A 54,771-nucleotide genomic window follows, 5' to 3' on the forward strand; every position below is an offset into this window, starting at 1 on the left:
TCGGGCAGCGCGCCAAAATAGCTCTCAAGGCTGGAAATGGCAGTCTCTCCTTCGTTCGACTGCCTGCCCAAAGAATCCCTTCTCAGGCCAACTTCAAGTCCCAAAAAGCCATATGCGATTCCCCTGCCACTTGGGGGGAGATCGGACTGCACGCTTGCTTTCGCCAATCTCCAAGCGTTGGAGGAGGAGCGAGGGGCCCAAACTGCTGATCTTCCCACCCGTGGGGAAGATGTCCGGCAGGACAGAGGGGTGGCGCTGTCCCGCCGGCCCGGTGTTTTTTGCCCAAGGCCACAATTTTCCCCACCCCTGTCGGAATCATCGCGCTTCGCCCGTCCTTGGAGCACATCAATCGCTTCAACCCGGAGAAGTATCGTGGAAAATGTTCAATCGGCCTGGCAGACCGCCGCCATCCTCATCGCCCGCCTGATCTTCGCCGCCGTTTTCGCCATGGCCGTGACCTTCAAGTTCATGGATATGGGCGCCACGGCCGGCTACATCGCCGCCGCCGGCTTCCCGTTCCCGCTGTTGCTCGCCTGGTGCGCGGCGATCCTCGAAGTGCTGCTGGTCGTCGCCTTCCTCACCGGAGCGCTGTTCACGCCGGCGGCCCTCATCGCGGCCCTTTATGTGATCTTCCTCGGCTTCGCCTTCCACGGTCCCTCGCACTGGGCGGGCAACCAGGCCGAGTTCGGCTTCTTCGTCGACCATTTTACTTTTCTGGCCGGCCTGTTCTTCGCCGCCGTCCACGGACCGGGCAGCGTGCTCGCCGTCCGCCAGGGCTGGCCGGGCAGGGCGTGAGCTTTTCCTTCTCCCCGTTGTACGGGGAGAAGGTGCCCGAAGGGCGGATGAGGGGCAGCGCCGCCATCAAAGCCTTCGCATCACCATCACATCTGGTCGTTGTAGGGTTCCTTCATCTGGCCGACCATGCGGGCCAGCTTCGAGAAGGACGGCATGTCGGCTTCCGGCTGGCATCGGTTGGCAATCTCGAGCAGGCGGATCGGGAAGTTGACGGCGTCGCGGCTCGACGCCGACATGCCCTCGGACCTGTCTTCTCCGGTCTCGATGGCCTCGGCCTTGCGCAGCGCGATGTCGATCTCCTCGACCGTCAGCACGCCCTTGCGCACCAGCACATGGTTGATCGCGGCGACGGCCATCAGCAGGCCCTCGAGTTGCAGATTGGCGACGTTCATGGCGTGCTCCTCCCATTGACCTCGCCTCAAAACGCACGAGCGGCGTTTCCGATCCGGGGAGAACGGCTTCCCCCTATGCCTCCAGCCAGCGCTGGCCGTATTCGGCCCACAGCAGCCTTATCTCACGGCCGCCTAGCGGCGGGGTGGAACGGTCGCCATAGGTGATGGCGACGGCGATGAGGTCGTATTGGCCGTCGGCCTGGGCGATGACGCGGATCGCTTCGCCGAGCGGCCGTGAGTGGAAGATCGGATCCGCCTGGCCCCGGCCCAGGCTGCGAACACCCGAAATGCTTGCTGGCGCATGCCGCATCCGAAAGACGGATGCCATGGCAGGTCGGTCCATGCCTGCTCTCCGCGATTCCCCCGCGCGGATGACTCCATAAGCGCCAGCTAATGGCCAGCCTGTGCGGTTTCTGCTGGAGCTTGTGCGCGGGTGACGAGACGGCTGGCCGTCTCGCGCCTCGTTTGAGGTCTGCGGGGCAGCGACGAAACGGCGGGCCGTTTCGCGCTTAACGGCTCCAGCGGCGGAACCAGTCGGGATCGGGCTCCGAGGTCCTGGCGATGGCCAGCCCGATGAGCACGCCGAACAGCCCGCCGAGCGCAACCGCGGTCGAAACCGTGCCGGGGTTCTGCTGCACCGCCTCCGACACGCTGCTCGCCTGGCTGCGCAATTGCCTGGCGGCGCGCGAGGCGCGATCCGAGGCGCCGCTGTACCAGCCGGAAGCGCGGTCGGCCGCGCCCCGGTACCAGCCCTCGGCCGTCTCGGCGGCATCCTCGGCCTGGTCGGCGAGCATCCGGTTCAGCCGGGTCACCTCGCGCTTCAGCTCCGCGATCTGCTTCTTCATCGCCTCCTGCGAGGTGCTCGAAGCGTTGCTGCTGCGGCTTGCGCCGCTGCGCGCGGCGGCGCGGCTGCGCGATGGCTTGGCGCTGCTGCGGCTGGTGGAATGACCGTTGCGGGCTTCGGCCGAATTGCTTTCGCTGGCGGGAGTGTTCTCGTTGTCTGCCATTGGTCTCTCCTATCCGATCCATGCCAACGGTCACGGCAGTCATCGGTTCCCTGTCGGCCGGTGCCCAACGGAAGCGGCCGCGGAGCGCACCCCGCGGCCTTTGCCGGACATCATCGACCAGTCATGATTGGCTGGACGTCAAGCTGCAGCTTACTTGCCGCAGTGGTTGTCGTTCACGGTGGGCGCACCGCTGCCCGGCGACAGGTTGCTGGCATCGGGCTGCGCGCCCTGCGGACCAGGTGCGCAATTGCGGTCGGCGTTCGAATTCATGCCGTCATCATAGCCCGAGCCGCCGTAAATGCTGCCGGTCGTGCTCTCGTCGATGCCGGGGTTGGCTGGCGTGGCCGGGTCGACGGTGACCGATTGGCCGCTGCCGCCCATGCCGCCACTATCCGCATTGCCGGCATTCTGGGCCATCGCAGCCGTGGCCAGACCGATCGTGAGCGCGGAAGCCGCGAGGATGGTTCTAAACATGATTTTCTCCTTTTTCTAACGAAGGGTCGTCGCGTTGCGACCTAGTGGGAACCGCTCGCGCTGCCCATGGTTCCGATAAAATTTTCAATCCAGGGCTGTGACGGCGCCCGGGTGCGAGACAACGAAAGATGGTAGGAAAAAATACCCAAACCCCTTGCATGGTGAGGGCAGCAATGCTATGATTTTGTCCATGGTGCTGATTTGCGCCAACAACCCGCCGCCCGGCCGCCGCCGCCCGGCGGTTTTGTTTTTCCGGTGTCGCACCGCTCCGCCGCTAATATCCAATGACGGCGGGACAGCACCCCCCTCTGGCCTGCCGGCCATCTCCCCCCGCAAGGAGGGAGATTGGATGTCACCGTCGCCTTCGCCGATCGCCGATGCTGCAAGAAGAGCGCCATCGGCGGAACTGCTGATCTCCCCCCTTGCGGGGGAGATGGCCGGCAGGCCAGAGGGGGGTGGGCGGGAACGTGACCTTTCCAGTTGAACGTTACGGACGTCCCCATGCCACGCTATGCCACCATCATCACCGGCGATGACGGCGCCGAGATCGTCAGCGCCATCGGCGAGTTCGAAACTTCTGCCCGGCCGCACAGCACACGCCGTGTCGAGGAAGTGGCGCCGGGCGTGCGCATCGGCATGGTGCGTGGCGGGCCGGTCGATGCGGTCGCCGGTTTCGGTTTTCCGCGCCAGGGTCTCGACCCGTCGGCGATCGCCGCAACCAGCTCGAAGTTGAAGGCGGCGTCGGCGAAGCTGCCAATCTCCCCCCAAGTGGGGGAGATGTCCGGTCCACCCTCCGCAGCTGCAGCGCAGCTGCTGCGGAGGACGGGCAGGACAGAGGGGGGCGCTGTCCCGCCGGCCTTGCCAATTGGCGAGGCTGGGTCCGGCCAGTTCGATCAGGCCCCGCCAAAACCGGCCCGCGCCAAGCCGCGCAAGAAGTCTGTTCGCAAGGCCAGCAAGGCGCGGAGATCCGCCAAGGCGCCGGCGTCCGACGGGGCGGACCGTGGCTGACGAGGCCCCCGCGAAGAAGCCGCGGCGCAAGACCCCGGGCGCGAAGCCCACGAGGTCGAAGCGCGAGCCCGACCCGTTGGCCGCCGCCGCGCGTCCGCGGCGATCGAAAAAGACCCTCGGCGACGATTTTGCCGCAGCACTGCGCGCCGATTTTCACGCCCATGGCGCCGGCGTCATCGCCGCGGTGCGGGCGGACAAGCCCGACCAGTATCTGAAGGTCGTGCTGACGATGCTGCCCAAAGAACTTTCTCCCAAAGATTTTTCAAGACACCTCCATGCCGACAACAACAGTCTCGAGCAGTTGACCGATGAGGAGATCCGCAGCCGCATCCGCGGCCTCGAAGCGCTCGTCCGGCCGCTCCTCGACGATGCGGACCTACCGCCGCTTCTACTGGGACGCCGTGCTTGGCGCCGAGCTTCCCGACGGCATCGACTACGCCGTGTTCGACTTCGCCGTGAACAGCGGGCCGGGCAGGGCGGCGAAATATCTGCAGGCCGTGCTCGGCGTTGCCAGGGACGGCCGCATCGGTCCGGCGACGCTCGGGGCCGCGAGAGCAAGGCCTGCCGGCGTCGTCATCGACGCGCTCTGCGATGCGCGTCTGGCCTTCCTCGAGCGTCTGCCGACCTGGCCGACCTTCGGCAAGGGCTGGAGGGCGCGCATCGCGTCGGTGCGCGCCAATGCGCTGCTGCTTACGGCGCGGCCTGTTGTGCCCGCTCACTCCGCGCCGCAGGCGACGGCGCCGGTGGCCGAACAGGCGGCGGCTGGGGCTCGGGCTGACGGCGCGCGGTCCGACCCGCCCCGTCAGGCGCCGCCCGGCAAGGCAGCCCGCACCCTGGCGCTGACCGTGCTGGCGCTGGGCGCGGTCGCGGCCTGGACGGCGCATCTTCCCTGCAACCTGCTTGGAGTGTTCTGCAAATGATTTCCGTCATCATCCGCATCGTCCTGCGCTATGGCGCCGGCGTCCTCGTCGCACGCGGCCTTCTCGGCGCCGGCGATGCGGCGGCGCTGTCTGCCGATCCCGATATCCAGATGGCGCTCGAAACCGGATTCGGCCTCGCCGTCAGCGCCGCCACCGAAGTCTGGTACGCGCTCGCACACAGATTCCACTGGTCGAAGTGAGGGCGCAAGAATGGTTCAGCTCCTCACCGAAGTCATTCGCCAGATCTTGCCCTGGGCGATCGGCGCGCTGCTCCTCATCGGCGCGCTGTTCGTGTGGTGGCTGTCATGACGGCGCTTCTGTCCTTCCTGCTCGGCAATCCGGCGCTCTTGCGCCTGATGGCGTCCTTCATCGCGGCACTCGGCTGGGGCTTCCACCAGCGGCTTGCCGGCGCACGAGCCGAACGCGCCAGGCAGGCGGCCGGCGAGACGGCGGCGCGCGATGTGGCCGATCAGGTCGACAACGATATCGCCGCGCTGCCGGCCGATGCGATCCGAAAGGAGCTGAAATCATGGGCAAGGAACTGACCGCTGTTCTGATCGCTCTGGCGCTTGCCGGCTGCAGCCCCGCCGGGGGTAGCTTCTGCACGGCCGCCGCGCCGCTGCGGCTTTCGGCGAAGACGGTCGATGCGTTGTCCGACGCGGAGGCGAGGGCGCTTCTCGCCCACAATCGCAAAGGAACGAAACTCTGCGGCTGGAGGCCCTGATGCACGACATTTTCGACCTGCTCGGCATCAAGGGCCAGGTGGTGGCGGCAGGCCTCGCCGGCGGCGTGCTGAGGGCGCTGTCACGCCATCGCTACAAGCTGCGCGAGATGGTGGCCTCGCCGATCTGCGGCGCGCTCGCCGCCGCTTATCTGACACTGCCTGTGGTCGCGTGGGTCGAGGCGAGCGGCCTACCGATGCCTGACGCAGCCGACGACACCACCACGCTCGCCGCCGCCTTTCTCATCGGCGTCTCCGCCATGTGGATTTCCGACATCGTTTTCGAGGTGGTGGTGCGCAGGTTTCGCACGCAGCGCGACGAATGATCGGCGAGTCATCGCAGTAGCGTCAGCAAGATCCTGAAACATCGAAACCGGCGCGACGACATTTTTTCGAAACCTCAGTGAACCATTTCATGTTGCCAGGCGACACATCGCTGCAAATAGACGCCATTCAACGTGGAGATTCAAAAATGACCGCAATCATTCGCAATACTCTTCTTGCCTTTGTTGCCGCATCTGCTTTGGCCGGCTCGGCCATGGCCGGCCAGCAGGCCGCCAACACCGAATGCGAAAACTCGCCAACCAACAAGCTCTGGGCCGGCCGCTGCTGCGGTATCGCCGACTCCAACTGTCTTGGCGGCGAGGGACACGGCCACGAAGGCCGTGGCGGCCGGCAGCGCTAACCTGTTTGATAGCGAACACCCGCCGCCTAGCTGTCGATGGGTGTTCGCTCTACGCGTGTCGATTTCGATTAACGGCCACTTGGGCGGTTAGCAACTTGAGCCGCTGGAAGAAGCGGGTGAGAATACCCACCTATGGAGAAATCCAAAAGGAGGTGTGACATGGCTTCTACCGAACGCGCGATTCTCGCGGGCGGCTGTTTCTGGGGCATGCAGGACTTGATCCGCCGCTTCCCCGGGGTGATCTCGACCCGCGTCGGTTATTCGGGCGGCGATGTTCCCAACGCTACCTATCGCAACCACGGCACCCATGCCGAGGCGATCGAGATCGTCTTTGATCCAGCCAGAACCAGTTTTCGCACATTGCTCGAGTTCTTCTTCCAGATCCACGACCCGACGACGAGGAACCGCCAGGGCAACGATGTCGGCACGAGCTACCGCTCAGCGATCTTCTATGAAAACGACGAGCAGAAGCGGGTCGCAGAGGACACCATCGCCGATGTCGATGCCTCGGGCCTATGGCCGGGCAAGGTCGTCACCGAACTCGCCCCGGCGGGCCCCTTCTGGGAGGCCGAGCCTGAACATCAGGACTATCTCGAGCGCTATCCCAGCGGTTACACCTGCCATTTCGTGCGGCCGGGCTGGAAGCTCCCGGTCCGCGAAAAAGCGGCCGCCTCGTAGATATTTCACGGCTACGCAATGTAGCCTTTGGCCAATTCCGCCCGCTGTGCCGCAAGGCATGGCGGGCTTTTTTGCGTTCCGGGCGCGATCTTACCCGGATTGCCAGCAAACGGCCTCGAACTTCGGCGCGGTGCCGCTGTCGGGATCGCTGGTAATGCCGACAAACAGCCGCATCCGGATTGGCTCCGACGCAAGCGCGTGTTGCCCAAACTTGTTCAGTTCTACGCAGATTCGCGCAGGCGCTCGCCGAGGCCATTGGCTGGCGCGTCGTCCACAGCGGCGTCCGCGATCCGGTCGTGCTCGAACTGGCGCGCGCCGGGCAGGGGCTGCAGCCAGTGCTCGCGTCGGCCGACCCACAGTTCATAGCTTGGTTCAAGCCCTTCGGTCGGCGCTACGTCGAGGCCGCCGATCGCCACCTCGACCTCATTTTCGCCGACGAACGGAACGCGGCTGCCGCAGGTCGGGCAAAAGCTGCGCCCGCCATAGGTGCTGGTGATTCCGGCCGTCTCGAAGGCGGCTCGCGGCCAGACGGCAAAGGCCTGGAAGGCCGATCCGCTAGTCTTGCGGCAATCCTTGCAATGGCAAAGGCCGACCCTGAGAGGGTCGCCGGCCACCCGGAACTGAACGCCGCCGCACAGGCAACTGCCGCTTCGCGTGAAATCGCTGGACATGGCTTCCTCCTGCCTCCACGCCCGGTGCCTGAAAGCAGTCTCGACGAACACCGAGCCGTTGCCGGCTACAATTCGCAGCCGGGCATAACGGTTCCGCATCGCCGCAAAGCCAGGAGCTAGCCAGGGAAGTCGAACGGCGGCTCCTCGCAGCGATAGACGCGACATTGCCCATCTCGGGTCGGCACCGCGACCGAGACCGGCACCTCTGGCCAGTCGCACTCATTGCCGAACTGGCGCACGAAACGGTCATAGGTGCTGGGTCCGGTGGTCAGCACCGCCGCGTGGCGCTCTTGGATCAGCGCCTGCGTCTCGGCGCAGGTCATGGCGCGCGTATCTGGTCGGGCGTGAGCGACACTCGCTGGCCACATCATCGCACCGGCAGCAAAGGCGATCGACAGGCTTTTCATTCGAGGGGCCAGGTTTTCAGTGGTGACGCGCCCATTTGATTGCCTTTCAGCGCCTTTTGCAACGCCAGGGCGTTGTGCCTGGCCGGAAGCCGTTCCAGCGGGTCCCCAACGTAGGCGGTTTGAAATGGGTGGTTCCTCGGGTGCGGACCGGCGCGAAGGCCTGTCGCGGGAACGGCAGGCGTTACGGGGCGTTGTTTAGCAGTTTCGAATGCTGCAGGTTGGAAAATGAAGGACGTTTTTGGTACTGCCACGATCATCGCATCGATCGCCATCGCCATCGCGTTCATGCTGTTGGCGCCCAGAGGCCTTGAAGCCAACCCAGGGCCAATCGTCTCATCCGACAGCGCCGATCTTCAACGGCAAGGGATCCCGGCCCAGCCGAGAGCGGAACTTAGGCAGCCATTTGTGAGTTCCTCCCCTTGACAACAGGCGGCACTGCGCTGTCGGAGAGGAAAAAGCCATGACCCTCGGTACAATTCTCATCATCATTCTCATTCTCGCCCTGCTTGGCGGCTTCGCCGGGCTGGGCGGCGGCCCGTTCTATGGCACCGGCTATTATGGCGGCGGCGGCCTCGGGCTGCTGCTGGTCATCGTGATCATTCTTGTGGTGCTCGGGCGGATCTGATCTTCGCCCGTTTCAAGCGCACGGCGCCTCAAGGTCTTACGGCTTCGCGAGCGCATCACGCAGCTTCGCCGAAAGCTGCTCCAGCGTGAACGGCTTGGCGATGAAGTTCACGTCGTGGTCGAGCACGCCGTTATGGACCACCGCGTTGCGGGTGAAGCCGGTCATGAAAACGATCTTCAACGACGGCGCGCGTCCCTTCGCTTCTTCCGCCAACTGCCGGCCATTCATCGCCGGCATGACGATATCGGTCAGCATCAGCGCGATGGCGGGATTTTCACCGAGCTTGCCGAGTGCTTCCTCGCCGCTCCCGGCCTCGATCACCGTATAACCGAGCTCGAGCAAGGCTGCTGACGTGGCGGAACGCACCCGGGCGTCATCCTCAACCAGAAGGACCGTTTCGGTCGCGGCCGGCTCGGCCTTGCCGCCGAGCCTCGCGAACGGCGCCGCCTCTTCCGGACCCGCGAAACGGGGCAGGTATATCTTGATCGTCGTGCCTTCGCCCGGTTCGGAATAGATCTTCACATGCCCGCCCGACTGTTTGACGAAGCCGAAAACCTGGCTCAGGCCCAGCCCCGTTCCGTGGTTGACAGGCTTCGTCGTGAAGAACGGCTCGAAAGCCCTGGCCATGACGTCCGGCGACATGCCGGTGCCGGTATCGGTCACCGCGATCATCACATACTGGCCGGCCTGCACTTCCGGGTGGCCGGCAGCGTAGGCCTCGTCGAGATGGCAGTTCGCGGTCTCGATGGTGAGCTTGCCTTTCTCGCCGATCGCGTCGCGCGCGTTGACCGCCAGGTTCAGGATGGCATTCTCGACTTGGCTGGGATCGGCATGCGCTTTCCATAGGCCGCCGGCCAGCACGGTTTCAATCTCGATCGACTGCCCCAGCGTGCGGCGCAACAGGTCCGACATGCCGGTGACCAGCCGGTTGGCGTCGACCAGCTGCGGCGCAAGCGGCTGCTGGCGCGAAAAGGCGAGCAGCCGTGCCGTGAGATTGGCGGCGCGGGCTGCAGCGTCTGCGGCCGCCTCGACGAAGGTCTCCACGTCGTGCTCGCCGCGCGCCAGCTTGCGCTGGGCGAGGTTCATGGCGCTGGTGATGACCGCCAGCATATTGTTGAAGTCATGCGCGATGCCGCCCGTGAGTTGGCCGACCGCTTCCATCTTCTGCACCTGGCGCAGCTGTGACTCCGCTCGCTCGCGCGTGTGGATCTCATTTTCCAGCGCCGCGTTCTTCGCGCTCAGCGCATCCTGGGCAATCACCACGGCGCGGAAGCGGCGGCCGGACTCGCGGATCGTATAGAGCCCGAGCAGAAGTATGGCGGCCAGCGCCGCGAACGAACCGGCGCGCAGCCAGTCTTCGACCTGTTCCATGCGCAATGCACGCGCCTGCAGGTTTGCCCCATCGATACGCCGGATCGCGTCGATATTGGCCTGGATCTGCTCCATGTCGAGCTTGCCGCTGCCGCCACGCACGATCTCCAGCGCCTTCGACATGTTGCCCGCGTCGTAAAGGCGGATCGTCTCGGCCAGTTCGGACTGCTTGCGGGCGAGCGCCTCCTTTATGCCGGCGACTTGCTGCGCCGCCTCGCTGCTTGCCGGCAACATCTGGTCGATGCGCGCAAGCTGACCCGGCAGCGCTTCGACCGCATGCTGGTACGGCTGGAGATAGGTCTTCTCGCCTGTGAGCAGATAGCCGCGTTGGCCTGTCTCGGCGTCCTGGGTAAGCGAAAGCAGGCCGGCGAGCAGTTGCTGGGTCTCAATGGATCGACGGCTCGCGACACGATCCGCGATCTGCGTTTCGGCCAAGATGGCACGCCCACCGACAATCGCCGCCACGATGACAAACCCGCCGAGGAGCGGGAGCGCTTGCCACCGCATGGCACGTCGCAGTCGTGCGATCATCTACCCTGCCGAACCAGAAAACCCGAAGTCCGGAAGTGGTAAGCGGCGGCAGAGTGCAACGCAATAGGCTCGTTGCGAAGAGATGCTAAGCCTGCAGGTTTTTAACTGGCAACGGCTATGTCAAACTTTAATGACGGCACTCCGTGCGCTGTGCCACAAGCTAGCTGTTTGCGGCGGCCGGTCGAGGCCGGTCGGGGAGCCTGCCGCGTCCGGCGGGGGTACGGCAGGCTCCCCAAATTTCGTGCTTTCTCAGGCCTCCGGGCCGCGGCACTCCATGCATGCCACGCTTTGCCCCGGGCATTTCAGCCTATGCGTCCCTTCCGGGCAGCAGTGACCATTGGAACTCAGCCACCGGGCACACACGAACACGGTGCGAGCGCCGTGGCAACGCCGGCATTCTCCCTGGACCATCGGCTCTTCCTTGCGCAGAACGCGATGGTCCCCTTCCACGACCGTGTTCATCCGAATAGTCCCCCGAACGACAGGATGGTCAGCCTGATCTGTCCAGCAATTATTACATTAGATGATCCGAATATACAGGCCGCTCTGGCGGCCGCTCAAAATCCCGGCTGTTCCCTAAGGCGGCAGCGAGTTTGCTGGACCGCGGTTTCCCAGCTTTCGGCTTTCGGGCACCATTGTTAAAGGTGGTCCCGCGGACACCGGCAGATTCTGCCGGGCAGGGCAGGACACGGGATATTCCGGCAATGACATGGACGGGCACCGGCGCGCTTCTCATCCTCGTGCTCACCTATGCCGGTGTTGCCGTCGGTCGCTTCCCGGGCCTCCGGCTCGACCGCGCCGGCATCGCGCTGCTCGGCGGGGCTGCCATGATCGCCATCGGCGCCATCGGCATCGAGGATGCCTACCGTTCCATCAATTTCGACACCATCACGCTGCTGCTCGGCATGATGATTGTGGTGGCGCATCTGAAAGTCTCAGGCGCCTTCCGTGCGCTCGGCGGCTTCGCCATCGAGCACGCGCACGCACCATTCATGCTCCTGATCATGGTGACGCTTCTGACCGGCGTTCTCTCGGCCTTCCTGGTCAATGACGCGATCTGCCTGGTGATGGCGCCGATCGTGGTCCACGTCACCCGCATCATCAACCGCAACCCGGTTCCCTATCTGATCGCCACCTGTACGGCCTCCAACTGCGGCAGCGTCGCCACCATTACAGGCAACCCGCAGAACATGGTGATCGGCGCGCTGTCGGGCATCTCCTATCCCGCCTTCACGGTGGCGCTTGCACCCGTCGCGCTGTTCGGCCTCGTCGCCGTCATCGTCATCATCCGCATCGTCTACCGCGCCGAGTTCTCGCGCACGGTGGAACTCAGCCCCGAGGTCTATCGCGGCCGCATGCTGCCGGGACAGGTGCTGAAGGCGACCATCGCCTGCGTGATGCTGGCGGTCGCCTTCTTCGTCGGGGTACCCGTGGCCAAGGCGGCGCTGATCGCCGGCGCCTTCCTGCTCGTCACCCGCGCGATTAAGCCGCATCGCATCTACCGCGAGATCGACGGACCGCTGCTCTTCATGTTCGCCGGCCTGTTCGTGGTGGTGGCCGGTGCCGAGCGCACTCTGCTCACGCCCGAGCTGACGGCTTCCGCCAAGGCAATCGGTCTCGACGATGTGTGGCGGCTTTCCGCCTTCACCGCGGTGCTTTCCAACATTATGAGCAACGTGCCGGCGGTGCTGGCGCTGAGGCCATTCATTCCGGGTCTCGAGAACCCGCAGCGCGCCTGGCTGGTGGTGGCGATGAGTTCGACGCTCGCCGGCAATTTCACGCTGCTCGGCTCCGTGGCCAATCTGATCGTCGCCGAGCAGGCGAAAGCGGCGGGCAAGCTACTGTCCTTCGTCGCTTTCTTCAGAGTCGGACTGCCTCTGACCTTGCTGACGCTCGCCGCCGGGACGGCCTGGCTCGCTTTCATCTCCTGATTTCGACATTTCCGTCAGAAAAATCTCGTGCGCTCGCTCATCGAATCGATTGCGCAAACGTTTCGATGATTCTATGGTCGTCGCAGATCTCGCCGAAGAGCGGGACGGGAAACGCAATCGAGGGAGGTGTGCTTGGCAGCACTCCGTTCGCATGCCGACAATGGCTGAGGTCGCGCGCCGCGCCGGCGTTTCGGTTTCGACCGTGTCGCATGTCGTCAACCGCACGCGTTTCGTCTCGCCCGAGAAGGCGCAGCTGATCAACGACGCGATCGCCGCCATGGGCTACCAGCCCAACGAACTGGCGCGCTCGCTGAAAGTGGCCTCGACCAACAGCGTTGGCCTCGCGATCTCGGCGATCTCCAACCCCTATTTCACCGACATCATCTGTGCGGTGGAAGCCGAGTGCGCGCGCCTCGGCCTGATGGTGTTCCTGTCGGACACGCAGGAAGATCCCGAGCGCGAGCTTCAGGTGGTGCGCGCTTTCCACCAGCGCCGTGTCGACGGCGTCATTCTGGCGCCGTCCGGCTCGCCAGAACGCGCGATCGCCTATCTCGCCGAAAAGAAGCTGCCTTGCGTGCTCATCGACCGCTTCGCCGACGACCGCTTCGACCAGATCGGCGTCGAAAATCAGACGGCGATGCGGGCGCTGATCGACCACGTCGCCTCCTTTGGCCACCGGCGCATCGGCTACATCGCCGGCCAACCGGGGCTGGCCACGACGCGCGAGCGCATCGAGGCCTTCCGCGCCTCGCTCGCCGCCAATGGACTTGAGTGCCTGCCGCGCTACGTCTCGCCGGAGAATGTCGACACGGCGGGCGCCACGACATCGACGCATGCGATCCTGTCGCTGCCGGAGCCGCCCACCGCATTGGTCACCGGCAACAACATGACGACGATCGGGGCAGTCCGCGCCGTCCGCGAGAAGGGGCTTTCGATCCCGCGCGACCTGTCGCTGGTCGGCTTTGACGATTTCGAATGGGCCGACTGTTTCGAGCCGAGGCTGACATTGGTCGAGCAGCCCTGCACCGAGATCGGCCGCCAGGCGGCAGCGCTTCTGAGCGCCCGCATCGCCTCCAGCGACGCGGCACCCCGCTCCGTGCGGCTGCAGGCGACGCTGCAGGCGCGCCAGTCCTGCGCGAAGCCGGTTCGCATGAGGCGAGCATGAGCGCGCCGCTGCTTTCCGTCACCGGCGCGGTGAAACGCTTCGGCGGCGTGCAGGCCCTGCGCGGCGTCGATTTTGATCTCAGGGCCGGCGAGATCCACGCGCTGCTGGGCGAGAACGGCGCCGGCAAATCGACACTGATGAACCTGCTGTCGGGCGTCTACACGCCGGACGAGGGTGAGATCCGCATCGACGGCAAGCCGGTGACCTTCAACAACCCGCGCGAGGCGCAGGCAGCCGGAATCGCAACCATCTTCCAGGAACTCGACCTCGTGCCCTCGCTCGACGTCGCGGCGAACCTTTTCCTCGGCCGCGAACTGATGCGTGCCGGCGGCATGCTTGACGTGCCGGCGATGCGCCGCGAGGCGAAGCAGCGGCTGGACGCGATCGAACTCGCCATCGACCCGGCGCGCCTTGTCGCCGACCTCTCCATCGGCCAGCGCCAGGTGGTGGCGATCGTCAAGGCGCTGTCCTATGCCTCGCGCGTCTTGATCATGGACGAGCCGACGGCGGCACTTACCGTCAGCGAGGTCGAGCGCCTGTTCGACATCATGAGGAAGCTTGCCGCGACCGGCGTCGGCATCGTCTACATCTCGCACCGGCTGGAGGAAGTGCCTGAGATCGCCGACCGCGTCACGGTGATGCGCGATGGCCGGGTCGCCGGCATCACCGAGCCGCATGCGCCGCAGGCCGAGCTGGTGCGGCTGCTGGTCGGACGGCCGCTGGACGAGCTCTATCCAGAACGTGCCAAGGGCGTGGGCAAGACGCTGCTCAGCCTGAAGAATGCCAGCTTCCGGCTCTCCCGCGAAAGCGCCGGCTGGCAGGCGCCGAGCGGCATCTCGCTCGAGGTCAGGGAAGGCGAGATCGTCGGCCTCGCGGGCATCATGGGGGCAGGGCGCACGGAGCTGCTCTCCGCGCTCTACGGCACCGGCCTTGCCGGCCGCTGGCATGGGGAGGTCGCGGTCGACGGCCGCCCGGTGAGACTCGAATCCATCGATGCAGCACGCAAGGCAGGCATCGCCTTCGTCACCGACGACCGGCGCGGCAGCGGCCTGATGCTCAGGATGGCGGTCGGCCTCAACCTGGTGATGTCGGTGATCCGCCGCATCTCGCCGGCCGGCCTGATGTCGCCGCGCCGCCAAGCGGAGGCCGTGCGCCAGTCCTTCGGCCAGTTCGACATTCGCCCGAAGAACCCCGACATCGCCGTCGGCGCGCTCTCGGGCGGCAACCAGCAGAAAGTGGTGCTCGCCAAGGAAATCCTCGGCAATCCGCGGCTGTTGCTGCTCGACGAGCCGACGCGCGGGGTCGATGTCGGCGCCAAGGGCGAGATCTATGCGCGGCTGCGGGCGCTTGCGGCGCAGGGCTTGGGCATTCTGGTCGCCTCGAGCGAGATGCCGGAGCTGATCGGGCTTTGCGACCGGATCGTGGTGCTGCGCCAGGGGCGCAATGTGGCGGAATTCATCGGCGGCGTCGACGAGCACACAGTGCTTGCCGCGGCAAATGGCAGGGAGGCCTGATGTCGGACCAGAAGATTTCGGTGGCGGCCAGCCCGGCAGGATCAAGCCCGGCGGCGCAAGTGACGGCGGCACCCAAGCATCGCGTCGACCCGCTGGCGATCGTCGTGCGTTTCCAGAGCCTGATCGGTCTGGTTCTGGTGGCCATCGGCGGCGTCATTTTCTCGCCGCGGCGCCACGGCGAGATCCTGTTCCTCAACCCCGACAACATCGCCAACATCGTGCGCGCCGTGTCGGAGACCGGCATCATCGCCATCGGCATGACCTTCGTCATCATCACCGCCGGCATCGACCTTTCGGTCGGGGCGGTGCTCGGCCTCTCCGCCGTGGTGACAGCCACCATGATGATCTCTGGTGGCTTCGGGCTTATCCCGACCATTTTGGCGGTGCTGGTCATGGGCGTCGTCTTTGGGATCGTCCAGGGGACGATCTCCACCCGCTTCCGGCTGGAGCCGTTCATCGTCACGCTGGCCGGGCTGCAGGCGGCGCGCGGTCTGGCGCTGATCGTTTCCGGCAACCAATACATCAACATCTCCTATGGCGACGGACCGGGCCTGGCGCCGCCGGTGTTCGCGGTGCTGGGCGAGCGCCTGTTCGACAACACCGTGCCGGTGGCCACCATCGTCTTCATCATCTTCGCCGCGATTGCCACGCTGGTTCTCAACACCACGCGCTTCGGCCGCTACGTCTATGCCGTCGGCGGCAACGAGCGCGCCGCCCGCATTTCCGGCGTGCCGGTGTCGATGGTGAAGATTGCGGTCTATGCCATCACAGGCTTTGCCTCCGCGCTTGCCGGCATCGTCCATGCCGGCCAGTTCAACTTCGGCAGCGCCAATGACGGCATGGGCTATGAGCTCACCGCGATCGCTGCCGTCGTTATCGGCGGCACCAGCCTGTTCGGCGGCGCCGGCTCGATGGTCGGCACGGTCGCCGGCACCATCATGCTTGGTGCCTTGGCCAATATCCTTCAGCTCAACAACATCACCCCCGCCACGCAGCTGCTCGCGACCGCCGCGATCATCGTCCTGGCGGCAGTGCTTCAATCCCTCGTTCGCCGCCGCGAGGGTTTGGGACGATAGGAGGCCGGCGGCAGCACACCTCGAAGACTGAAACCAGAGGTCAGGCCGTCCCCCGGCCCGACAGAGGAGGAGACTGAGCATGAAAACCACACTGAGAGGATCGCGCGTCCTGCGGACTGCACTTCTGGCGGGCGCGGCCGGCCTGTGCATCGCAGGCGGCGCCCAGGCCGCCGACCCGATGGTCAAGGCCTGTGCCAAGGACGGCCAGTTCGTCATCGGCTTTTCGCAAGCCAACAACGCCGAGCCCTATCGCCAGCACGTCAATGACGAGCTGACGGCGGCCGCTAAGGAAGTGCCGGGCTTCACGCTGCAGATCGCCGACGGCGCCGGCAACGTCAACACGCAGACTTCGCAGGTCGACAACTTCATCACCCAGAAGGTCGATCTTCTGCTGATCTCGCCCTTCGAGGCCGCCCCGCTGACGCCGGCCGTGAAGCGCGCCATGGACGCCGGCATTCCGGTGATCGAACTCGACCGCAAGACGGTGGGCGAACCCGGCAAGGACTACACGGCCTTCATCGGCGGCGACAACTTCAAGATCGCCGAGGAAGCCGGCAAGTTCACGGCCACGAAGCTGCTGCCCGATGGCGGCGAGGCGGCGGTGCTCGAAGGCCTGCCGAGCTCGACGCCGGCGGTGGAGCGCTTGAACGGCTTCAAGGAAGGCGTGAAGGCCAACGCCAAGATCCAGATAGTTGCCGAGCAGGCCGCCGACTGGGTTCCGGATAAAGCCCAGACCGCCTTTGCTGCCATGCTGCAGGCGCATCCCGACATCAAGGTGCTCTATGCGTCGAACGACATGATGGCGGCGGGCGCGCTGCTGGCCGCCAAGGGCGCCGGCAAGGACGTCAAGATCATCGGCACCGACGGCCTGCCCGGCCCGGCCGGCGGCATCGAGGCGGTGGCCAAGGGCGACTGGGCGGCGACCTTCACCTATCCGACCGGAGCCAAGGAAGCGATCGAGATGTCGAAGAAGATCCTGCTCGACTGCGCGACCTCGGTGGAACCGACCGTGACGGTGGACACCACCGCGATCACGGCGGAAAACGCCAAGCAGTTGATGGGGAAGTAGGGCAGGGCTCTACCCGTCGAAGTTGTTGCGACAAGGCTCTCGTCCCGAGGGCCTTGTTTTTTGGCAGGCAGATGGCTTGTTCGATGCGTTTGCGCTTCGATCAGGAGACAGCCCGCCTGACGCTGTCAGCCTTCGCGCCGGCTGTGGTCTAGCTGCAAAGAACAAAGTAATTGCAAAGTGTAATTGACTGAAATTCAAAAAGAGAGCTTATTGTTATTCAGGGGAGGCGCCGGCTTCAACTTAAGCGAATTGACATAGGCCTAGTCCGCGCGGTGGACCGTTCCCGCGCGAGCGGCGTCCGTGCCCTGACAGTGACTGAATGCGACCATTCATTCGGAGGAGGCGGCCTTGTCCAAGCAATACACCGTTTATTTTGCCACGAACCGCAATCCCATTGTCGGCAGTGCGGGCAAGATTACAGGCTTCGGGCCATATCTCAGTCAGGCGCAGGGCATGGACCTGAGATATGGCCAGATCCAGGTTGCCGTTTCCGGAGCCCCGAAACAGGGGAAGATCGTTCCGGGATCATTGCGCGTCTATGACGAAAAGATGCTTGTCGGCCTTGGGCAGCAACCCAAGCGAGGCAGCGACGAGCTGTTTTCGGCGCTCCGTCCTTCGCTTGCCTCGGCCAAGACCATCGTCTTGTTCGTCCATGGCTTCTTCAACACCTTCAGCGACAGCATGGAACGCGCCGCCACCATCCTCGCATTCTATGGGATCGACGCGGACATTCTCGCCTTTGGCTGGCCTTCGCAGGGCACGCTGTTGGGATACCAGCTCGACAGGGGTATGGCTCGACAGAGCGGTCCGGCCTTCGCGCGGGTCGTCCGCAGATTGATGGCTGAAGTGGCTGAAATGACCAAAGCAGCGCCCAACGCGTCACCGCCTGTCATCCACCTGCTTTGCCATAGCATGGGCAACTACGTTCTGCGCTTCGGTGTCCAGGCGCTTTTGGCGCAGCCGCGCGACGTCGACGCCGGCGACCCACTGCCATCCGCGCCGGCCACCCATCTTCCGACCGTGTTTCGCCAGATCATTCTCGCCGCGGCCGACGAGGATTCCGATGCATTTGACAGGCAGGACAAGTTGAGGGCCCTGCCGGACCTCGGGCGCAGAGTAACCGTCTACTATACGCATGAGGACTGGGTCCTTACCGTGCTTAGCGGCACGTTCCAGTTCAACGGTCCGCGCCTCGGCGCAACCGGTCCCGATAATATGGCGACCATCAGCGACAAGGTCGTGGCGGTGGACGTGAGCAACGTAGTTCCGGCCGAGCTGAACGCGAACAGCCATCAATATTACCGGATCTATGGACCAGTGCGCGACGACGCCGTGGCGGTTCTTTCAGGGCAGGCATCGGACAAGATCCCTGGCCGGGTGGCGACAGCAGTACCGCGCCGCTACGTCATCGTGCCCAAGAGGACGGCCGCTCCGTCTCGCAAGCGTTCGACGCCAGCTTTGGTCGATGCCTAGGCCAAAGCCGTTTGCGGAAAAGCAGGCACTCTGCCATCGAAATGTCGCGGCAAGGCTCCTTAGGGAGCCTTGTTTGCTTTCGCGTCCCGGACCCGGCAGCGCCTCTAGGCTGAGATCGGTGCTGACCAGATCCATGCCGCTCGCAAGATCCAACGCACCATCGTCGGCGGCATTCGATCTTGGAGCACGAAGCCCAGATGCGAAGCTGCGAGCCCTCGTCACGATCACAGATAAGGCGTATAGTTGAAGATCGCCGGCTCGGACCTGACAAGCTGGCGAATTGAGAGCGGGAGGCGTCGCTTCAACTAGGGCGCGCTTCCAACTCGGACTTGTTCCACTCCGGCTTCTGCTTTTCGCGATCCCGGTCGCTATTCGCACTCATCAGTCGCTATTCGCACTTATTACTTGAGGAGAACTGAGCTTTTCACTGGAGGAGAAGTTATCATGCATTACCTTCCCAGACGTGAATTCATGGTTCGAGGAGGGGCAACCCTCGTTGCGCTGGCGTCCTTTCAATCGCGGATTGCCTATGCATTTCCAACTCGGGCCAGCGAAGAAGTCATCAAATGGCTCGATCAGCTGCCGCCGAACCCGGTTCCGCAGGTCGTCAAAAATCAGTTGGTGTGGGAGGATCTCGATTCCTGGGTGACGCCCAACGACAAGTTCTTTTCAATCGCGCATTTCAACCGGCCCGTCGTCGACGAAAGCACGTGGAAGCTCGAAATTGGCGGCTCCGTCAAAAAGCCGACAGCCCTGACGCTCGCCGACATCAAGGCTCGACCGCGCCAGGAAGTCACGTTCACAGTCGAATGTTCGGGCAATACTGGCCTGCCGTTCTTCAATGGTGGGATTGGCAATGCTCGCTGGGCCGGCACGCCGCTCGCCCCGATCCTTGAGGAGGTCGGCGTCCTCGACAGTGGTATCGAGGTTGTTTTCTGGGGCACTGACAAAGGTGAAATCAAGCGAGCCGACGATGTCAAGTTTACGCAGAACTTTGCGCGCAGCATGTCGCTCGCCGACGCCTTGGACCCCAAAAACATCCTCTGCTACGAGATGAACGGGACTGGCTTGCCTGCTGACAACGGGTTCCCGCTGCGGCTGATAGCGCCGGGCTGGTACGGGATCGCGAACGTGAAATGGCTCAAGCGAATCGAAGTGAGGGACCAGCGCTTCGTGAACCAGTTCATGGGACGCGATTATGTCACGCTGCGCGAGGAGGAGCACAACGGAGAGACGGTATGGGTGGAAACCTCTGTCGGGCGGGCGCGCCTGAAGTCCGCACCGGCCCGGGTCACTCATATCGGGAATGATTACCGGATCGTCGGGGCGGCCTGGGGTGCGCCGATCGAGCGGGTCGAGGTGAAGATCGATGACGGGCCATGGATGCCGGCGACCATCGACGAAACCGAAAAGGCGGACTTCGCTTGGAAGATATGGTCCATCGACTGGCCGAAGCCCTCCGCTGGGGAGCACACGGTCACCTCGCGTGCGGTTAGCACGGGAGGGCAGGTCCAGCCCGCAATGGACGATCCCATCATAGCCAAGAAGCATACCTACTGGGAAAGCAACGGTCAGGTGACGCGACGCATCGGCATTCACTGACCGGCTGAAAGCCTATCAAACCCTTGAGTTCGATGTGACCCCATGCTCTTGGCATGGGGTCATGCAGGCATCGTCATCATTGCGCGGCTTCGATCGAGCCGGCCATGACGGTGGCGACCCATGCCGGAAAGCGCCAAGCAAACTGGCGCCGGCCGCCTTATGGCATCATCCCGGCCTGACGGGCGCTCATCGGGGCCATGTTGAGGTCGAGATGAGCCATGATCCACACCGAGCCGAGCACGACCAGCGCGACGATCAGAACGCCGAAGGCGAGCGCGAGCAGGTTGTTGGTGTTGTCAGGTCCCGTGGTCAGATGCAGGAAGAAGACGAGGTGCACCCCCATCTGCGCTATCGCCAGCACCACCAGCGCCGAGATCACCGCCGGCTGGTAGATGAGGTCGGTCTGCGCCGCAAGAAAGGAGGCGATGGTCAGCAGGATCGCCAAGCCATAGCCGAGGAGATAGCCCGAAAGGCCGCCCGCCAGCTCGTGTTCGGTGATGCGCTCTTCGCCCGGCGCTGAATCGCGATGGTCGAACTGCTCCTCGGTCCGGGTGTCGATATCGGTCATGGCGACGCTCCCAGCAGATAGACCAGGGTGAAGATGGCGACCCAGATGATGTCCAGCGCGTGCCAGAACAGGCCGAAGCAGTGAAGCCGGCGCAGAAAGTCGGCCCGGAAGCCTTTCACCCAGAGCTGGGCCATCATGGTGCCGAGCCAGAGCAGGCCCAGTCCGACATGCGTCCCATGGCAGCCGACAAGGGCAAAGAAGGCGGACAGGAACGCGCTGCGCGAGGGACCGGCCTGCTCGCCGACCATGGCCGCGAACTCTTGCACCTCCAGGAACAGGAAGGCAACGCCGAGCAGGCCGGTGACGAGGAGCCAGGACTGGGTGGCGGCCATCGATCTGCGATGGGCCGCCAGTGTTGCGAGGCCGCCGGTGAAGCTCGATGTCAGCAGAAGTCCGGTCTGCACCGCGACCCGCGTCAGCTCGAACAGGTCCTTTCCCGTCGGCCCGCCGGCCGTAGCCTTCGACAACACCGCGTAGGCGGCGAAGAACGCCGAGAAGATGATGATGTCGGAGAGAAGAAAGATCCAGAAGCCGTAGGCCACCGTCACGAACTTGGAAGCCGGGCCACCCTGGCCGTGCCCCGTCGCCGAAAGCAGGTCGTGCCCGTGCCCGCCGCGGCCGGCCCGGTCCGGCCCGCGCCTCGCGCGGCCGGCGATGCCGCCGGAGAAGGCGCCCGCGTGATCGCTCATGCCACGCGCTCCCGCTTGCGCATCCAGGCGAGCTGCGCGGCCCTGCCGTCGCGGTCGATGCGCTCGACCTCGTCGGCTGAAATCTCGTAGTCGCTATGGTCGCGCCAGGCGAAGACGACGAAGGTGGCGTAGGCGCCGATGAAGCCGACGATCGCCAGCCACCAGATATGCCAGATCAGCGCGAAGCCGATGAGCGTGGCGAAGAAGGCGGTGACGAACCCGGTCGGGCTGTTGCGCGGCATCTCGATCGGCGCATAGCCTTCCTCTTCGGCTTGCGCGCTTTGCTCCTCGACGGCCCTCTGCTTGATGCTCCAGTAGGGCTCTTCATCCTCGACATGCGGCAGATGCGCGTAGTTGAAGACGGGCGGCGGAGAGGATGTCGACCATTCCAGCGAGCGCCCGTCCCACGGGTCGCCCGTCTCGTCGCGCAACGCGTCGCGATGGCGGATCGAGACGATCAACTGCGCGACCTGGCACGCGGCGCCGACGATCATCACCGCAATGCCGAGGGCCGCCACCATCAGCCACGGCGTCCACAGGTCCATGTTGATATGCTGCAGGCGGCGCGTCATGCCGAGCAGGCCGACGATGTAGAGGGGCACGAAGACCAGCACGTAGCCGGCAAGCGTGAACCAGAACGCGGCCTTGCCCCAGCCTTCGTGCAGACGGAAGCCGAAAGCTTTCGGGAACCAGTAGGTGAAACCGGCGAAGGCGGCAAACAGCACGCCCGAGATGATCACATTGTGGAAATGCGCCACCAGGAAGAGCGAATTGTGCAGCATGAAGTCGGCCGGCGGGACGGCGAGCAGCACGCCGGTCATGCCGCCGATGATGAAGGTGGTCACGAAACCCAGCGCCCACAGCATCGGAGTGTCGAAGCGGACCCGCCCGCCATACATGGTGAACAGCCAGTTGTAGATCTTGACCCCGGTGCCGACGGCGATGACCGAGGTGGCGATGCCGAAGGCCGCGTTGACGTCGGCGCCGGCGCCCATGGTGAAGAAGTGGTGCAGCCAGACCATGAAGGACACGATGCAGATGAACAACGTCGCCGCGACCATCGAACGGTAGCCGAACAGCGGCTTCGAGGAGAAGGTCGAGAAGATCTCGGAGTAGATCCCGAAGGCCGGCAGCACCAGGATGTAGACCTCCGGGTGCCCCCACGCCCAGATGAGGTTCACGAACATCATCTGGTTGCCGCCGGCTTCGTTCGTGAAGAAGTGGAAGCCGAGATAGCGGTCGAGCGTGAGCATCGCGAACGTCGCCGTTAGGACCGGAAACGCCGCGACGATGAGCAGGTTGGAGGCGAGCGAGGTCCAGCAGAACATGGGCATGCGCAGATACCCCATGCCCGGGGCACGCATCTTGAGGATGGTCGTCACCAGGTTGACGCCGGTCAGCAGCGTGCCGACACCGGAGATCTGGATCGACCACAGGTAATAGTCGACGCCGACGCCAGGCGAATAGGTCGTCTCCGACAGCGGCGCGTAGGGCAGCCAGCCGGTGCGCGCGAACTCGCCGATGACCAGCGAGATGTTGACCAGCAGCGCCCCCGTTGCCGTCAGCCAGAAGCTGACGGAATTCAGCGTCGGGAACGCGACGTCGCGGATGCCGAGCTGCAGCGGCACGACGAAATTCATCAGCCCGATGACGAAGGGCATCGCGGCGAAGAAGATCATGATCGTGCCGTGGGCCGAGAAGATCTGGTCGTAATGCTCCGGCGGCAGGTAGCCCGGCCCATGGATGGCCAGCACCTGCTGGGTGCGCATCATGATGGCGTCGATGAAGCCGCGCAGAAGCATCAGCGCCGCCAGGACGATGTACATCACGCCGATGCGCTTGTGGTCGACCGAGGTAATCCATTCGTGCCACAGATACGGCCAGTATCCCTTTGCAGTGATCCAGATCAGCACCGCGACGGCCGCCAGGAAGACGATCAGCGCCGCGCCGAGCGGGATGGGCTGATCGAAGGGAATGGCCGACCAGTCGAGCTTTCCGAGCATCCTCATCCTCCTTCTGCCGGCTGGTGGGGCATCTCGGACGTTCCCGCCTTCGGGCTCATCTGCGGCTCGCCGGCGGCGGTTGCGGCCGGTCCAGGACCCGGCGGCAGCGTCTGGCGCACGACCGCGTCGAACAAGCCGGGCTGCACATGCCCGAAGGAAGCCGGCGGCGCATTGATGCTTTGCTTGGCCAGCTCGCGATAGGTGTTGGCATTGAGCACACCGCCTGCGCCATGCAAGGAAGAGGCCCAGCTGGTAAACGCATCGGCCGAGACGGCCCGCACCCGAAAATTCATGTCCGAGAAGCCGTCGCCGCTGAAATGCGCCGACTGGCCGAAATAGTCGCCCTCGTGGTCGGCCTGCAGATGCAATTCGGTTTGCATGCCGTTCATGACGTAGATCATGCTGCCGAGCTGCGGCACGAAGAAGGTATTCATCACGCTGGCCGAAGTCAGCTTGAAATGCACCGGCACCCCAGCGGGGATGACGAGCTGGTTGATCGTTCCGACGCCCTGGTCTGGGTAGAGGAACAGCCATTTCCAGTCGAGCGCCACGACCTGGATGTCGAGCGGCGGCTGGCTGGAGGCGATCGGCTTTCGCGGATCGAGATGATAGGATCCGTAATAGATAAGCCCGCCAAGAAAGAGGATGGTGAGCGTCGGGATCGACCAGACGATCAGCTCGATCCGGCCGGAATAGGTGAATTCCGGATCGTAGCGTGCGTTGCGGTTCGACGCGCGGAACATCCAGGCAAAGGCAAGAAGCGCCACCAGCGTCGGGATGACGATGACCAGCATGACCGCCAGTGAATTGAGAAGGATCGTGCGATTGCCCGCCGCGATCGGGCCCTGCGGGTCGAGCACGCCCTGCGCGCAACCGCAGAGCGTTGCGGCTGCCAGCATCCAGATGAGCGAGCTTCCCCGCCTGGGCTTACGGAAGGCGAACACAAGGACCTGTCTATGCGTGAGAACGTGCTTGCGGGGCGTTGTGGGGGAGGCAGCGCCATCGTCGGAGCGGCGCCGACCATGCAAGGTGGCTGAAAGCTGCGAGCGTCAGCTCGCCACGGTTGAGAAGCTCGCGTCGGTGGTCGGCGCGTTCTGCGGCATCTTTCATCTGAAGTCTCCCCAGATGCAGACGTTGAGGCGCTTCTGCCAGACACCATCCAACTGCTGAACAGAGCACTTGACTGAACCACATGCCGCTCGTTCCGCAAAGGCTGTTTTTTGCCCGTTGGCGGAGCGGGCCAGGGGACAGATAGGGCGTGGCTCCGCCCTGACCAGATGAAGCTTTCCGCACGATCGCCAGCATGGTGAGAAGTCGCGCAGGCGGCCGCCTCATGAAGCATCCGGCAGGCCGGCTTGACCATTCGCAACGCCGACGACATTGTGGAACCACCAGTTGCAGTTCGTAGCCAAGCGGTCGTGCGGCAATGGATGTTCGCGACGCCATCGACAGATCGCTGTCCTGGGCCACCGGATGGTTCGACTATGCCGCCACGCCGTGGTTCGTCTATCAGGCTGCCATCGTCGTCACGCTGTTCCTGGCGGCAAAGCTCGCGGCGCGGCGGATCGAGCCGCTCATCGAGGATCGGGCGCGCCAGATCAAGGGTCATCCCGGACTGTTGAGGGTCGCGATCGCTCTATTGCGGCGCACCGACTGGATCCTGTTCACCCTCTTGCTGCTTGCCGCGCTCAGTCTTTTGCGCGCCTTCACCTGGCCAAGTCGGAGCCATCTCGTCCACATCGCGCTTTCGCTGTCGCTTGCCTGGCTGGTCGCGACGGTGCTGTCGCGGATCATCCGCAACCGCCTCGTCGCGCGCATTCTCGGATGGCTGACCTGGATCTATGCCGCGCTTGTCATCCTGGGCATCAGCGACGAGGCGGCGGCCTTCCTCGACGGCCTTGCGATCCCGCTCGGCGCGGTTCGCCTTTCGGCCCTCATGGTGCTGAAGGCGGCGCTGCTTCTGGTCGCGACCGTTTGGCTTGCGGTGGTCATCGGCAACTACATCGACGAGCGCGTCCGCGTCTCGGAGGAACTGACCCCCTCCATCCGTGTCCTTATAGGCAAGGTCGCCAAGATCGGCCTCGTGCTGGTGGCGGGCGCCGTCGCGCTTTCCGCCGTCGGTCTCGACCTGACTGCGCTGACGGTGTTTTCCGGCGCCGTTGGCGTCGGCCTCGCTTTCGGGCTGCAGAAAGTGGTCTCGAACTTCGTCTCCGGCGTCATCATCCTGCTCGACAAGTCGATCAAGCCGGGCGACACCATATCGCTCGAAAATACATTCGGCTGGATCCGCGAATTGCGGGCGCGCTTTGTCTCGGTGGTGACGCGCGACGGCCGCGAATTCCTGATCCCGAACGAGGATTTCATCACCCAGCGGGTCATCAACTGGTCGTTCAGCGACAACCTCGTGCGCCTCGACGTCAACTTCGGCGTCTCCTATGACGCCGACCCGCACAAGGTCAGCGAACTGGCCATAGAAGCCGCGATCAGCGTCGGCCGGGTCGAAGCCGACCGGCGGCCGGTCTGCTGGCTGACTGACTTCGGCGACTCCTCGCTGAACTTCGTCCTGCGCTTCTGGATTCGCGATCCTCAGCAGGGCCTGACCAACGTGCGCGGCAAGGTGCTGCTGGCGCTGTGGGACACGTTCAAGGCCAACGGCATAAGCATCCCCTATCCGCATCGCGAGATCATCATGAAGCCGGGCGGATCAGGATAGGGGGCGAGGACCTGCGGCAAAGCGTCAGGCGGCATGCGCCTTGTCGGACAGCGTCGCCTTCTTAAGCGGCGAAACGGCTGGTCCGTTGAGAACCGACCCATCCGGCGCGAACTGGGAGCCGTGGCACGGGCAATCCCAGCACTGCTCCGTGGAGTTCCAGTGAAGGTGGCAGCCGAGATGCGTGCAGGCCGCCGCGTTGACGTGGAGCTCTCCATTGAGATCGCGGCAGACGGCAAGCTTGTGCAGCCCTTCGCGCAGCGTGCCGCCTTGGCCGGGGCGCAGTTCCTCGGCCGAGTCGATTTCACCGGGTTTCAGGTATTCGGCGAAATTCTTGAGCGCCGTCGCATTCTCCGTCAGGAAATTCATGATCGATGTCGGGGTCTTGCGGGACGGATCATAGACTTCCTCCCATCGATTGGCGCCGCCGACGATCAGATCCTTGAGCAGCATCCCCGCGAGTACGCCGTGGGTGATCCCCTGACCGGAGTCTCCTGTCGCCACATAGATGTTTTCGCTTCCGGGATTGCGTCCTATGAATCCGCAATAGTCGATGGTGTCCAGAACCTGCCCGGACCAGCGATGCACCTCTTTGCCGAGATCGGGAACAAGCGTCCGGATCCACGCCTCGATGGCTTCGAACCGCGCATGCCCATCGTCCGCTTCGCCAGATTTGTGGTCGGCGCCGCCGACGATGAGATAGTCCGTGGAGCCAGGGCCAGGATTGAGCCGCACATAGTGATAAGGGTCCGCCAGGTCCCAATAGAGGGCGTCCGGCAGCGCATCGCGAGGCAAGCCAAAGGCCATGGCATAGGTTCGGTAGGGCGCCATCTTGCTGTGCAGCGCGAAGCGGTTGAGGGTAGGGGCGTTGGTGGCGGCCACGGCGCTGGCCGCCTCCACCACATGACCGGTCTCTGACGTCAAGTGGACGCGACCGGCGTGCTCCTCCACACCGGTGACGGCGGTGTCGGCGAAGATGAGGCCGCCCTTGTCAAGGATCGCCGCCGCGAGTCGCTTCAGGTATTTGAGCGGATGGAACGTTGCCTGGCCGGGATAGCGGAGCGCCGGCGCGGTTTCGAAGCCCTTCAGGGGGATGCCTTGGCACGGTTCGACCGGCGCGCCCGCCTTGCGTGCCGCCTCATATTGCTCCTCGATGCGGTCGCGGGCCTCCTTGCTTTCCATGCCTTTCGCGGGAAACAGGAAGCCGTCGAGCCGCCGAAAATCGCAGTCGATGCCGAGTTCGCCGACCAACGCCTCCACCCTGTCGACCGCGGCTTGCTGGCTCTGCTGGAATAGCTTGGCGATGGCCTCGCCCCTCAAGTCGATGAGCGCATCGATTCCGTCATCGCAGATGGGAGTCAGGTGCGCGGTGGTGCGAGCGGTCATGCCGCCCGCAATTCTTCCGCGATCGATGACGACGACCTTCCTCCCCGCAACGGCAAGTTCATGGGCCGTCGAAAGTCCGGCAATGCCTGCCCCGATGATCGCGGTGTCGCAGGTAAGGTTCCGGTCCAGTCGCGGTGCGTCGGGCAGGACCGCGACATCCATCCATAGAGACCTGGTCTGTTCATCACTGGCGTTCATTGGAAGCTCCGCCACAGTCGCTCTGCCGATCCGGCATGCGCAATCCACATTCTGTGCAACGCGATGCCCGAAGGCAGGTTCCTCGTAGGTCGCAGGCGCGGCAGGTCGTTCTGAGATCATCACCGTGAAGCCGGGCGGATCAGCATTGCGGGCACGGATTTGCCAGCCTCCGCGGCGGGAACCGCCCCGGCCGCTCCTGGAACGGAGGAACAATGTCGTGCTGGCCGAACGGATCAGCTCCCCCAGGGGGGTGACAAGCCGAGTGGCGCGTGCATTGCTATCGCGCGCTGTGAACCGGCATCACCTGGGAGAGTGCCTTGTCCGAGATTCCGACCATCCTTTCCATTCTTGGCGTTTTCCTGCTCGGCGCGATGAGCCCGGGTCCGAGCTTCGTCGTCGTCTCGCGCATCGCGGTGGCGGGCGAGCGCACGGACGGCCTTGCCGCCGCCATCGGCATGGGCATCGGCGGGTTCATTTTCGCAGCGGTCGCGGTGGCTGGCTTGACCGCGCTCCTCGTCCAGCTTGCCTGGCTGGATATCTTCCTGCGTATTGCCGGCGGTGCCTATCTGTTGTGGATCGGCATAAAGATCTGGCGCGGTGCCAACCAGCCGATCGAGGTTGCCACCGATAAGTCGGAGCGGGCCGGCTCGTTCCGGCGGGCGCTGCGCCGCGCGTTGCTGGTGCAGCTTGCCAATCCGAAGACCGCGATCTTCTACGCTTCGATGTTCGCGGCCATGTTGCCGGCCTCGCCGCCGCTCTGGATGCTGCTCATTCTGCCGCCGCTGCTCTTCCTGAACGAATTCGTCTGGTATGCGGTCGTTGCCTTCGCCTTTTCCGCTCGCAGGCCGCGCTCGGCCTATCTCAGCACCAAGCACTGGATCGACCGTGCCGCCGGCGCTGTCGTCGGTGCGCTCGGTCTGAAGCTGATGCTGGAGGGCATGGCCGCTGCGCCGCGGGGTTTCGCCGGATAAGGTGAGCCCGTCCTTGCCGCCGGCATCGAGCTCGCGCCCGTCGCTGCCGGCGGCAGGAAATGACAGCTCGGGCCTGAGGATGCTGGAGCACCCAGCCGGCGAGCGCTGCCGCTTCGGTTATGGCGAAACCTCCAGGCGGCCTTTCATGTTGGGGTGGAAGCGGCAGAAGTAATCCACCGCTCCGGCCGTTTTGACGATGATCCTGCCCTTCGACTTCGGCGGGATCGCCACCTCCCAGCCGCCCTTCACCGTCGCGGTGTGGGCGATCACGTCGTTGTTCGTCCACTCGATCGTGTCACCGACCTTGGCCTCGATATTCGCCGGCGAGAAGACCAGTTTGTCGATCGTCACCTCGATGGTGGCGGCGAGCGCCGGCGAGGCCGAGAACGCCAGCGCCAGCGCGACCAAAGCAAGTCCAGGAAAAGGGTGAAGCGGTTTTCCGTTCGGAATTGCTTCAAAACAGACAAATGCCGCTCTCATTTCAGCATGCCGGCGACATGCTCGGCATGCTGCTGATGCCCCTGGAAGATCTTGAGGCCGGTCTCGAGCAGGCTCTTCAGTTCGGCATTGCTGGCCGACGGGATGAGCAGCGTTTCGAGCGCGCCGTTGACCTGCTTGTGATAAGCCACCTCGTTCTCGATATAGGCCTTGTCGAAGTCGGCACCCTTGAGCTTGGCGAGCTTGGCGCGCTCCTCCTTGGCAGCCTTGGTCAACGCCTGGCTGGTGGCGTTGTCTTCAGGCTTCACCTTCAGCTTCTTGAGCAGGTCGAGCGCCTGCTTGTTTACCGCCTCATGGTCGCGCTCCATGTCCTTGGCGAAGTCGACGACCTCTTTGTTCTTCGAGTCCTTGATCGCCTGTTTGGCCGCCTCGATATCGATCACCCCCGCCGTGTAGGCGATATGAGCGATCTGCGGGTCGGTCGGCTTCTCGGCAGCCTGCGCATAAGGCGCGGCGCTGACGAGGAGCAGGGCGGCAAGGGTGGCGATCGAACGGATATACATGGCATCTCCTTCGCCCTGCAGCACAACGGCCTTGGGCTTCATCTGTGTTGACGGTCATTGGATGCGAAAAGGGGGCGAGAGGTTCCCGAGAAGAGGATGGCGGTGCAAATCCAATCACCGGCCGAGTTCCTTCGCGCCCCCCTCTGGCCTGCCGGACATCTCCCCCACAAGGGAGGAGATTGGCAATTTCGGCCCCCGCTCATTCCGGCAACGTTGGCGATTAGCGAAACCCGGCACGACATCCGAGCTCCCCCTCGTGGGGGAATGGCCGGCAGGCCAGAGGGGGGCGCTGTCCCGCCGCCCTACCGAGCGTCAGGCGTCCTCGAATCCCAGCTTTCTCATCACCGCTTGCGTCAGCCGCTCGCAGCGGCGGCCGGCGAAGGGGAAGGCGTCGAGCAGCACCGGGCCGATCTCGTCGTCCAGCGCCTTGCGCACCAATGCGCGGGCGCGGTGCAGCCTCGTCTTCACCGTCTCCGGCCTGATGCCGAGCAGGTCCGCGGTCTCCTCGATGCTCAGACCCTCGATGACGCGGGCGACGAAGACTGTGCGGTAGACGTCGGGAAGACTGTCAGTTGCCCGCTCGACAAGCCCAAGGATCTGCCGCTGCGCCATCGTCCGCTCCGGATCGTCGCCTGGATTTAAGGGGAAGCGTATGATCTGCGCCTCCGGGTTTTCGGGCATGGGCACCGTGACCTTTCGCTTGCGCAACCGGCCGAGCGCCTCGTTGATTGTGATGCGCGACAACCAAGTGGAGAGCGAGGCGTCGCCGCGAAAGCTGTCGAGACTGGCGAAGGCGCGCAGGTAAGCCTCCTGCACGATGTCCTCGGCCTCGGCGTTGTTGCGCACCACGCCCCGCGCGATGCGGTAAAGGCGCTGGTTGTGCATCTTGATGATCAGGCGGAAGGCATCCGCCTCGCGCGCCAAGGCGCGGCGCACCAGCACCATGTCGGCGCTGTCGGCCGCGCCGCTCGCGGCAGCTTGCAATGCGGTTTTTCTCATCGCGCCCAATCTCCGGACAGGCATTTCATCCTGCAATTGGATGCGCCCGCCCGCAAAAGGTTCCCGGCCGTGTTCAGCCGGACGCTATGCTACAGCTTTCACCTGCTGCCTGTCTGCCGCCTGCACGCGAGCGGCGGCGGCGAGAAGATCGGTCTGGGTGATCAGGCCGAGAATGCGGCGCTCGGCATCGACGATCACGACCGCATGGCTGCGGCCGTCGGTCAGCACCGGCAGCAGGCTCATCGCCGCCGTATCGGGGGAGGCGGTGCCTGCCTTCGACATCACGTCCTTTACCGTGTCGGTCGCTGCAGTCAATTCGCGCAGGCCGACGGCGCCGACCAGCTTTGCCTCGGCATCCACCACCGGCAAGGTACGGATATTGTGATCGAGAAGCTGCTTGCGTGCCTCGTCGGCCGAGGCATTTTCCGGCACCGAGATCACGTCGCGGGACATGATGTCCTGGCAGAGCAGGGTGCGGTGCGAGCGCACCATCGCCTGCAACTCGACCTGGCGCAGCAGCCTCTCGATGTCCTCGCGGTCGATATCGAAGGTCTCGTCGAGGGCGGCAAGGGCGGCGTCGACGTCCTCGGGCCGGAAGCCGACGCGCTCGGCCGGCGGCCGGTCGGCGGTGCCGTGGGTGTTGGCGGCGGGAACATGCACATGCGGATAGTTTCGCCGCGACAGCCTGTGGAACAGGAAGCCGAGCGCCACCAGTATGGTCGAGTTCAGCGCTACCGGTACGAAGGGAAACAGGAAACCGGCGCTGATCACGGCCGGTCCGCCGAGCACGGCGGTCAGCGCCGCGGCACCGCCTGGCGGATGCAGCGATCGCGTAAACGACATGGCGGCGATGGCGAGCGCCACGGCGAGACCGGAGGCGATCACCGGGTTATGGACGAAATGCATGACAGTCACGCCCACCAGCGCCGAGATGGAGTTGCCGCCGATGATCGACCATGGCTGCGCCAGCGGGCTCGACGGCACGGCAAAGAGCAGCACGGCGGAAGCGCCCATCGGCGCCACCAGCAGCGCCACATGCGGACCGCCACCCATGGCGAGTCCGCTGATCAGGCCGGTCAGCGCAATGCCGATCGTCGCCCCGATGCAGGCGAGCAGCCGTTCGCGGAGTGTCGCGCCCGCAAGGATTGGAACAAAGAGGCGAAAAGCCATGGCAGGCCCCAGTTCGGCTTGAATTGTCGAATGGCTTGAACTTTGCGTTGCTCGCAATGCCGCCGAAGCCGCGGATTTGAAAGCCAAACCAATCCGCATTGTCGCGGCTGGAGAGAATATTATTGCCCGGCACAGCCGCACCGGCCGGCTGCCAGCGGCTTCGCCCCTCTCAATCGCGCCAGCATGTCTGGAGCGTTTGCGGATTATGTTTAGGTCAACTGGCGGCGGCCGCCGCGGCGAGGCCCCGCGCAATGTCGGCCTTGAGATCCTTGACGTCTTCCAGCCCGATCTGCAGGCGGATCAGCGGTCCCTCATAGGAACCCTTGGCGATGGTGCGGTCGCCAAGGAAGACCGCCACTGCCAGGCTTTCATAGCCGCCCCAGGAATAGCCGAGGCCGAAGATCTGCAGCGCGTCGAGGAAGGCGTGCTGCTGCTTCTGCCCGCCACCCTTCAGCACGATGGAGAAGATGCCGCTGGAGCCGCAGAAATCGCGCTTCCACAGCGCATGATCCGGGTGGCTTGCCAGCGCCGGGTGCAGCACCTGAGCCACCCCGGGCTGCTCCTCCAGCCAGCGGGCGATTTCGAGCGCGCTCTGCTCGTGGTGCGCCAGTCTGATCCCCATGGTGCGCAGGCCGCGCAGCACCTGATAAATGTCGTCGGGACCGGAACAGCAGCCCAGCGTGCAGAAGCCCTCATAGAGCCGCTTCCAATGCGCCTCATTGGCCGACACGGTACCGAGCAGCACGTCGGAATGGCCGGCCGGATATTTCGTCGCCGCATGGATCGAGATGTCGACGCCATGGTCGAGCGGCTTGAAGTAAAGCGGCGTCGCCCAGGTGTTGTCCATCATCACGATGGCGCCGGCCGCACGCGCCGCCTTGGCGATGGCCGGAATGTCCTGCACCTCGTAGGTGTTGGAGCCTGGCGATTCCGTGAACACCACCTTGGTGTTGGGCTTGATCAGCGCGGCGATTCCGGCGCCGACTCGCGGATCGTAATATTCGACCTCGACGCCCAGTCGCTTCAGCATCGTGTCGGCGAAATGGCGGGTCGGATGATAGACGGAATCAACCAGCAGCAGATGATCGCCGGCGGCGAGGAAGGTGAGCAGCGGTATGGTCACCGCCGCCAGGCCGGACGGCACGGCGATGGTGCCGGCCGACCCTTCCAGCGCGTCGATGGCAAGCGTGAGCGCATCCATGGTCGGCGTGGCGCGCGTACCGTAGGTGTATTTCTGGTTGCGCGCGGCCATCGAGGCGGCGTCGGCAAAAAGCACGGTCGAGGCATGCACGACTGGCGGATTGACGAAGCCGAAATAGTCGCGCGGGTTGTTGCCGGAATGGGCAAGCCGCGTGTTGATGCCGATCTCGCTGCCGTCCTTCGCCATTGTTCCTTGCCTGTCCTGAAATGTCAGGAGGCCAGCCATAATCCGGGTCAGCAGGCGGTGCAACAATTCGCTGTCCGCCAGCTAGCGATGTTTGGCTGGGCCAAACCTGCGGGCAGCGCACGATCCTTCGCGCGGGGTTCAGGTCGTGGGGGACACCTCGAAACGCCGCCGCTCGCCTGCGCGCTCTTTCATCAATCCAGTCAGTTCCTTCATGAATCGAGTCAGTCCTTTCGATGCGAAAACATCGGTGCGATTCACATGACGGCTATAGTTCTCGTGGCCGGATTTGCCGGTTGCGATTGCAGGTTCCGGCTATTCGGTGACCGCTTTTACCTGCAATTCCGACATTTCCGGCAATCGGTTTTCAAACGTGTCGCAATTCGGTCATTTCCCTTGACCTCACAGAAATAATCGCCTTCGATGCGTTTCGTGAATGGGAGGCAGTGCATCGGCTACGATGCGGGTCCGGGAGAGGGCCGATAAGGGAGCTGCATTCACACGCGGAAAAGATCAGGGCTGCCTGGGGAACAGGGGCACCTGTAAAACAGAAAAGGGTCTGTGGGTCATGAAACATATTGCAATCGGCATTCTCGGCGCCGCCGCGCTCGGATTTGCGGCGTCGGCAGCTTCGGCCGGCACGCTGGATACCGTGAAGCAGAAGGGCTTCATCCAGTGCGGGGTCTCGACCGGGCTCGCCGGCTTCTCGGCGCCGGATGACAAAGGTGAATGGCAGGGCATCGACGCCGACTTCTGCCGCGCCGTCGCGGCCGCTGTTTTCGGCGACGGCACGAAAGTCAAGTTCACGCCGCTCAGCGCCAAGGAGCGGTTCACCGCGCTGCAGTCGGGCGAGGTCGACATCCTGTCGCGCAATACCACCTGGACGATCAACCGCGACACCGCGCTCGGCCTGAACTTCGTCGGCGTCACCTACTATGACGGCCAGGGTTTCATGATCAACGCCAAGAAGCTTCCGGGCGTGAACTCGGCGCTGCAGCTTTCGGGCGCCGCCGTCTGCGTGCAGAGCGGCACCACGACCGAGCTCAACCTTGCCGACTACTTCAAATCGAACAAGATGGAGTACAATCCCGTCGTGTTCGAGAAGCTGGAAGAGGTCAACGCTGCCTATGATGCCGGCCGCTGCGACGTCTACACCACCGACCAGTCGGGTCTCTACGGCATCCGCCTGACGCTGGGCGCGCCAGCCGACCATGTCGTGCTGCCCGAGATCATCTCCAAGGAGCCGCTCGGGCCGGCCGTTCGCCAGGGCGACGACCAGTGGTACCACATCGTCAAGTGGACCTATTTCGCTCTGCTCGACGCCGAGGAGCTCGGCATCACCAAGGCCAATGTCGACGAAATGAAGAACTCGGACAACCCCGAGATCAAGCGCGTGCTCGGCCAGGAGGCCGACACCAAGATCGGCACCGATCTCGGCGTCTCCAACGACTGGGTCGTCAACATCGTCAAGGCCACCGGCAACTACGGCGAAATTTTCGAGCGCAATGTCGGCTCCGGCAGCCCGCTCAAGATCGCGCGCGGAATCAACGCGCTGTGGACCAAGGGCGGCCTGCAATACGCTCCGCCGATCCGCTGATCGAAATGTGATCCGGGAGGCAGATCGTCTGCCTCCCGGTCTCTCTTTCCAGGGGATGGTCGCATGGCTTCGCAGGAAATCCTTCGCGAGGAGCCGAGTCGCGGCTCCTTCGTCAATGACCCCAAAATACGCAGCCTCTTCTTTCAGACGCTGGTCATCGTCCTTCTGTTCGGCTCGGTCTGGTGGATTGTCAACAACGTCATCGACAACCTGCAGCGCCTCCACATCGCCTCAGGATTCGGCTTCCTCAAGGGCCGTGCCGGCTTCGACATCTCGGACACGCCGATTGCTTATACGTCCGATTCGACCTACGGCCGGGCCATCGTCGTCGGCCTGATCAACACGATTATCGTCGCCGTCGCCGGCATTGTCACCGCCACCATCATCGGCTTCGTCATCGGCATCGGCCGCCTCTCGCAGAACTGGCTGATCCGCAAGATCTGCACGGTGTATGTCGAAATCTTCCGCAACATCCCTCCGCTGCTGGTCATCTTCTTCTGGTACTCCGGCGTGCTGGCCGTGCTGCCGCCGCCGCGCGAGAGCATCCATCTGCCGGCCGGCTCGTTCCTCAACCAGCGCGGCTTCTATTTTCCCCGCGCGGTCTGGGGTGACGGCTCCTGGCTGATTGTCGTCGCCTTGGTCGTGGCGCTCGCCATGGCCTGGTTCGTCGCCCACAGGGCGCGCCAGCGGCAAATGGCGACCGGCCAGCAGTTTCCGGTGTTCTGGACCTCGGTGGCGCTGATCATCGGCCTGCCGGTGCTTGCCTTCCTGCTCAGCGGGATGCCGCTAAGCTTTGATTTTCCCAAGCAATCCACCTTCAATCTCACCGGCGGCTTCCAGCTCAAGCCGGAATTCCTGTCGCTCTACCTGGCGCTGTCCTGCTATACGGCAGCCTTCATCGCCGAGATCGTGCGCGCCGGCATCAGGGGAGTCAGCAAAGGCCAGACCGAGGCGGCAGGGGCACTAGGGCTGCGCTCCGGTCCGATCCTGCGGCTGGTCGTGGTGCCGCAGGCGATGCGTATCGTCATCCCTCCGCTCACCAGCCAGTATCTGAACCTGACCAAGAACTCCTCGCTGGCGATCGCCATCGGCTATCCCGATCTAACCGCCACGGCCGGCACCGTGCTCAACCAGACGGGGCAGGCGGTCGAGGGCGTGCTGATCATGATGATCGCCTATCTTGTGCTGAGCCTCGTGACCTCCGCGGTCATGAACGTGGTCAACGCCAGAATGGCGCTGGTGGAAAGGTAAGGCCATGCAGGAACACGACATGTCCTGGGTGCGCACCGAGATGGCTCTTGCCCAGCCGGCTCCGCCCGGCGAACGCGGCGCGATCGCCTGGGTGCGCAAGAACCTCGTCGGCTCCGTCGGCGACACCGTGCTCACCATCCTCGGCATCGCCATCATCGCATGGATCCTGCCGCAGGTGATCAATTGGGCGTTCATCAACGCGCAGTGGACCGGACCGGACCGCACCGTCTGCGCCACCGTCTCGCAGGGCGGCATCCAGCCGGATGGCTGGAGCGGCGCCTGCTGGGCCTTCGTCAACGCCAAGTTCGGACAGTTCATGTTCGGCACCTATCCGGTCGAGGAGCGCTGGCGGCCGATCCTGGTCGCCATCCTGTTCGTGGCGTTGCTGGTACCGATGCTGATCCCGCGCGTACCGCGCAAAGGGCTCAACGCAATCCTGCTCTTCCTGATTTTGCCGATCCTTTCCTTCTTCCTGTTGGTTGGCGGTGTGTTCGGCCTGCCGGTTGTCGAGACCTCGCGTTGGGGCGGCCTGTTGGTGACGCTCACTTTGTCCTTTGTCGGCATCGCGGTGTCGCTGCCGCTCGGCACGGTGCTGGCGCTCGGCCGCCGTTCCAAGATGCCCATCGTCAAGATGCTGTGCGTGGTGTTCATCGAAACCGTGCGCGGCATTCCTCTGATCACGGTGCTCTTCTTCGTCAGCGTGATGCTGCCGCTGTTCCTGCCGGCCGGCGTCACCTTCGACAAGTTCCTAAGGGCACTGATCGGCGTGTCGCTGTTTGCCGCCGCCTATATGGCCGAAGTGGTTCGCGGTGGCCTGCAGGCGATCCCGAAAGGGCAGTATGAAGGCGCCGACTCGCTCGGCCTCGGCTATTGGCAGAAGATGGGGCTGATCGTGCTGCCGCAGGCGCTGAAGCTGGTCATCCCCGGCATCGTCAACACCTTCATCGGCATGTTCAAGGACACCAGCCTCGTCCTCATCATCTCGATGTTCGACCTGCTGGGCATAGTGAAGCAGAACTTCGCCGACGCCAATTGGGCGACGCCGCAGACCGCCAAGTCCGGCCTGATCTTCGCCGCCTTCGTGTTCTGGCTGTTCTGCTTCGGCATGTCGCGCTATTCAATGTATACCGAACGCCGGCTCGACACCGGCTACAAACGCTGATGCATGTCGCCCAAAACGGTGTAGCGGTGTTGGGATAACGACATGCATCAAATTCAACGATAAAAGGGGAATTGGCCATGGCCACCGAGAACGCCGTCAGCGCGGAAGACCTGAAGGTCGATGCCAAGAAGATGCATATCTCGACCACCGATGTGGCGATCGACATCATCGGCATGCACAAATGGTATGGCGAATTCCATGTCCTTAAGGACATCAACCTCAAGGTCATGCGGGGCGAGCGCATCGTCATCTGCGGTCCGTCCGGCTCCGGCAAATCGACCATGATCCGGTGCATCAACCGGCTGGAAGAGCACCAGAAGGGCAAGATCATCGTCGACGGCAAGGAACTCACCAACGACCTGAAGAAGATCGACGAGGTGCGCCGCGAGGTCGGCATGGTGTTCCAGCACTTCAACCTGTTCCCGCATCTGACCATCCTGGAGAACTGCACGCTGGCGCCGATCTGGGTGCGCAAGATCCCGAAGAAGCAGGCGGAAGAGACCGCCATGCACTTCCTCAAGCGCGTCAAGATCCCGGAGCAGGCCAACAAGTATCCGGGCCAGCTTTCCGGCGGCCAGCAGCAGCGCGTGGCGATCGCCCGCTCGCTGTGCATGAACCCGCGCATCATGCTGTTCGACGAGCCGACCTCGGCGCTTGACCCGGAAATGATCAAGGAAGTGCTGGAGACGATGGTCGGCCTGGCCGAGGAAGGCATGACCATGCTCTGCGTCACCCACGAGATGGGCTTTGCCCGCAAGGTCGCCAACCGGGTGATCTTCATGGATCAGGGCCAGATCGTCGAGCAGAACACGCCTGCCGAGTTCTTCGATCACCCGCGCCATGAGCGCACGAAACTGTTCCTGTCGCAGATCCTGCACTGAGCGCCCCCATGGTCGTCATCCTCGGGCGGAGCAAGGAGCGAAGCGACGCGCGCAGACCCTAGGATGCATGCCGTGATGCCAAGGCGTGCAATGTGTGCACAATTCCGCACCGCGGGGCCCTAAGGCAAAGGTCAAGGCATGGATCCTCGGGTCAAGCCCCGGGTCAAGCTTGAGGATGACGAAGTCACGAACGGCTTCGGCTAATCACGAAAGAAGCGATGGAAGCGCCGGGTTCGTCTTGATCGCCCGACCGATGAGAAGAGCGCTGCGCTTGCTCGCCACGCTGGCTGTCATGGCGGCACTTGCCGGGACGCTCGGCACGCTGGTCCCGCGGCCGCTCTGGCCCGCGGCGGCGGCGGGCGAGGGTAGAAGGCACATTCTGGTTTTGAAAAACCCGATCCACACCGACATCGCTATTCCCGTGGATGACAATGTGCGCCGGCGCTTCCATTTCCTAGCCGCTGACGGCCTGCCCGCCGACGCGCCGCAAGTACGCTATCTCGTCTTTGGCTGGGGCGGCCGCGCCTTCTATCTGGAGACGCCGACTTGGTCGGAGCTGAAGGCGGTGCCGGTCCTGAAGGCGCTGACGCTAGACGCGTCGGTGATGCATGTCGATGTCGCCAGCGCGATCAAGGAGCCACATCCAGACGTCACCGGCTTCGACGTCGACGAGGAGCATTTTTCGGAACTGCTCGACTACATCGCGGCGAGCTTTCAGCAGGGGCCGAACGGACCGATCCTCCTCGACAATGCCGGCTATTCGGCGTTCGACCGCTTCTACGAAGCCAACGGCCATTTCAACGCGCTTGTCGGCTGCAACACCTGGACAGCGGGCGCACTGCGTGTGGCCGGCCTGCGCACCGGCTGGTGGAACCCGCTGCCGGCCTCGCTCGGGTTGTCGATGCGCCTGCACAATTGAGGGCGCTGTTTCCAGAAATTTGCCAACGCCTCATTCCTTCGCGCCCCCCTGTCCCGCCGGCGTAAACCAGTTGACAGGCATCTATCTCAAGCTCACCTCACCACCTTCCGCTCCTCCCACCCATAAAGCCAGTCCAGATCTGCGGCCAGCTTCTCTCCCGGCCGCGTCGCCAGCACCAGGTTGCGGGCGATCGCCACCGGGCCCCAGGCATGCCAGGCAAGCCGGTTGAGCGCGCCGCGCCGGAGCACTTTCTCGATGCGTGGGCGCCTGAGATTTTCCCAGATAGAAAGGCTTTCCTGCAGGTCGGCCGGAAGGTCGGGGATCAGGCTGGCAAGCATCGCGGCGTCTTCGATTGCCATCGCCGCGCCCTGCGCCGCAAAAGGCGTCATCGCATGCGCCGCGTCGCCGATCAGCGCGACGCGTTGGGCCGTCCAGCGCCGCTGCTCGACGGTGTGGATTGGAAACGCCGTCCACGGTCCCGCGAGGGCGACAAGCCGTGTCAGCGACGGCGCGGTGCCGCGCATGGCGCCAGCGAGGAGCGCGGGGTCGGCGTGGCCGGACCAGCTTTCGGCGATGCGCTCTCCCTTGGTGAAGGCGGCGAGATTGAAGGCGCTGCCCTTGCTGACGGGGTAGGCCACCAGATGGAACCCGGGATGCAGGAAGGTGGTGACGCAGTCGCCCGCGCCGATCCCCGCAAAGGCCTCGCCGGCCGCGCTGTCGGCGCGGACCGTGGCGCGCCAGGCAAGCTCGCCCGAGAACCGGCTTCGCCGGAAAGCGGACTCGCTGCCGGCAAGCTGCGTTCGAACCGACGACCAGACGCCGTCAGCGCCGACCAGCAGCTGCCCCTCCGCCTCGATCTTCCGGCCGTCCGTTTCCGCAGTCACGGCTATGCCTTGCGGCGCTGCCGCAATGCCGCTTACTCGCGCGCCGGTGACGATTTCTATGTCGGGATGCTCGGCAACGGCCCCAAGCAGCGCCGCCTGCAGGTCGCCCCGGTGCGCGACGAGATAGGGCGCGCCCCAGCGGGCTTCGCTGGCCCCGCGCAACGGCACGCGCGCCAATTCGCGCAGGCTCGCGGCGTCCTTCAACACCACCGCTTCCGGCCTGACGGCATTGGGCAGCAAGCGGTCAAGAACGCCGAGCTGGCGCAGGATGCGCGTCGCGTTGGGCGAAAGCTGGATGCCGGCTCCGGCGGCCTCGAGAGTCTTTGCCTGCTCGAATATCCTGACCGCATGACCGCGGCGTGCGAAGGCAAGTGCAGCCGTCAGCCCGGCGACGCCGGCCCCCGCGATGACGATCTGCCGGGACCGCGTCTCATTCATGGCCTAGCCGTCATTCATGATCTGAGATCAGGCGGCCTGGTCGACATAGAGGCAGCCGGCGGGCTGCGTTTCCGTCGCCTTCAGCTTCGGCGAATAGCGGAAGAGCGTCGAGCAATAGGGGCAGACCTTCTCATTGTCGTCGCCCATGTCGAGGAATACATGCGGGTGGTCGAAGGGCGGATTGGCGCCCGTGCACATGAACTCCTTGACGCCGATATCGATCGCCGGATGGCCCGCGTCGTTCTGGAAATGGGGAATGGAACCGCCTGCCATCGTCGTCTCCAATAGGTTCGGCTTGATTTTCGGCCCGCTTGCATCTGGATCATAACCCGCCAGTTTGCAAGATCGATGAAATGAAACTGTCGTAAAACCCTGTCAGAGGATAAGTTGAGCCGGTTAACCGGCCTGACGAGTTTGCAGCCAAGCGGAAGCGCTTGGCGTGGCGGAAATGCGGCCAAGGCAGCCAAGGCAGGGCAAGAGGAACCATGAACGAACTGAAGCCGGTACAGAGCGAGTTCATCACCATCGAGGCGGCGAGCCCGGAGGGGGGCAATCCCGACCGTTTCGTCAACCGCGAATTTTCCTGGCTGCAGTTCAACCGCCGCGTGCTCGAGGAATCGCTGAACGCGCATCATCCGCTGCTCGAGCGCGTGCGCTTCCTGTCCATCTCGGCCGCCAATCTCGACGAGTTCTTCATGGTGCGTGTCGCCGGCCTCGCCGGCCAGGTGCGCGAGGGCATCGCGCTCAAGAGCCCGGATGGCCGCACCCCCGAACAGCAGCTCGAGCAGTTGCTGCGCGAGGTCGAGCGCCTGCAGGAGGACCAGCAGAAAAGCCTGTCGACGCTGATGGATTTGCTCAACAAGGAGGGCATCGAAAGCATCACCCGCGACGGTCTCAGCAAGGACGAGAAGGCCTGGCTGGAGGAGCATTTCCAGGACCAGGTGTTCCCGGTGCTGACGCCGCTGTCGATCGACCCGGCGCACCCGTTCCCGTTCATTCCCAATCTCGGCTTCTCGATGGCTCTGCAACTGCGCCATCGCAAGAATGGCGAGCAAATGAGCGCGCTGCTGCGCCTGCCGGTGGCGCTGAAGCGCTTCATCCGTCTGCCCGACCGCAAGCATCACGTCCGCTTCATCCCGCTCGAGGAGGCGGTCGGCCTCTACATCGGCAAGCTGTTCCCCGGCTACGAAGTCAAGGGCTCCGGCACGTTCCGCATCATCCGCGACAGCGATATCGAGGTGGAAGAGGAGTCGGAGGATCTGGTGCGCCTGTTCGAGACGGCGCTGAAGCGCCGCCGGCGCGGTTCCGTCATCCGCATCGAATTCGATGTGGCCATGCCGTCCGAACTGCGCGAATTCGTCGCCGGTGAGCTCGGCGTCTCGTCGAACCGCATCAGCGTGCTGACCGGTCCGCTGGCGCTCAGCCAGATTTCCGAGATCGTCGCCGTTCCGCGCGACGACCTCAAATTCACCCCTTACAATCCGCGCTTTCCGGAGCGCATCCGCGAGCATGGCGGCGATTGCTTCGCCGCCATCCGCGAGAAGGACATCATCGTCCATCACCCCTACGAATCCTTCGACGTCGTCGTGCAGTTCCTGCGCCAGGCGGCGGCCGACCCGGAAGTGGTGGCGATCAAGCAGACACTGTACCGCACTTCCAACGACAGTCCGATCGTGCGTGCGCTGGTCGATGCTGCCGAGGCAGGCAAGTCGGTGACGGCACTTGTCGAGCTCAAGGCGCGGTTCGACGAGGAGGCCAACATCCGCTGGGCGCGCGACCTCGAGCGGGCCGGCGTTCAGGTCGTGTTCGGCTTCCTGGAATTGAAGACCCACGCCAAGATGTCGCTGATCGTGCGTCGCGAGGACGGCAGGCTGCGCAACTACGTGCACCTGGGCACCGGCAACTACCATCCGGTTACCGCCCGCATCTATACCGACCTGTCCTTCTTCACGACCGACGCTACGATCGCGCGCGACGTCGCCCAGCTCTTCAACTTCATCACCGGCTACGCCGAACCCGCGGAGGAGATGCGGCTTGCCGTGTCGCCCTTCACGCTGCGCACGCGCATCCTGAAACATATCGCGGAAGAAGTAGTCCATGCCCAGGAAGGCAGGCCAGCCCGCATCTGGATGAAGATGAACGCGCTCGTCGACCCCATCGTCATCGACGCGCTTTATGACGCCAGCCGCGCCGGCGTCGAGGTCGACCTCGTCGTGCGCGGCATCTGCTGCCTGCGCCCGCAGGTGCCGGGCCTGTCCGAGAACATCAGGGTGAAGTCGATCGTCGGCCGCTTTCTAGAGCACAGCCGCATCTTCTGTTTCGGCAACGGCCACGGCCTGCCGTCGGACGAGGCGATCGTCTACATCTCCTCGGCCGACATGATGCCGCGCAACCTCGACCGCCGCGTCGAGACCCTGGTGCCGATCACCAATCCAACTGTGCATGAACAGGTGCTTGGCCAGATCATGCTCGGCAACGTCATGGACAACCAGCAAAGTTTCGACGTATTGGCTGACGGGACCTCCCGGCGCGTCATGCTGGAAGAGGGCGAGGAGCCGTTCAACGCGCAGGAATATTTCATGACCAATCCGAGCCTGTCCGGACGGGGCGATGCGCTGAAGTCGCATGCGCCCAAGCGCATTGCCCAGTTCAAGCGCCGCAAAAAGAACGGCGCGGCGTGATTTCAGCTTCCCAAGGCCGGCTCCAGGACCGGCGGCCGCTGTCCATCATCGACATCGGATCGAACTCGATCCGCCTCGTCGTCTATGAGGGGCTGGCGCGCTCGCCGACCATATTGTTCAATGAAAAGATGCTGGCCGGTCTCGGCCGCGGCATCGTTTCCACCGGTCAGCTCGATCCCGAGGCGGTGACGCGTTCGATGGAGGAGTTCCGCCGCTTTCGCGCGCTCTCCGAACAGGCCGGTGCCGAGCACATCTACGTGCTGGCGACGGCGGCCGCGCGCGAGGCGATCAACGGCCCGGACTTCATCCACCGGGCCGAGGATGTGCTGAAGACAGAGATCCGCGTGCTCAGCGGGCGCCAGGAGGCCTACTATTCGGCTCTCGGCATCATCTGCGGCTTCCATCCGGCCAGCGGCATTGCCGGCGACCTCGGCGGCGGCAGCCTGGAACTGATCGACATCAACGGCGAGGCGATCGGCGACGGCATCACGCTGCCGCTCGGCGGCCTGCGCCTGCTGGACATGGCGAAGAACTCGCTTGTTCAGGCCCAGAAGATCGCGCGCCAGGAGTTGGCGCGGGCGAAGCTTCTCAAAAGCGGGCAGGGCAGGGTCTTCTACGCCGTCGGCGGGACCTGGCGAAACCTTGCTCGGCTGCACATGGAGATGACCAACTATCCGCTCGGCGTGATGCACCATTACGAGATCGGTGCCGATAGCGCCCAGAGCTTCCTGAAGCAGGTGGCCAAGGGCGAGGTCGAAAAGGTGAAGGGCATCGAGGGCGTGTCCAAGAACCGCCGCTCGCTGCTGCCTTACGGCGCGGTTGTGCTGCAGGAGATCATGGCGGTGATGCAGCCGTCGAAGATCGTCGTCTCGGCGCTCGGCGTGCGCGAGGGTTTTCTCTACTCGCTGCTCGACCAGGCAGAGCAGAAGGCCGATCCGCTGATCTCGGCGGCGGAGGAGCTTGCCTTGCTGCGCTCGCGCTCGGTTCACCATGCGCATGATCTGGTCGAATGGACCGGCAAGGCTTTCAAGGCATTCGGCATCGACGAGACCGAAGACGAAGCGCGCTACCGCGAGGCCGCCTGCCTGCTCGCCGACATTGGCTGGCGCGCGCATCCCGAATATCGGGGCAGGCAGTCGCTCAACATCATCGCGCATGCCTCCTTCATTGGCGTCGACCATCCCGGCCGCGCCTATCTGGCGCTCACCAATGCCTATCGCCATGACGGCATCTTCAACGAGGGGGTCGCGCCCGAGATCAAGGCGCTGGCGCCCCCGCGCTATCTGGAACGCGCGCGTGTGCTGGCGGCGATGATGCGCGTCGTCTACCTGCTGACGGCGGCGATGCCGGGCGTCATGCCGAGGCTGAAGTGGGAAAACCGCCCCAACGGCGCGCTGGCGCTGGTCCTGCCGCCTGGGCTCGCGGACCTTTATGGCGAGCGCCCGGCTGGCCGGCTGGCGCAACTGGCGCGCATCACCAACCGGCGCCTCGTGCTGGCGGTCGAGGGCGGGCCAAGCGTTTCGGTCAAATAGCGCGTTTCGGTCGGGTCCGGGTCAGGTCAGTTGCGCGTCGATCCCGGCGCCACGTCCATCGGCCGACCATGCGCCGGCGCCGGCCATGGCCAGCGCCAGGAAACCGCCCGCAATGGCGATGTCCTTCATCAGCATCTGCTGGTGCATGAACGCGAGCGTCGCATCGTCGGCGCCCTGCCCATAGTGGCCGATGAAACCGGCCATCACACAGAAGGCAGCAAGCAGCAGCGCCACGATCCGCGTCTGAAAGCCGACCAGGATCAGCAATCCGGCGATGAGTTCGAACAGGCCGGTGCCCCAGGCGGCCAAAGTCGGCAGCGGCAGACCGAGCCCGGCGAAATAGCTGGTCGTGCCGGCGATGTTGGCCAGCGCCTGGAACCCCGACGGCACGAACAGCGCGGCAAGCAGAAGGCGCGAGACAAGAAGCAGTGCGTTACGGGTCATGAGCACCTCCTTGCCGGCCGCGACTCACACCGGCGCTTATTGCAGTTTACGCCTGCAACCAGAAAACGAAAAAGCGGCGCGGAAAATTCCGCGCCGCGCTGTCGTCTTTAGCCTTGGGAGAGTAGTTCAGCCGCGCTTGGCGTCGATCGAGTAGGCGCCGGCGCCCGAGGAGGCGAGCAGGATGAAGCCGCCGGTGATGGCCAGGTTCTTGAGGAACTGGATCATCTGCATCTGGTCGGCCCAGCCGGTGTGAGCGACCAGTCCCGTGGCGATGGTGAAGATGGCGAGCAGCCAGGCAGCCGCCCGCGTCTGGAAACCGACGAGAATGGCAAGGCCGCCGAGCAGTTCGATCAGGCCCACCACAACGGCGGTCACGGTCGGCAAGGGCAGGCCGAGGCCGCCGAAATATGCGGCGGTGCCGGAAATGGCGGTCAGCTTGCCGAAGCCTGAAAGCAGGAAGATGACGGCGAGCAGCATGCGGCCGAGCAGGATCGTGGTCGAACTGTTGGACGTTGTGCCGGCGGTAGCGGCGGAAGTGTTGATGGACATGGCGGGTCTCCGAACGGGTTGAATGCCCCAGTCAGATAGACGATGGAGACTGTTCACCAAAGATGGCTATGTGGCGACACATTGTTCACAGATTTTGTGTACTCGCGGTCACGCAACTGACGCGAAATTCATGTCGTGCGACTCGGCGGCAGGAGCAAATTGTGCTGGGCAAAAATCTCGCTTCGTCATCCACGGGCGAAGCAAGAGGATCCCAGGGTCTTCGCAACGCCGCTTCGCGGCTGCTTCGCCCTGCGATGACGAAGCCACAGCCTCGCGTTTGTGCCGCGTCGTTATCCCGGATGCGTCATGTCTTCAGGCCGCACCAGCCGGTCGTAGTCGGCCTCGCTGACCAGTCCGGTGGCCAAAGCTTCCTCACGCAGCGTGGTGCCGTTCTTGTGCGCCGTCTTGGCGATCTTGGCGGCATTGTCGTAGCCGATCGTCGGCGCAAGCGCCGTCACCAGCATCAATGAGCGCTCGAGCGCCGCCTTGATGTTGTCTTCACGCGCCTCGATGCCGACGACGCAATTGTCGGTGAAGGAGACCGAGGCGTCGGCAAGCAGCTGCACCGACTGCAGAAAGTTGTAGGCCATCAGCGGGTTGTAGACATTCAGCTCGAAATGACCCTGGCTGCCGGCGAAGGCGAGCGCGGCGTTGTTGCCGAACACCTGCACGCACACCTGCGTCAGCGCCTCGCACTGGGTCGGGTTGACCTTGCCCGGCATGATCGAGGAGCCCGGCTCGTTTTCCGGCAGCGAGAGCTCGCCGAGGCCCGAGCGCGGCCCGGAGCCGAGCAGGCGGATGTCGTTGGCGATCTTGAACAGCGCTGCAGCCGCCGCGTTGATCGCGCCGTGCGAGAACACCATGGAATCGTGGGCCGCGAGCGCCTCGAACTTGTTCGGCGCAGTGACGAACGACAGGCCGGTGAGGGCGGCGATCCGGTCCGCCACCTTTTCCGCAAAGCCGACCGGCGCGTTTAGGCCGGTGCCGACCGCGGTGCCGCCCTGCGCCAGCTCCTGCAGGCCGGGCAGCGTCAGCTCGATGCGCTTGATCGAGGAGGCGACCTGCGCGGCATAACCGGAGAATTCCTGGCCCAGAGTGAGCGGCGTGGCGTCCTGCGTGTGGGTGCGACCGATCTTGATGATGTGGTTGAAGGCGCGGGCTTTGGCGTCGAGCGCCTTGTGCAAATGGTGCAGCGCCGGGATCAGGTGATGCGCCACCCGCTCGGCGCAGGCGATGTGCATGGCCGTCGGATAGGTATCGTTCGACGACTGGCTCATATTGACGTGGTCGTTCGGATGCACCGGCTTCTTCGAGCCCATGACGCCGCCGAGCATCTCGATCGCCCGGTTTGAGATCACCTCGTTGGCGTTCATGTTGGATTGCGTGCCCGAGCCTGTCTGCCAGACCACCAGCGGGAAGTGATCGTCGAGTTTGCCGTCGATGACTTCCTGAGCCGCTTCGACGATCGCATTGCCGATCTCCGGGTCGAGCCGCTTCAGTTCCATGTTCACCTCCGCCGCCGCGCGCTTGACGATGCCGAGCGCGCGAACGATTGAAGCCGGCTGCTTTTCCCAACCGATCCGGAAGTTGCCCAGCGAACGCTGCGCCTGCGCGCCCCAGTAACGATCGGCCGCGACCTCGATTGGACCGAATGTGTCGGTTTCGGTTCTGGTCTTTTCAGCGCTCACGGGAGGTCTCCGGTCTGTGATCTGCGCAAGGGCGTATCGCGTTGCACAAAGGGCATCAAGCGGAGATTGCGGGCGGCGATGATGCGAATCGGTTGAAGGGGGGCGCCGCTTCCTTCTCCCACAGAGAGGTGTTTGGACTGGGGACATGGCGAACAGTTGTGCGAGGACATCGCGAACGGTCTTGCGGGTTTCCGGATGCCATTCGAGGACAGAAGCGCGATGAGACGAGAAGGAAAGAGTTTGTGCGTCTATAGCTGGCGCCGCGAATGTGAGTGCGTTGTGCCGGCGCTTCGATCCGTGGATCCTCGATGAGGTGGGAATGCGCGACACCTATCGCCGGGTATGAACTTTATCCGGCAGTGGCCAGGCCGACCGACGCGGGCTGTAGTATGGTAAGACGACCCGCGACGAAATCCTTGACCTGGCGAACGGCCTGATCGCGCGTGACGCTGCCCGGCCGCAGGCCCAGTCTGAGCCACAGCCCGTCGATCAGTGCTGTGACGCCGAGCACGATCTCGTCAGCCAGTTCGGGCGAGGCGAGGCCGCGCAGGCCGGACAGCAGATTTGAGCGCATACGCGCGTGGATGACCTTCTGGATGCGCGCCAGCTTCTCGTCTCGCGGCACCTCGGCGCAGAGCGACAGCCAGGCATGGCAGAGCGGCGGCAGGAACAGGTGCTCCTCGAAATTACCCTCGATCACCGCGTCCAGCCGCTCCATCGGCGTTCGCGCCCGCTTGAGGCGCGCCACCACGGCGTTGCACAGCACGGCATTGGCCTCGCGCATCGCGTGCTCGAACAGCTCCTGCTTGTTGCGGAAATAGTGCAGCACGATGCCTTTCGAGGCGCCGGCCTGCGCAGCTACCTTTTCCAGCGTCGCGCCGGCGATGCCTTCCCGCTCCAGAACGGCGAAAGCCGCTTGCCGCAACTCCTTGCGGCGTATGTCGCTGAGACGTGTGAGTTTCACCGGGCCGATCCATGCATGCGAATCCATGTTGACATCTTCGCCCGCTCAGATCAATGATTGACCGATCGGACAATATAATGACCGAAAGGTCAAAAAAGCGATCAAAGATCAAAAAGCGATCAAAGAGAGGAGAACGGAATGTTGCGCATGCTTGCGAATGGCATCTGTGCCACGGCGCTAATGCTGGCGCCCCAAACGGCCGGGGCCGCCGAGGTCGAGGGCTGCAAGATAGTTCGCATGGCGGAGCCCGGCTGGAATGATCTTGCCTTCACCACGGGCGTGGCAAAGGTGCTGCTCCAGGCTCTCGGCTACGAGCCGCAGAGCGAGGTGCTCGGCATCAACGTCATCTACGAAGGCATGAAGAACAAAGACCTGGATCTGTTCCTCGGCTACTGGGATCCGGCGATGGTCACCTACTACGAGCCTTACAAGAAGGACGGTTCAATCGAGAATGTGCGCGTCAACCTGGTCGGTGCCAAATACACTTTCGCCGTGCCGACCTATGTCTGGGACGCCGGAGTCAAGGACCTATCCGACCTGCACAAGTTCGCCGACAAGTTCGGCAAGAAGATGTACGGCATCGAGCCCGGTTCCAATCAACTGATGATGGACGCCATCGCCGATCCGCAATTTGGCCTCGACGGCTGGCATGTGGTCGAGTCCAGCGAAGCCGGCATGCTGTCGGAGGTCGGCTACGAGATCAAGGAGAAGCAGTTCATCGTTTTCCAGGGCTGGGCGCCGCATCCGATGAACACCATGTATGACTTCAAATACCTGACCGGTGGCGACAAGTTCTTCGGCCCGAATTTCGGTGCCGCGACGGTGACCACTCAGGTGCGCAAGGGCTACCTGCAGGAATGCCCGAACGTCGCCCAGTTCCTGAAGAACCTGGTCTTCGACATCGACATGGAAAATGTCGGCATGGGCTACCTCATCAATGAGGGGATGAAACCGGAGGAGGGGGCGTTGAAGTCGATCACCTTGCACAAGGATCGCCTCGATGCGTGGCTCGCAGACGTCACCACCTTCGACGGCAAGCCCGGTCTTGCCTCGGTCAAGGAGAAGCTCGGACTGTGAGCCCGGCGCCTTTGGACCTGGAGGAGCAGGAGGCCGAGCAGGGCGCCTGGGCCGCCCGCAAGCAGATCGCCGATGCCGGCGGTCTCGACCTCGCTTATGTCGAGGTCGCCGGTTCGGAGCCGCCGCTGCTGCTCATCCACGGCTTCACCGATACCAGCCGCAGCTTCTCGTTGCTGGCGTCGCATCTCTCCGGGCGCCGGTTGGTCATTCCTGACTTGCGCGGCCATGGCGCCTCGCAGGCCGGCGACGGCTGCGGCGTCGCCGATTTCGCCGAGGACATTGCCGGACTGATCCGCGACCTGCGGCTGGATCGGCCGATCGTTGTCGGCCACTCGCTGGGGGCCATGGTGTCGATCGCGCTGGCAGCGCATCATTCGGAACTGGTCGGCCGGCTGGTTGTAATGGCCGGGACTTTGAAGCCCGATTTCGCGCCGGACCATGCCCTCGTCGCTGGCGTCGCGGCGCTGCGAGATCCGATCTCGTCGGCCGATCCGTTCTACGACTGGTGGCATGCCTGCCGCCCCGGCGTGCCGACGGCCTTCCTCAGCAGGCTAGCCGACGACGCCTCGGCGATGCCGGCGGCGCGCTGGCGCGCCATTCTCGAAGAAATCCGCCGGACCGATTTGACCATGGCAGCCCGGGCCGTACGTGCTCCGACGCTGATCATTGCCGGCGCCTGCGATCCGCTTTTTAGCGAGACGCACCAACAGGCGCTGGCAGTGGCACTGGCAGGTTCACGTCTTATTTGGGCGCAGGATTGCGGTCATAACCCGCACTGGGAGGACCCGGCTCTTATTGCCAGCGCGATCGCCGGGGCGTTGCAGAATGCGGAGGCGTGACGACCTCGACAGCGATCGGGCCATGGACGGCAGGCGCATGTCAGGCCGGCGGGGAAGGCGGGTTCGATACCGACCCAGGTTGAGCCTCACTCCTTCAGCGGCTTGATCGTCTCGAACCCCACCTGGCTCTGAGCGCTGGTGCCTTCGTCATAGCGCCGCGCCAGCACTGCCTGCAGGTCGGGCGAATAGAGTGCGGTAAAGGTGTCGATCACCGCTCCGGAATCGCCGGTGATCGTCTCGCTCACCGCAAGCACGGTGTATTTGCAATCGCCAAGCTTGTAGCTTTCCTTGCCCTTCACGGCGAGCGCCAGCGTCTCGGTGCCCTTCGGCGTCTTCTTCGTCGACAGCCGCACGAACTGCGTCTTGCTCTTGGCGCCGGCCTTCAGCGGAAACAGCTTCTTGATGTCGCCGAGCGGGATCATCGACAGCCTTCCGGTGTCGCTGTCGCGAAACACCTCGATCAGACCGGCATAGAGGTACTGCGTCTGCGGCGACTGCGACTGATAGTTGTTGGCGACCGCCACCATGCCGCCAGGCGCCGGCCGGAACTCGCTGCGGATGCCGGGCTTTTCGAGCACGAAACCCGCCTTCGCCGACTTTGCATCGACGCAGTCGGCGGCTTGCGCAGCGCCGGCAAGGCTTAGCATGGCGAGCGTCATGCCGATTGTGATGGTTTTCATGGCGTCCCCTTTCCGCATGGCTGTGGGAGCAATGCCAGAGCGCGACCGGACTGTCGACCTAGGAGATTCAGCTTCCGATGATTGCTGACCCGCTCTGATCTGATTCGTGCAATTCCCAGCAGAGAACCGCTACCCGGGAATATCCTAAGAACTTGCAAGAGCGCGCAGGGGCAGGCGCCGATGGGGAAAATACAATCGCGTCTGGTATGACATTCGGCCGCGCCATGCTAATTCGTTCATATGCGCTTTCTGGTCGTATCTTTTGTAGCGGTCGCCATCCCGTATGGCTTTGAACGAGTGTTTTTTGGCAGAAAATTTGGATTCTTTGCAGCTCTATTCTGGCTGTTTGTCATTCAATTGGCCCTGTTGTTCGGTGGCGAGGTAATCCTCGAAAGTCAGGTCGGCCAATCCCTGCCCAGTTGGCTGAAATCGATCAGCTTTGCTGTCGGAGCATTGGCTCACCTGACGATTGGCATGACGCCACTTGCTGCTGTCATTGCCGCATTGGCATTTGGGACGGTGATCGCAGCCACGCGGGTATTGAGAAAGCTCCGAGAAACTCCAGACTGAACCACTCCAGTTTGTCGGCGTGAAAAGTCTGCCGAGCAGCAACTAGACGAAACGACGCCGAGAATGTTCAATCGCGCGACGATGAACCGCCGCTCGCCAGCAACCGTCTCGCGCCGCGCTTTCCTCTCACAGATGGGAAGCCTTGCGGCCCTGTGCGCAGCGCCGCGCGCCGCCCTTGGCCAGGCCGGACGCGCCATCCAGCCGATCGATGCCACCTTCCTGTTTATCGCCGACATCCACGCCTGCCGCATGGCGAGTGGGCTCAGCCCCAATTGCCTGCAGGAAGGCAAGACCGATGCCGCGCTGCTCCGCAACGTCGCCGCGTTGAACGCGCTCGCCGACAAGCAATGGCCGGCCGAGATCAACGGTGTCGCCACTGGCCTGCATTCGGCCGGCGCCCGCATCGGCACGCCGCTCGGCCTCGTCACCGGCGGCGACATCACCGACGACGGCGGCGGCCAGGTCACGGAGCCCAGCGAGGGCACGCAGCTTCTCCAGTTCAGCCAGCGCTATCAGCAGGGCATCGGGCCTGATCGCGTCCACATGCCGGTCTATGTCGGGCTCGGCAACCACGATCTCGACCAGAACGGCTCGCCGCCGCATATCGACTGGTATCGGCGCGAATTGCGAGACTATGTCGAGGTCAACCACCGCCCGGGCGTTTTCTTCAAGCCGCCGGTGCCGGCGACGAACTATGATATCGACACCGACTGCTACTCCTGGGACTGGGGCGGCCTGCATCTGGTCCAGACGCATCGCTTTGCCGGCGACACCGGCCATGGCGCGCCGAGCGGCCTGCCCTGGCTGAAGCAGGACCTTGCCACCTATGCTGCCGACGGGCGCCCAGTGATCCTGTTCCAGCACTATGGCTGGGACACCTTCTCGATCGAGCGCTGGGATCCGGCAAAGCGCACTTTTAGTGATGAGGGAAGCGGTGCGCCGCATTGGTGGAGCGACGGCGACCGCCATGCGCTGCTTGGCGTGCTCAAGGGCTACAATGTCGTGGCCGTCTTCCACGGCCATCAGCACGAGGTGCCGATGATCTACCAGCGCGATGGGCTGAACCTGGTCAAAGCCGAAAGCCGCCTATTTGGGTGGCTTCGCGCTGGCTCGGGTGACCAATGACAATCTGGACGTGGTGCTTGGCGAGGCCACCGGCGATCACGGCGAGATCGTCTTCACCAATGCCTTTGCGAAGGCGCTTGAGACGTGACCGCGACGGGCCGCCAATCACATCGCCTTTTTGCACATGGCCTTCATGTCGCCACAGGCCTTCTGCACCTTGCCTGTGGCCGTATCCGCCATACCCTTGATCTGCATCCGGCGATTTCCCGTAGCCCTGCCTACGGCTTGCCGGATGGAGCCTCTGATCTGCTTGGCGAGGCCCGCAACCTGATCTATGTTCACCATCTCCGTGTCTCCGGGAGATCCAATCCGCGAGAGAAACGGGCTGGTGTGGTTCGCGGTTCCTGCCGGGGCCGGGCCAACGGGCCGGCGCATCCTGGTCTGCTTCGCTATGCGATCGCACAAAGCTGAATCCGGGGAACCATCTTGGCGGAATTCACCCTTTACATCGGCAACAAGTGCTTCTCATCCTGGTCGCTCAGGCCATGGGTAGCGATGAGGCATCTGGAGATTCCCTTTCAAGAGAGCTTCGTGCGCCTGCGCACGCCCGAGACCGCGGCCAACCTTGCCAAGGTGTCGCCGACCGGGCTGGTTCCCGTGCTCGACCACAATGGCAGGATTGTCTGGGAAACCCTTGCGATACTTGAATATCTTGCCGACTTGTTTCCGCAGAAAAGGCTTTGGCCGGAAGAGCTCGGCGCCCGCGCCTTGGCCCGTTCGGTGGCGACAGAGATGCATTCCGGCTTTCGCGAGGTGCGCTACGGCTGGCCGATGAACCTGCGCCGGCCGAAATCCCACAAGCCACTCGACGCCGAGGGCGAGGTGCAGCGGGCAAGAATCGAGACGATCTGGCGCGAGTGCCGCGACCAATATGGCAAGGACGGTCCGTTCCTGTTCGGCCATTTCACAGCGGCCGATGCCATGTACGCTCCGATCGTCACCCGCTTCGACACCTATGGCGGCGAGCTCGCGCCTGTCACCCGGGCCTACGTCGATGCCGTGCTGGCAACGCCGGCGATGCGGCACTGGTATGCCGAGGCGGCCAAGGAGCCTTGGCCGGAGCCCGGGCCGCACGAGCAGGACTAGCAAACGGCCGCGCGAGGCTTCCAGCGACGAACCTGGAACATGCCTCACGCCGCCTAGCTGAAGGCTGGGCCGGACAATCGCCGAATTCTGGTGTGTTGGATCATCGCCTGGGAAGAATTGACCGGGGGCACTTTTCGGCATAATACGTAACCAAATGGATACGCATTATGCCGCAGGCTGATCCCGACCGTTCCGTCTTTCGCGCCATTGCCGATCCGACGCGGCGCGCCATCCTCGACCGCTTGCGAAAGGGGCCGGCGCCGGTCAACGAGCTGGCGTCCGCCTTCTCACAGAGCCGGCCGGCCATTTCCAAGCATCTCAGGATCTTGCGAGAACTCAACGTCGTTTCCGAGCAGCGGCAGGGTCGCGAACGCGTCTACCGGCTGGAGCCGGCGGAACTGAAGGACGTTGCCGACTGGATCCTGCCTTACCGCGACTTCTGGCAGCAGAGCCTCGGCAATCTCAAATCCTATCTGGAGCGCGCCGATTTGGAGGACGACTGATGGCCAGCAATGACAGACCGCGTGCGATCGCCGACGTTTCGGCCGGTACTATTCTTGCCACCGTGACGATCGCGGTGCCGCCCGAGCGGGTCTTCCGCGCGATCACCGCCGATGACCAGATCCCGCTCTGGTGGGGCGCGGACGACATGTACCGCACGACGAAGCACACCGCCGATCTCCGGCCGGGCGGCGCCTGGCGCTCGGAAGGCAAGAGCGCCGACGGCCAGGATTTTCATGTTGGAGGCGAATATCTCGAGGTCGAGCCGCCGCACCGGCTGGTGATGACCTGGAAGGCGCCGTGGGACGGCGACAACGTCACCACCGTCACCTACACGCTGGAGGCGGTGGAGGAGGGCACGCGGCTGACCCTGCGCCATGACGGCTTCGGCCCGCGCCAGGAGTCCTGCCGCAGCCACGGTTCCGGCTGGGAGCGCGTTCTTGGCTGGCTCGGCGGGTTCCTCGCCGCAGAAGCAGGGCGCAATGCGCCGGCCGTGTTTCATTGCCGGCTGATCCCGCCGCGGCCGGATTTCGCCTTCACCATGACCGAGGAAGAGAGGGCGCTGATGGGCGACCACGCCGACTATCTGCGCAGTCAGCTGCGCCACGGCACGATGATGATTGCCGGCCCCGTCGCCGATCCGGCGGGTCCCTGGGGGCTCTGCATATTGCGTGTCGCCACCGAGGCCGAGGCGCGAGCTGTGACCGAC

58 protein-coding genes and 1 pseudogene (1 of these 59 only partly in view) are annotated in these 54,771 nt (G+C 64.1%); 33 read left to right on the forward strand and 26 right to left on the reverse strand.

Annotated features, from left to right (window positions below; translation table 11 throughout):
* Nucleotides 1–372: 372 nt before the first annotated feature.
* Nucleotides 373–795, forward strand: a complete 423-nt coding sequence (locus EN818_RS27760; RefSeq protein ID WP_176478400.1) for a DoxX family protein — start codon at nt 373–375, stop codon at nt 793–795.
* 86 nt (nt 796–881) lie between these two features.
* Here EN818_RS27760 and EN818_RS27765 read toward each other — a convergent pair whose 3' ends face one another.
* The 4 genes from EN818_RS27765 to EN818_RS27780 form a co-directional block, all read right to left on the reverse strand.
* On the reverse strand, nt 882–1,187 hold the full coding sequence (locus EN818_RS27765; RefSeq protein ID WP_095807589.1) for a hypothetical protein: 306 nt from the start codon (nt 1,185–1,187) through the stop codon (nt 882–884).
* A gap of 73 nt (nt 1,188–1,260) precedes the next feature.
* Entirely contained in the window at nt 1,261–1,530 is a 270-nt protein-coding gene (locus EN818_RS27770; RefSeq protein ID WP_135906059.1) for a hypothetical protein, read from the reverse strand.
* A 166-nt stretch (nt 1,531–1,696) separates the two neighbouring features.
* Entirely contained in the window at nt 1,697–2,194 is a 498-nt protein-coding gene (locus EN818_RS27775; RefSeq protein ID WP_095807587.1) for a hypothetical protein, read from the reverse strand.
* Nucleotides 2,195–2,344: 150 nt separating this feature from the next.
* Nucleotides 2,345–2,668, reverse strand: a complete 324-nt coding sequence (locus tag EN818_RS27780; protein WP_095807586.1) for a hypothetical protein — start codon at nt 2,666–2,668, stop codon at nt 2,345–2,347.
* Nucleotides 2,669–3,169: 501 nt separating this feature from the next.
* Between EN818_RS27780 and EN818_RS27790 the strand changes: the two genes are divergently transcribed.
* The 8 genes from EN818_RS27790 to msrA all read left to right on the forward strand — a co-directional run bounded on the left by EN818_RS27790 (nt 3,170) and on the right by msrA (nt 6,680).
* Entirely contained in the window at nt 3,170–3,676 is a 507-nt protein-coding gene (locus EN818_RS27790) for a hypothetical protein (RefSeq protein WP_095807585.1), read from the forward strand.
* 368 nt (nt 3,677–4,044) lie between these two features.
* Nucleotides 4,045–4,596 carry a putative peptidoglycan-binding domain-containing protein gene (locus EN818_RS33885; protein WP_245420433.1) on the forward strand — a complete coding sequence of 184 codons (552 nt, stop codon included), beginning with the start codon at nt 4,045–4,047 and terminating at the stop codon, nt 4,594–4,596.
* Nucleotides 4,593–4,796 carry a hypothetical protein gene (locus tag EN818_RS27805; protein WP_095807584.1) on the forward strand — a complete coding sequence of 68 codons (204 nt, stop codon included), beginning with the start codon at nt 4,593–4,595 and terminating at the stop codon, nt 4,794–4,796. The genes EN818_RS33885 and EN818_RS27805 overlap by 4 nt, the downstream gene beginning before the upstream one ends.
* 105 nt (nt 4,797–4,901) lie before the next feature.
* Entirely contained in the window at nt 4,902–5,141 is a 240-nt protein-coding gene (locus EN818_RS27810) for an ABC transporter permease (RefSeq protein WP_095807583.1), read from the forward strand.
* A complete protein-coding gene (locus EN818_RS27815) occupies nt 5,126–5,320 on the forward strand; it encodes a hypothetical protein (protein WP_095807582.1) in 195 nt (64 codons plus the stop codon). The genes EN818_RS27810 and EN818_RS27815 overlap by 16 nt, the downstream gene beginning before the upstream one ends.
* Entirely contained in the window at nt 5,320–5,643 is a 324-nt protein-coding gene (locus EN818_RS27820; RefSeq protein WP_095807581.1) for a hypothetical protein, read from the forward strand. The genes EN818_RS27815 and EN818_RS27820 overlap by 1 nt, the downstream gene beginning before the upstream one ends.
* A gap of 77 nt (nt 5,644–5,720) precedes the next feature.
* Nucleotides 5,721–6,002, forward strand: coding sequence for a hypothetical protein (locus EN818_RS27825; protein ID WP_245420420.1), 282 nt, complete (start codon nt 5,721–5,723; stop codon nt 6,000–6,002).
* A gap of 159 nt (nt 6,003–6,161) precedes the next feature.
* A complete protein-coding gene (gene msrA, locus EN818_RS27830; RefSeq protein WP_095807579.1) occupies nt 6,162–6,680 on the forward strand; it encodes a peptide-methionine (S)-S-oxide reductase MsrA in 519 nt (172 codons plus the stop codon).
* Nucleotides 6,681–6,901: 221 nt separating this feature from the next.
* Here the strand turns inward: msrA and EN818_RS27835 are convergent, their stop codons facing one another.
* The 3 genes from EN818_RS27835 to EN818_RS32915 form a co-directional block, all read right to left on the reverse strand.
* The gene (locus EN818_RS27835) at nt 6,902–7,351 is read right to left on the reverse strand and encodes a GFA family protein (protein ID WP_095807718.1); all 450 of its coding nucleotides are present in this window, start codon (nt 7,349–7,351) and stop codon (nt 6,902–6,904) included.
* A gap of 116 nt (nt 7,352–7,467) precedes the next feature.
* A complete protein-coding gene (locus EN818_RS27840; RefSeq protein ID WP_095807578.1) occupies nt 7,468–7,758 on the reverse strand; it encodes a hypothetical protein in 291 nt (96 codons plus the stop codon).
* Entirely contained in the window at nt 7,755–8,045 is a 291-nt protein-coding gene (locus EN818_RS32915; RefSeq protein WP_165349855.1) for a hypothetical protein, read from the reverse strand. Before EN818_RS32915 ends, EN818_RS27840 begins: the two co-directional genes overlap by 4 nt.
* Nucleotides 8,046–8,218: 173 nt before the next feature.
* Between EN818_RS32915 and EN818_RS27850 the strand changes: the two genes are divergently transcribed.
* Complete coding sequence (locus tag EN818_RS27850) at nt 8,219–8,383, forward strand: DUF3309 family protein (protein ID WP_095807576.1); 165 nt, start codon at nt 8,219–8,221, stop codon at nt 8,381–8,383.
* Nucleotides 8,384–8,419: 36 nt separating this feature from the next.
* Here the strand turns inward: EN818_RS27850 and EN818_RS27855 are convergent, their stop codons facing one another.
* On the reverse strand, nt 8,420–10,285 hold the full coding sequence (locus EN818_RS27855; RefSeq protein WP_245518904.1) for a CHASE3 domain-containing protein: 1,866 nt from the start codon (nt 10,283–10,285) through the stop codon (nt 8,420–8,422).
* A 704-nt stretch (nt 10,286–10,989) separates the two neighbouring features.
* Here EN818_RS27855 and EN818_RS27860 point away from each other — a divergent pair.
* The 7 genes from EN818_RS27860 to EN818_RS27890 all read left to right on the forward strand — a co-directional run bounded on the left by EN818_RS27860 (nt 10,990) and on the right by EN818_RS27890 (nt 20,115).
* Nucleotides 10,990–12,216, forward strand: coding sequence for an anion transporter (locus EN818_RS27860; RefSeq protein ID WP_095807574.1), 1,227 nt, complete (start codon nt 10,990–10,992; stop codon nt 12,214–12,216).
* 151 nt (nt 12,217–12,367) lie between these two features.
* Complete coding sequence (locus tag EN818_RS27865) at nt 12,368–13,381, forward strand: LacI family DNA-binding transcriptional regulator (RefSeq protein WP_095807573.1); 1,014 nt, start codon at nt 12,368–12,370, stop codon at nt 13,379–13,381.
* Nucleotides 13,378–14,895, forward strand: a complete 1,518-nt coding sequence (locus tag EN818_RS27870) for a sugar ABC transporter ATP-binding protein (RefSeq protein WP_095807572.1) — start codon at nt 13,378–13,380, stop codon at nt 14,893–14,895. The genes EN818_RS27865 and EN818_RS27870 overlap by 4 nt, the downstream gene beginning before the upstream one ends.
* Complete coding sequence (locus EN818_RS27875) at nt 14,895–15,971, forward strand: ABC transporter permease (RefSeq protein WP_095807571.1); 1,077 nt, start codon at nt 14,895–14,897, stop codon at nt 15,969–15,971. Before EN818_RS27870 ends, EN818_RS27875 begins: the two co-directional genes overlap by 1 nt.
* Before the next feature lie 79 nt (nt 15,972–16,050).
* A complete protein-coding gene (locus EN818_RS27880) occupies nt 16,051–17,040 on the forward strand; it encodes a substrate-binding domain-containing protein (RefSeq protein WP_095807570.1) in 990 nt (329 codons plus the stop codon).
* Between the two features lie 348 nt (nt 17,041–17,388).
* Nucleotides 17,389–18,513, forward strand: a complete 1,125-nt coding sequence (locus EN818_RS27885) for an alpha/beta hydrolase (RefSeq protein ID WP_095807569.1) — start codon at nt 17,389–17,391, stop codon at nt 18,511–18,513.
* A gap of 444 nt (nt 18,514–18,957) precedes the next feature.
* The gene (locus tag EN818_RS27890) at nt 18,958–20,115 is read left to right on the forward strand and encodes a sulfite oxidase (protein WP_095807568.1); all 1,158 of its coding nucleotides are present in this window, start codon (nt 18,958–18,960) and stop codon (nt 20,113–20,115) included.
* Nucleotides 20,116–20,272: 157 nt separating this feature from the next.
* On the opposite strand, the gene cyoD is transcribed toward EN818_RS27890, so the two are convergent.
* Genes cyoD through cyoA form a run of 4 tightly spaced genes read right to left on the reverse strand, consistent with a single transcriptional unit; the run spans nt 20,273 to nt 24,274 of the window.
* Nucleotides 20,273–20,683 (reverse strand): cytochrome o ubiquinol oxidase subunit IV, encoded by a 411-nt coding sequence (cyoD, locus tag EN818_RS27895; protein WP_095807567.1) that lies wholly within the window; start codon nt 20,681–20,683, stop codon nt 20,273–20,275.
* Nucleotides 20,680–21,372, reverse strand: coding sequence for a cytochrome (ubi)quinol oxidase subunit III (locus EN818_RS27900; RefSeq protein ID WP_095807566.1), 693 nt, complete (start codon nt 21,370–21,372; stop codon nt 20,680–20,682). The genes cyoD and EN818_RS27900 overlap by 4 nt, the downstream gene beginning before the upstream one ends.
* Nucleotides 21,369–23,375: a cytochrome o ubiquinol oxidase subunit I gene (gene cyoB / locus EN818_RS27905; RefSeq protein WP_189523866.1), complete on the reverse strand. Its 2,007-nt coding sequence runs from the start codon at nt 23,373–23,375 to the stop codon at nt 21,369–21,371. The genes EN818_RS27900 and cyoB overlap by 4 nt, the downstream gene beginning before the upstream one ends.
* A gap of 2 nt (nt 23,376–23,377) precedes the next feature.
* Nucleotides 23,378–24,274, reverse strand: coding sequence for a ubiquinol oxidase subunit II (gene cyoA, locus EN818_RS27910; RefSeq protein WP_095807564.1), 897 nt, complete (start codon nt 24,272–24,274; stop codon nt 23,378–23,380).
* Between the two features lie 527 nt (nt 24,275–24,801).
* Between cyoA and EN818_RS27915 the strand changes: the two genes are divergently transcribed.
* Complete coding sequence (locus EN818_RS27915; RefSeq protein ID WP_095807563.1) at nt 24,802–26,088, forward strand: mechanosensitive ion channel domain-containing protein; 1,287 nt, start codon at nt 24,802–24,804, stop codon at nt 26,086–26,088.
* A 24-nt stretch (nt 26,089–26,112) separates the two neighbouring features.
* Here EN818_RS27915 and EN818_RS27920 read toward each other — a convergent pair whose 3' ends face one another.
* The gene (locus EN818_RS27920) at nt 26,113–27,669 is read right to left on the reverse strand and encodes an FAD-dependent oxidoreductase (RefSeq protein WP_095807562.1); all 1,557 of its coding nucleotides are present in this window, start codon (nt 27,667–27,669) and stop codon (nt 26,113–26,115) included.
* 371 nt (nt 27,670–28,040) lie between these two features.
* Here EN818_RS27920 and EN818_RS27925 point away from each other — a divergent pair, with 371 nt between their 5' ends.
* On the forward strand, nt 28,041–28,640 hold the full coding sequence (locus EN818_RS27925) for a LysE family transporter (RefSeq protein WP_165350050.1): 600 nt from the start codon (nt 28,041–28,043) through the stop codon (nt 28,638–28,640).
* Between the two features lie 117 nt (nt 28,641–28,757).
* Here the strand turns inward: EN818_RS27925 and EN818_RS27930 are convergent, their stop codons facing one another.
* The 5 genes from EN818_RS27930 to EN818_RS27955 all read right to left on the reverse strand — a co-directional run bounded on the left by EN818_RS27930 (nt 28,758) and on the right by EN818_RS27955 (nt 33,197).
* Nucleotides 28,758–29,048 carry a cupredoxin family copper-binding protein gene (locus tag EN818_RS27930; RefSeq protein WP_245420418.1) on the reverse strand — a complete coding sequence of 97 codons (291 nt, stop codon included), beginning with the start codon at nt 29,046–29,048 and terminating at the stop codon, nt 28,758–28,760.
* Nucleotides 29,049–29,116: 68 nt separating this feature from the next.
* Nucleotides 29,117–29,641: a DUF4142 domain-containing protein gene (locus EN818_RS27935; RefSeq protein ID WP_095807717.1), complete on the reverse strand. Its 525-nt coding sequence runs from the start codon at nt 29,639–29,641 to the stop codon at nt 29,117–29,119.
* A gap of 312 nt (nt 29,642–29,953) precedes the next feature.
* Nucleotides 29,954–30,640, reverse strand: coding sequence for an RNA polymerase sigma factor (locus EN818_RS27945; RefSeq protein WP_095807559.1), 687 nt, complete (start codon nt 30,638–30,640; stop codon nt 29,954–29,956).
* An 84-nt stretch (nt 30,641–30,724) separates the two neighbouring features.
* Nucleotides 30,725–31,810: an HPP family protein gene (locus EN818_RS27950; RefSeq protein WP_095807558.1), complete on the reverse strand. Its 1,086-nt coding sequence runs from the start codon at nt 31,808–31,810 to the stop codon at nt 30,725–30,727.
* Nucleotides 31,811–32,024: 214 nt separating this feature from the next.
* Nucleotides 32,025–33,197 carry a cystathionine beta-lyase gene (locus tag EN818_RS27955; protein ID WP_095807557.1) on the reverse strand — a complete coding sequence of 391 codons (1,173 nt, stop codon included), beginning with the start codon at nt 33,195–33,197 and terminating at the stop codon, nt 32,025–32,027.
* 565 nt (nt 33,198–33,762) lie between these two features.
* On the opposite strand from EN818_RS27955, the gene EN818_RS27960 reads away from it, so the two are divergent.
* The 5 genes from EN818_RS27960 to EN818_RS27980 all read left to right on the forward strand — a co-directional run bounded on the left by EN818_RS27960 (nt 33,763) and on the right by EN818_RS27980 (nt 39,004).
* Nucleotides 33,763–34,791: an amino acid ABC transporter substrate-binding protein gene (locus EN818_RS27960; protein WP_095807556.1), complete on the forward strand. Its 1,029-nt coding sequence runs from the start codon at nt 33,763–33,765 to the stop codon at nt 34,789–34,791.
* Nucleotides 34,792–34,854: 63 nt separating this feature from the next.
* The gene (locus EN818_RS27965; RefSeq protein ID WP_095807555.1) at nt 34,855–36,042 is read left to right on the forward strand and encodes an amino acid ABC transporter permease; all 1,188 of its coding nucleotides are present in this window, start codon (nt 34,855–34,857) and stop codon (nt 36,040–36,042) included.
* Nucleotides 36,043–36,046: 4 nt separating this feature from the next.
* Complete coding sequence (locus tag EN818_RS27970) at nt 36,047–37,204, forward strand: amino acid ABC transporter permease (protein WP_095807554.1); 1,158 nt, start codon at nt 36,047–36,049, stop codon at nt 37,202–37,204.
* A gap of 77 nt (nt 37,205–37,281) precedes the next feature.
* Nucleotides 37,282–38,085 (forward strand): amino acid ABC transporter ATP-binding protein, encoded by an 804-nt coding sequence (locus EN818_RS27975; RefSeq protein ID WP_095807553.1) that lies wholly within the window; start codon nt 37,282–37,284, stop codon nt 38,083–38,085.
* 253 nt (nt 38,086–38,338) lie between these two features.
* On the forward strand, nt 38,339–39,004 hold the full coding sequence (locus EN818_RS27980; RefSeq protein ID WP_095807552.1) for a TIGR02117 family protein: 666 nt from the start codon (nt 38,339–38,341) through the stop codon (nt 39,002–39,004).
* A gap of 92 nt (nt 39,005–39,096) precedes the next feature.
* Here the strand turns inward: EN818_RS27980 and EN818_RS27985 are convergent, their stop codons facing one another.
* Nucleotides 39,097–40,326, reverse strand: coding sequence for an FAD-dependent monooxygenase (locus EN818_RS27985; protein ID WP_095807551.1), 1,230 nt, complete (start codon nt 40,324–40,326; stop codon nt 39,097–39,099).
* Between the two features lie 27 nt (nt 40,327–40,353).
* Nucleotides 40,354–40,599, reverse strand: coding sequence for a zinc-finger domain-containing protein (locus tag EN818_RS27990; protein ID WP_095807716.1), 246 nt, complete (start codon nt 40,597–40,599; stop codon nt 40,354–40,356).
* Between the two features lie 212 nt (nt 40,600–40,811).
* Between EN818_RS27990 and EN818_RS27995 the strand changes: the two genes are divergently transcribed.
* On the forward strand, nt 40,812–43,007 hold the full coding sequence (locus EN818_RS27995) for an RNA degradosome polyphosphate kinase (RefSeq protein WP_095807550.1): 2,196 nt from the start codon (nt 40,812–40,814) through the stop codon (nt 43,005–43,007).
* Nucleotides 43,004–44,539 (forward strand): exopolyphosphatase, encoded by a 1,536-nt coding sequence (ppx, locus tag EN818_RS28000; RefSeq protein ID WP_095807549.1) that lies wholly within the window; start codon nt 43,004–43,006, stop codon nt 44,537–44,539. The genes EN818_RS27995 and ppx overlap by 4 nt, the downstream gene beginning before the upstream one ends.
* A 21-nt stretch (nt 44,540–44,560) precedes the next feature.
* Here ppx and EN818_RS28005 read toward each other — a convergent pair whose 3' ends face one another.
* The 4 genes from EN818_RS28005 to betI form a co-directional block, all read right to left on the reverse strand.
* Complete coding sequence (locus EN818_RS28005; protein WP_095807548.1) at nt 44,561–44,983, reverse strand: DoxX family protein; 423 nt, start codon at nt 44,981–44,983, stop codon at nt 44,561–44,563.
* A 126-nt stretch (nt 44,984–45,109) separates the two neighbouring features.
* Complete coding sequence (locus EN818_RS28010; RefSeq protein ID WP_095807547.1) at nt 45,110–45,532, reverse strand: DoxX family protein; 423 nt, start codon at nt 45,530–45,532, stop codon at nt 45,110–45,112.
* A 290-nt stretch (nt 45,533–45,822) separates the two neighbouring features.
* A complete protein-coding gene (fumC, locus tag EN818_RS28015) occupies nt 45,823–47,220 on the reverse strand; it encodes a class II fumarate hydratase (RefSeq protein ID WP_095807546.1) in 1,398 nt (465 codons plus the stop codon).
* 349 nt (nt 47,221–47,569) lie between these two features.
* Nucleotides 47,570–48,184, reverse strand: coding sequence for a transcriptional regulator BetI (betI, locus tag EN818_RS28020; protein ID WP_095807715.1), 615 nt, complete (start codon nt 48,182–48,184; stop codon nt 47,570–47,572).
* A 138-nt stretch (nt 48,185–48,322) separates the two neighbouring features.
* Here betI and choX point away from each other — a divergent pair, with 138 nt between their 5' ends.
* Nucleotides 48,323–49,261, forward strand: a complete 939-nt coding sequence (gene choX, locus EN818_RS28025; protein ID WP_095807545.1) for a choline ABC transporter substrate-binding protein — start codon at nt 48,323–48,325, stop codon at nt 49,259–49,261.
* Entirely contained in the window at nt 49,258–50,100 is an 843-nt protein-coding gene (locus EN818_RS28030; protein ID WP_245454795.1) for an alpha/beta hydrolase, read from the forward strand. The genes choX and EN818_RS28030 overlap by 4 nt, the downstream gene beginning before the upstream one ends.
* 86 nt (nt 50,101–50,186) lie before the next feature.
* Here EN818_RS28030 and EN818_RS28035 read toward each other — a convergent pair whose 3' ends face one another.
* Complete coding sequence (locus EN818_RS28035) at nt 50,187–50,780, reverse strand: hypothetical protein (RefSeq protein ID WP_095807543.1); 594 nt, start codon at nt 50,778–50,780, stop codon at nt 50,187–50,189.
* 240 nt (nt 50,781–51,020) lie between these two features.
* On the opposite strand from EN818_RS28035, the gene EN818_RS28040 reads away from it, so the two are divergent.
* Nucleotides 51,021–51,350 (forward strand): hypothetical protein, encoded by a 330-nt coding sequence (locus tag EN818_RS28040; RefSeq protein ID WP_095807542.1) that lies wholly within the window; start codon nt 51,021–51,023, stop codon nt 51,348–51,350.
* 63 nt (nt 51,351–51,413) lie between these two features.
* A pseudogene (locus tag EN818_RS28045) lies at nt 51,414–52,563 on the forward strand (metallophosphoesterase).
* A gap of 17 nt (nt 52,564–52,580) precedes the next feature.
* Here the strand turns inward: EN818_RS28045 and EN818_RS28050 are convergent.
* Nucleotides 52,581–52,760, reverse strand: a complete 180-nt coding sequence (locus EN818_RS28050; RefSeq protein WP_095807540.1) for a CsbD family protein — start codon at nt 52,758–52,760, stop codon at nt 52,581–52,583.
* A 141-nt stretch (nt 52,761–52,901) separates the two neighbouring features.
* Between EN818_RS28050 and EN818_RS28055 the strand changes: the two genes are divergently transcribed.
* The 3 genes from EN818_RS28055 to EN818_RS28065 all read left to right on the forward strand — a co-directional run.
* The gene (locus tag EN818_RS28055; RefSeq protein WP_095807539.1) at nt 52,902–53,561 is read left to right on the forward strand and encodes a glutathione S-transferase family protein; all 660 of its coding nucleotides are present in this window, start codon (nt 52,902–52,904) and stop codon (nt 53,559–53,561) included.
* 167 nt (nt 53,562–53,728) lie between these two features.
* Nucleotides 53,729–54,064 (forward strand): metalloregulator ArsR/SmtB family transcription factor, encoded by a 336-nt coding sequence (locus tag EN818_RS28060; protein ID WP_095807538.1) that lies wholly within the window; start codon nt 53,729–53,731, stop codon nt 54,062–54,064.
* Nucleotides 54,064–54,771, forward strand: partial view of an SRPBCC domain-containing protein gene (locus EN818_RS28065; RefSeq protein WP_095807537.1) — the 5' portion only. Its footprint extends 72 nt past the window's final position; the window shows 708 of its 780 coding nt (coding positions 1–708); it begins with the start codon at nt 54,064–54,066; its stop codon lies off the right edge, out of view. The genes EN818_RS28060 and EN818_RS28065 overlap by 1 nt, the downstream gene beginning before the upstream one ends.

Origin of the sequence: Mesorhizobium sp. M3A.F.Ca.ET.175.01.1.1, from assembly GCF_004791945.1 — a bacterium.
GTDB lineage: Bacteria > Pseudomonadota > Alphaproteobacteria > Rhizobiales > Rhizobiaceae > Mesorhizobium.

Bases quoted from the DNA above. Each gene is read 5' to 3' on its own strand.
- EN818_RS27765 (WP_095807589.1), bottom strand. From the start codon at position 1,187: ATGAACGTCGCCAATCTGCAACTCGAGGGCCTGCTGATGGCCGTCGCC.
- EN818_RS27770 (WP_135906059.1), bottom strand. From the start codon at position 1,530: ATGGACCGACCTGCCATGGCATCCGTCTTTCGGATGCGGCATGCGCCA.
- EN818_RS27775 (WP_095807587.1), bottom strand. From the start codon at position 2,194: ATGGCAGACAACGAGAACACTCCCGCCAGCGAAAGCAATTCGGCCGAA.
- EN818_RS27780 (WP_095807586.1), bottom strand. From the start codon at position 2,668: ATGTTTAGAACCATCCTCGCGGCTTCCGCGCTCACGATCGGTCTGGCC.
- EN818_RS27790 (WP_095807585.1), top strand. From the start codon at position 3,170: ATGCCACGCTATGCCACCATCATCACCGGCGATGACGGCGCCGAGATC.
- EN818_RS33885 (WP_245420433.1), top strand. From the start codon at position 4,045: ATGCGGACCTACCGCCGCTTCTACTGGGACGCCGTGCTTGGCGCCGAG.
- EN818_RS27805 (WP_095807584.1), top strand. From the start codon at position 4,593: ATGATTTCCGTCATCATCCGCATCGTCCTGCGCTATGGCGCCGGCGTC.
- EN818_RS27810 (WP_095807583.1), top strand. From the start codon at position 4,902: ATGACGGCGCTTCTGTCCTTCCTGCTCGGCAATCCGGCGCTCTTGCGC.
- EN818_RS27815 (WP_095807582.1), top strand. From the start codon at position 5,126: ATGGGCAAGGAACTGACCGCTGTTCTGATCGCTCTGGCGCTTGCCGGC.
- EN818_RS27820 (WP_095807581.1), top strand. From the start codon at position 5,320: ATGCACGACATTTTCGACCTGCTCGGCATCAAGGGCCAGGTGGTGGCG.
- msrA (WP_095807579.1), top strand. From the start codon at position 6,162: ATGGCTTCTACCGAACGCGCGATTCTCGCGGGCGGCTGTTTCTGGGGC.
- EN818_RS27835 (WP_095807718.1), bottom strand. From the start codon at position 7,351: ATGTCCAGCGATTTCACGCGAAGCGGCAGTTGCCTGTGCGGCGGCGTT.
- EN818_RS27840 (WP_095807578.1), bottom strand. From the start codon at position 7,758: ATGAAAAGCCTGTCGATCGCCTTTGCTGCCGGTGCGATGATGTGGCCA.
- EN818_RS32915 (WP_165349855.1), bottom strand. From the start codon at position 8,045: ATGAACGCGATGGCGATGGCGATCGATGCGATGATCGTGGCAGTACCA.
- EN818_RS27850 (WP_095807576.1), top strand. From the start codon at position 8,219: ATGACCCTCGGTACAATTCTCATCATCATTCTCATTCTCGCCCTGCTT.
- EN818_RS27855 (WP_245518904.1), bottom strand. From the start codon at position 10,285: ATGATCGCACGACTGCGACGTGCCATGCGGTGGCAAGCGCTCCCGCTC.
- EN818_RS27860 (WP_095807574.1), top strand. From the start codon at position 10,990: ATGACATGGACGGGCACCGGCGCGCTTCTCATCCTCGTGCTCACCTAT.
- EN818_RS27865 (WP_095807573.1), top strand. From the start codon at position 12,368: ATGCCGACAATGGCTGAGGTCGCGCGCCGCGCCGGCGTTTCGGTTTCG.
- EN818_RS27870 (WP_095807572.1), top strand. From the start codon at position 13,378: ATGAGCGCGCCGCTGCTTTCCGTCACCGGCGCGGTGAAACGCTTCGGC.
- EN818_RS27875 (WP_095807571.1), top strand. From the start codon at position 14,895: ATGTCGGACCAGAAGATTTCGGTGGCGGCCAGCCCGGCAGGATCAAGC.
- EN818_RS27880 (WP_095807570.1), top strand. From the start codon at position 16,051: ATGAAAACCACACTGAGAGGATCGCGCGTCCTGCGGACTGCACTTCTG.
- EN818_RS27890 (WP_095807568.1), top strand. From the start codon at position 18,958: ATGCATTACCTTCCCAGACGTGAATTCATGGTTCGAGGAGGGGCAACC.
- cyoD (WP_095807567.1), bottom strand. From the start codon at position 20,683: ATGACCGATATCGACACCCGGACCGAGGAGCAGTTCGACCATCGCGAT.
- EN818_RS27900 (WP_095807566.1), bottom strand. From the start codon at position 21,372: ATGAGCGATCACGCGGGCGCCTTCTCCGGCGGCATCGCCGGCCGCGCG.
- cyoB (WP_189523866.1), bottom strand. From the start codon at position 23,375: ATGCTCGGAAAGCTCGACTGGTCGGCCATTCCCTTCGATCAGCCCATC.
- cyoA (WP_095807564.1), bottom strand. From the start codon at position 24,274: ATGCTGGCAGCCGCAACGCTCTGCGGTTGCGCGCAGGGCGTGCTCGAC.
- EN818_RS27915 (WP_095807563.1), top strand. From the start codon at position 24,802: ATGGATGTTCGCGACGCCATCGACAGATCGCTGTCCTGGGCCACCGGA.
- EN818_RS27920 (WP_095807562.1), bottom strand. From the start codon at position 27,669: ATGAACGCCAGTGATGAACAGACCAGGTCTCTATGGATGGATGTCGCG.
- EN818_RS27925 (WP_165350050.1), top strand. From the start codon at position 28,041: ATGAGCCCGGGTCCGAGCTTCGTCGTCGTCTCGCGCATCGCGGTGGCG.
- EN818_RS27935 (WP_095807717.1), bottom strand. From the start codon at position 29,641: ATGTATATCCGTTCGATCGCCACCCTTGCCGCCCTGCTCCTCGTCAGC.
- EN818_RS27945 (WP_095807559.1), bottom strand. From the start codon at position 30,640: ATGAGAAAAACCGCATTGCAAGCTGCCGCGAGCGGCGCGGCCGACAGC.
- EN818_RS27950 (WP_095807558.1), bottom strand. From the start codon at position 31,810: ATGGCTTTTCGCCTCTTTGTTCCAATCCTTGCGGGCGCGACACTCCGC.
- EN818_RS27955 (WP_095807557.1), bottom strand. From the start codon at position 33,197: ATGGCGAAGGACGGCAGCGAGATCGGCATCAACACGCGGCTTGCCCAT.
- EN818_RS27960 (WP_095807556.1), top strand. From the start codon at position 33,763: ATGAAACATATTGCAATCGGCATTCTCGGCGCCGCCGCGCTCGGATTT.
- EN818_RS27965 (WP_095807555.1), top strand. From the start codon at position 34,855: ATGGCTTCGCAGGAAATCCTTCGCGAGGAGCCGAGTCGCGGCTCCTTC.
- EN818_RS27970 (WP_095807554.1), top strand. From the start codon at position 36,047: ATGCAGGAACACGACATGTCCTGGGTGCGCACCGAGATGGCTCTTGCC.
- EN818_RS27975 (WP_095807553.1), top strand. From the start codon at position 37,282: ATGGCCACCGAGAACGCCGTCAGCGCGGAAGACCTGAAGGTCGATGCC.
- EN818_RS27980 (WP_095807552.1), top strand. From the start codon at position 38,339: ATGAGAAGAGCGCTGCGCTTGCTCGCCACGCTGGCTGTCATGGCGGCA.
- EN818_RS27985 (WP_095807551.1), bottom strand. From the start codon at position 40,326: ATGAATGAGACGCGGTCCCGGCAGATCGTCATCGCGGGGGCCGGCGTC.
- EN818_RS27990 (WP_095807716.1), bottom strand. From the start codon at position 40,599: ATGGCAGGCGGTTCCATTCCCCATTTCCAGAACGACGCGGGCCATCCG.
- EN818_RS27995 (WP_095807550.1), top strand. From the start codon at position 40,812: ATGAACGAACTGAAGCCGGTACAGAGCGAGTTCATCACCATCGAGGCG.
- EN818_RS28005 (WP_095807548.1), bottom strand. From the start codon at position 44,983: ATGACCCGTAACGCACTGCTTCTTGTCTCGCGCCTTCTGCTTGCCGCG.
- EN818_RS28010 (WP_095807547.1), bottom strand. From the start codon at position 45,532: ATGTCCATCAACACTTCCGCCGCTACCGCCGGCACAACGTCCAACAGT.
- choX (WP_095807545.1), top strand. From the start codon at position 48,323: ATGTTGCGCATGCTTGCGAATGGCATCTGTGCCACGGCGCTAATGCTG.
- EN818_RS28035 (WP_095807543.1), bottom strand. From the start codon at position 50,780: ATGAAAACCATCACAATCGGCATGACGCTCGCCATGCTAAGCCTTGCC.
- EN818_RS28040 (WP_095807542.1), top strand. From the start codon at position 51,021: ATGCGCTTTCTGGTCGTATCTTTTGTAGCGGTCGCCATCCCGTATGGC.
- EN818_RS28050 (WP_095807540.1), bottom strand. From the start codon at position 52,760: ATGGTGAACATAGATCAGGTTGCGGGCCTCGCCAAGCAGATCAGAGGC.
- EN818_RS28060 (WP_095807538.1), top strand. From the start codon at position 53,729: ATGCCGCAGGCTGATCCCGACCGTTCCGTCTTTCGCGCCATTGCCGAT.